Source organism: Pseudomonas arabinosi (genome assembly GCF_047758675.1).
Lineage (GTDB): Bacteria > Pseudomonadota > Gammaproteobacteria > Pseudomonadales > Pseudomonadaceae > Aquipseudomonas > Aquipseudomonas arabinosi.
The window spans coordinates 6,516,050-6,573,720 of sequence record NZ_CP180480.1; the positions used below are offsets into that span (position 1 = coordinate 6,516,050).

The window sequence follows — 57,671 nt, forward strand, 5'->3', positions numbered from 1 at the left end:
CACGCCTGACCGCGAGCTTCGTAGAACACGTTGTCGATCTGCATCCACGGGGTTTCGACGATTTCTTCGTCCACCTGCGGCACCTGACCCGGCACGACGACTTCGGTTTTCAGCGCGGTGTTGAGCTTGACCCGGCCAACGCTGGCCGACAGCCGTTGCGACAGCGAACCCAAACGGGTGCCGACATCGCCCAGCCAGTTATTCAGGTTGTCGGCGCGGGCATAGAACAGCGCACTTTTCTGACTGGGGTCAGACAGGCGCGCCTGATAACGGCTCAGGGAGTTGATGCCTTCCTGGTATTCGGACTCACTGGAGGGCAGCACCCAGCTCTTGTTGTCGAAGTTGAAACGCGGCTCGGCCTTGGCCAGGTCAGCGTCTTCGGTGGACTGCGACTGGGAACGAGCGAAGTCTTTACGCAGTGCACGACTCAGGTCACGGACCTGGACCAGCACGCCATATTCCCAGCTCGGCGTGTTATCCATCCACAGGCCCGGCGGGAAACGGTCGTTGGAGATATAGCCACCCGGCTTGGTCAGCAAAGTACCGGCGACGGTCTTGAGGGTTTCGACCGTGGTGTAGCCGATGACCATTTGCTTGCCTTCTTTCTCGGCGGCCAGCTGGGCATTCTGCTGAACCGGAAACAGCGCAGGTTCCTGGCTCCAGTACCAGCCCAGCGCAATAGCCACCAGCAAGTAAATGACAATCAGAGTGGCCAGCGCCCGGCTGAACAACAGGCCACCCAAGTAACTGCGGGTGGCCGATTTCGGTTCAGCGGCACGTTCAGGCGCGCTGCCCGCGCGGTTCTTCCAGTCCAGCATGGCGATATCCTTTCAATCACTTGAGTTCATCGGTTCGACCACTACCCTATCTCATCGTGCCTCGTTTGCCGCGCATTAAATCCTGCGCAAACACTACCCGCACAATGACCACGATCGACGGCCACTATAAATGAAGCACAGCTTGGATCCTATGCGACCAGTCGGTCAGAAACTGAATCAGGTCGCTTTGCAGTTAATTGACGTACGACACTCATACGATGGAAAAGAGGTGCTAGCATAGAGCCACCAGTCGATCTCAGCATGCACCCTAACTAGTAGTCAGGATATGACCGAGCCAGAAGACCCCAGCCGTGAGCGCCTCAAGCACCACTTTGCCCAGCGGGTAATTCATCAGGCACGTCAAATTCTTGAGATATGGCAGCGCCTGCAATTCAGTGAGTGGTCCACCGCCGATTTATCGGAACTGAGCGAGGCCAACCTGCGCCTGCTGCGTTTCGCCGAGCGCTTCGAACAACCTGAACACACCCAACTGGCGCGCCACATCGGTCAGTCGCTGGAGGCTGTCGACGCCAATCGCGGACGCCTGAGCAGCGGACTGATCACTGACCTCAATCGTTTGATGCAGCGCCTGTCACGCACCGGCTTGCGCCATGGCGATCAGTTGGACCAGACCTTTCTGCCGCCACTGCGCAAGCCTATTTACGTGATGCTGCAGGATCACGACCGCGCCGAGCGTCTGGCCAAGCAGCTGGAATTTTTTGGGCTCAGCGCTCAAGCCCTCGACAGCGTTGCGGCGTTCCGCTCTTCGATGGTCGAGCGCTTGCCTGCGGCGATCGTCATGGACGTGGACTTCAGTGGCGCCGGCATCGGCCTGAAACTGGCTGCCGAAGCCCAGGAAGGCCTCGATCATCAATTGCCGCTGTTGTTCTTCAGCCTGCACGAAACCGATACCCCGACCCGCCTCGCCGCCGTGCGTGCCGGTGGCCAGGAATTCCTGACCGGCACCCTCGAAGCCTCGAGCCTGCTGGAGAAAATCGAAGTCCTGACCTGCGTCGCCCAGTACGAACCCTATAAAGTGCTGATCATCGACGACTCCCGCGCCCAGGCCTTGCACACCGAGCGCCTGCTCAATAGCGCCGGGATCGTCACGCGGACCTTGATCGAGCCGATCCAGGCCATGGCCGAGCTGGCGGACTTCCAGCCAGACCTGATCATCCTCGATATGTACATGCCGGCCTGCACCGGCACTGAACTGGCCAAAGTGATCCGCCATAACGACCGTTATGTCAGCGTACCGATCATTTACCTGTCGGCCGAAGACGATCTGGACAAGCAGCTCGACGCCATGAGCGAGGGCGGCGATGACTTCCTGACCAAACCGATCAAGCCCCGGCACCTGATCACCACCGTGCGTAACCGCGCGGCGCGGGCGCGCAATCTGAAAGCGCGGATGGTCCGCGACAGCCTCACCGGGCTGTACAACCACACGCACATTCTGCAATTGCTCGAAGACTGCAGCTTCCGCGCCCGCCGCGAGAACAAGCCGCTGAGCTTTGCGATGCTCGACATCGACCACTTCAAACGGGTCAACGACAGCCACGGCCACCCCATGGGCGATCGAGTAATCAAGAGCCTGGCGCTGTTCCTCAAGCAACGCTTGCGCAAGACCGATTTCATCGGCCGTTACGGCGGTGAAGAGTTCGCGATTGTCATGCCGGACACTGATCTCGAATCGGCCCATAAAGTGCTCGACGAAATCCGTCGACGCTTTGCCGAGATTCACTACCCGGCTCAACCGCAGGACCTCTGGTGCACGTTCAGCGCCGGGGTGGTGGAACTGTGTGAAAACTCCGACAGCCTGATGATGGCCAGCCAGGCAGACGAAGCGCTGTACCGCGCGAAGGACGCCGGACGCAACCGCGTGCAGGCCGCGCGAACATCAAAGCAAAGTGCCACCTTTTCATCGGAATCGACCCATTCGGTCATAACCCTGTAACACAAACGCAATAAATTCAGGCGCTTACCATTCTGCCGCTGGTAGACCCGCGATGCGCCTGAAGCTGCTGACCAATCTCAACACCCTCCTTTTAGTCGCCGTGTGCGTGGCCCTTGGCGCCACACTTTGGTGGTCGCAAAAGGCCCTGGAGCGCCCCTATCTGTTGATGGAGCGTTACTTGGGCTTGTCCCAGCAATTTCAAAATGAAGTCGCGCGCAACATCGAGGACTACCTCGCCAGCGGCGATGCCCTGCGCCTGAGCAGTGCCGGCCAGGCCATCGACGGCGTGCAAAAGGAACTCGGGGAGTTGCCGCCGGCGTTGGCCGACACCTTGCGCCCGAGCCTGTCGAACCTTGAAGAATTCAGCAAAACCGACCTGCTGGCCGCCGGCAAACTCGCAGGCGATCCGCAAGCGCTGTTGCTGCAAGCCGAACGCGAACTCGGTGCCAGCCTCGATCAGCTCAGCCAATACGCCAGCGCTAACGCGGCGTATCTGACGCCGTTGCTCGCCGCCTCCCAGCACTTGGGCAAATTGTCTCTGGCCCGGGACAAACTGGTCAGCAGCGGACGCAGCGAATTGGCCGCCGATGTCGAGCGTGAAGTCGCCAACATTCGCACTCAGGCAGAGTTGCTGGGCACCTTGCCGCTGCTCGGTGTAGCCGGCAGCAGCGAATCCGGCACCGATGATTTCGCCGCGATGATGGGCTTGGAGAACACCGAAAAAGCTGTTGCCGAAGATGCGGGCGTCGGCCTCAAGCGCGAACTCAACAGCCTGCTGACGCGCTACCCCGCCGAACTCTCCCGTACTCGTGAGCAGATCCAGAAACGCACCGGCCTCAGCGCCGCCACTCACCTGAAAATCGCCGCCGTGCAGCAGGCCATTGCCGGACTGGAACCGGTGGTTCGCGCCCAGCACGGACAGATCCAGAGCGAAGTGCGGCTCATGCAAGGGGTGATGATTGGCCTGATTCTGTTGATTGCTTTGCTGATCGACACCTTGCAACGGAAACTCGCCCGGACGCTGACCAACCTCGCCCCGGCCCTTTCGACCTGGGCCGAGGGCGACTTCAGCCGGGACATTGAACTGGGCGCTACCAATCGTGAACTGCACGACATTCAAGCTTCGCTCAATCGCTTGCGCGCCTATCTGGTCGCCCTGGTCGGGACCATTCGCCTCAACGCCGAGCAGGTCGCCGGTAGCAGCCGAACGCTGGCCGAGTTGAGCAATGACCTGCACAGCGGTGCCGAACACCAGGCCGGCGACACGGCGCTGATCCGTGATTCTCTCGGCGAGCTGGAAGCGACCATTCAACAGGTTGCCGGCGATGCCAGCCAGGCCGCCGACGCCAGCCGCCATGCCGGGCTGGCGGTGGAGCACGGCCAGAAAGTCATCGGTTTAAGCCTCACAGGGCTGCACGCGCTGGTCGGCGAAGTGCAAGGCAACGCGCAAATGATCGAACACCTGGCCGAAGAGTCGGCAACCATTGGCGGCGTGCTGACGGTGATCCGCTCGATTGCCGACCAGACCAACCTGCTGGCCCTGAACGCCGCCATCGAAGCGGCCCGTGCCGGGGAAATGGGTCGAGGGTTTGCGGTGGTGGCCGAAGAAGTTCGATCACTGGCACAACGCACCGCTGGCGCCACAGCAGAGATCCAGACGTTAATCGCCGGTTTGCAAACCGCGGCGCGACAATCGGTGGAAGGCATGCGCGCCCAGGTCGAACACGCCGAAGCCACTGCCAATCAGGCCCAGGCCGCCGACGGTGCGCTGGATAAAATCGTCGGCGCGATCCAGACCATTTCCGACACCGCCGTGCGCATCGCCGATGTCACCGCCCAGCAGAGCGGTGCCGTCAGCGAAATCCGCGATCACAGTGAGCGGATTCACCAATTGGGTGGGGATAACTTGCTGCGTATTGGCCAGGGGCGTGAGCAAGGGGAGCATTTGCTGGTGCTGGGTGGACGATTGCATACAGCCGTCCAGGCTTTCCGCGTCTGATGGATTGCCATCGCGAGCAGGCTCGCTCCCACATTGATCTGGGTCGTTCACAGGACCAGTGTGGGAGCGGGCTTGCTCGCGAAGGCGTCAGAACAATCACCACAGGACTCGCCCTGCACACCCGACCGCCGTCCGCTATCATGCCTTCACTTTCGATACGCGAGATTCTCATGCGCCGTTTGCTCTGCCTGTTGTTTTTAGTGCTAGCCCTGCCGGCCTCCGCCGCCGGTTTGCTGGACAGTCGACCCAGCTCGACGCTGGGCTCGATCAACAACAGCGCCGACTTTCTGCCAGTACGCGAAGCCTTTCAGCTGAGCCTGGTAGAAAGCACGCCGCAATCGATCAAGCTGCGCTTCGTCGCCACAGAGGGTTACTACCTCTATCGCCATCGTTTTCAGTTTCGCGCTGACCCGAGTGATGTTGGCCTGGGCGCCGCGCAACTGCCCAAGGGCGAACAGAAGCGCGATGAGTATTTTGGCGATGTCGAGGTCTACCACGGGGTTCTCGACGTAGAGCTGCCGCGCACCGATCAACGCGCCTTCACCCTGGTGGTTACGTATCAGGGTTGCGCCGACAAAGGCTTGTGCTATCCACCCGAGACCGAGCGCCTGAGTATTGATGGCAGCGCAGGTACGACTCCAGCCTGGAGCTGGCGCGAACTGGCGCTGTTCTTCCTCGCAGGCATAGGCCTGACGTTCACACCGTGTGTGCTGCCGATGCTGCCGATCCTGTCCGGCGTGGTGTTGCGTGGTCAGGTGGGAGGTTTGCGCGGCTTCAATCTGTCCCTCGCTTATGTGCTGCCAATGGCCGCCTGCTTCGCCCTGCTCGGCGCATTGATGGGGATGTTCGGCGCACAGCTCAATCTTCAGGCGCGGCTGCAATCGGCATGGGTGCTGGTGCCGTTTGCGATGTTTTTTGCGCTGTTTGCCTTGGCGATGTTTGGCGTCTTCGAACTCAAGCTGCCTCACGCGATCAGCAGTCGGCTGGATCGGATCGCCGGTCGCACCGAGGGTGGTTCGTTGTGGGGTGCCGCTGTGCTGGGCGTGGTTTCCAGCCTGCTTGTTTCGCCCTGCGTCTCGGCGCCGCTGGCCGGCGCGCTGCTGTACATCAGCGCCAGCGGCGATGCAGTGGGCGGTGGTTTGAAACTGTTCATGCTTGGCCTCGGCATGGGCGCCCCGCTGTTGCTGGTCGCCACCGGTGGCGCCGCCTGGCTGCCGAAAAGCGGCCCCTGGCTGATCTATGTGAAAAACGCGATAGGCGTTTTGTTGCTGGGGCTGGCGATCGGTCTGCTCAGTCGAGTACTGCCGGGCCAGATCACGTTGCTGCTGATCGGTTTACTGGCCGGTGGCGTCGGGTTGTTCATGGGGGCGCTGGAGTTCGTCTACAAACCGCCGAGAAAACGCCTGGGCCAATTGCTTGGGATGTTCCTGCTGTTTTATGCGCTGGCGTGTTGGTACGGAGCGTTCAGCGGTCAGACCGATCCGCTCAATCCGATTGGCCAGCCCCGCTCGGTTGTCGGCAACGAGCAACCGCAAAACAACAGCGCCTGGCAAACCGTCAGCACCCCGGCAGACCTGGACCGCGTCCTCGCCGAAGCCAAATCATCGGGCACCCCGCTGCTGCTCGACTGGTACGCCGACTGGTGCATCAGCTGCAAAGTCATCGAACATGAAGTGCTCAAAGACGCCAAGGTCGTCGAACGCCTCAAAGGCTATCGACTGATCCGCTTCGACATCACTGCCAGCAACGCCGAACAACGCGCCCTGCTCGACCGCTACAAACTGTTCGGCCCGCCAGCGCTGATGTTTTTCGGCAAGGACGGCGTCGAACACGCCGATGTGCGAGTGATCGGCGAGATCAACGCCACCGACTTCGCCGAACGTGTTGCGAAAGCAAATGACCGGATTTAAGAACCCGGTCACATATTTCGCGCAAACATCGGCCATCGTGCTGGCTATTGCATAGAACTGGACAGTCACAAAGGCTTTGCGGCATAGTCGCCGGGTTCTGACAATTGCACACAGATAACAAGGAACAGCAGATGGCGACGCTACTGGTTCTGCACGGACCCAACCTGAACATGCTCGGCACCCGTGAACCGGGCACCTACGGCGCTACGACACTGGCGCAGATCAACCAGGACCTGGAACGCCGTGCCCGTGAAGCCGGCCACCATTTGCTGCACCTGCAAAGCAACGCCGAGTACGAATTGATCGACCGCATCCACGCTGCCCGCAGCGAAGGTGTGGACTTCATTCTGATCAACCCAGCAGCTTTTACGCACACAAGTGTCGCATTACGTGACGCGCTGCTGGCGGTGAGCATCCCATTCATCGAAGTGCATTTGTCTAACGTGCACAAACGCGAACCTTTCCGCCATCACTCTTACTTCTCCGATGTAGCGGTGGGAGTGATCTGCGGCCTTGGCGCCAGCGGTTATCGACTGGCCCTGGAGGCCGCCCTGGAACAGCTTGAAAGACAGGCAACAGCTTGAACAACAAGCGTTAAGCCCCTGACCGACCCTTGGGAGTTGATGATTCATGGATATCCGTAAAGTTAAGAAACTGATCGAACTGCTGGAAGAGTCCGGCATCGACGAGCTCGAGATCAAGGAAGGCGAAGAGTCCGTACGCATCAGCCGTCACAGCAAGACCCCGGCTCAGCAGTACTACGCACCGGCTCCAATGCATGCGCCGGCGCCGGCGCCTGTTGCTGCTGCCCCGGTTGCCGCTGCCGCTCCTGCTGCTCCGACCGCGCCAGTTCTGAACGGTAACGTTGCCCGTTCGCCTATGGTCGGCACCTTCTATCGCAAGTCTTCGCCAGCCTCGCCGTCCTTCGTTGAAGTCGGCCAGACCGTGAAGAAAGGCGACACCCTGTGCATCGTCGAAGCCATGAAGATGATGAACCACATCGAAGCTGAATCCAGCGGTGTGATCGAATCTATCCTCGTCGAAGACGGCCAGCCGGTTGAGTACGACCAACCGCTGTTCACCATCGTTTGAACCGCGGAGTAACTTTGATGACTGCGAAGTTGGAAAAAGTTCTGATCGCCAACCGCGGTGAGATCGCCCTGCGGATCCTGCGTGCCTGCAAAGAGATGGGCATCAAGACTGTCGCCGTTTACTCCAAGGCCGACAAAGAGCTGATGCACCTGGGTCTGGCAGACGAATCCGTCTGCATCGGCCCGGCCTCGGCCGCGCATTCTTACCTGCACATCCCGGCAATCATCGCCGCGGCTGAAGTGACCGGCGCTACCGCCATTCACCCAGGCTACGGTTTCCTTGCGGAAAACGCTGATTTCGCTGAACAGGTCGAGAACTCCGGCTTCGCGTTCATTGGCCCGAAAGCCGACACCATTCGCCTGATGGGCGACAAGGTATCAGCCAAGCACGCCATGATCGCTGCGGGCGTTCCAACCGTTCCGGGTTCCGACGGCCCGCTGCCTGAAGACGAAGAAACTGCTCTGCGCATCGGTCGCGAAGTCGGTTACCCGGTGATCATCAAAGCCGCTGGCGGCGGCGGTGGTCGCGGCATGCGCGTTGTGCATAAAGAAGAAGACCTGATCTCCTTCGCCAAACTGACCCGCACCGAAGCAGGCGCGGCGTTCGGCAACCCGATGGTCTATCTGGAAAAATTCCTGACCAACCCACGTCACGTGGAAGTTCAGGTACTTTCCGACGGCCAGGGTCACGCCATCCATCTGGGCGACCGCGATTGCTCGCTGCAACGTCGTCACCAGAAGGTTCTCGAAGAAGCGCCGGCACCGGGCATCGACGAGAAGGCACGGGCTGAAGTCCTCGCACGCTGCGTCAAGGCTTGCATCGACATCAACTACCGTGGCGCGGGTACTTTCGAGTTCCTGTACGAGAACGGCGCGTTCTATTTCATCGAAATGAACACACGCGTTCAGGTTGAGCACCCGGTATCTGAAATGGTCACCGGCATCGACATCGTCAAGGAGATGCTCAGCATCGCCGCTGGCAACAAGCTGTCGTACACCCAGGAAGACGTGGTTATCCGCGGTCATGCACTGGAATGCCGGATCAACGCCGAAGACCCGAAAACCTTCATGCCGAGCCCGGGCACGGTCAAGCATTTCCACGCACCAGGCGGCAACGGCGTTCGCGTCGATTCGCACCTGTACAGTGGCTATGCCGTTCCGCCGAACTACGATTCGTTGATCGGCAAGCTGATCACCTACGGCGCAACTCGTGACGAAGCCCTGGCGCGCATGCGCAATGCGCTGGACGAAATCGTTGTCGACGGGATCAAGACCAACATCCCGCTGCACCGCGACCTGGTCCGCGATGAAGGCTTCTGCAAAGGTGGAATCAACATCCACTACCTGGAACACAAGCTGGCTGGCGAAAAGCATTAAGCTGTGATCCATACCAACAAAGCCGCTTTCGAGCGGCTTTGTTGTTTCTGAAGGTTTCATCCGAGCTACCGCCCAGCCCCCCCTGTGGGAGCGAGCTTGCTCGCGATGACGTCGGCAAATCCACTATCGATATCGACTAATACACCGCTATCGCGAGCAAGCTCGCTCCCACAGGGGTATGTGTCGATGCACAGGGCAAGCGACTCCCACAAAACCTTCGCGCTCGCGTAAACTTGCGCGCTTCTCGCAGCCCGCTAGGCTGCAATCAATATTTTTCAAAGGTGCCCGCCATGCCTTGGCTGCAAGTCCGTCTCGCCATCAGCCCAGAACAAGCCGAAACCTACGAAGACGCTTTCCTTGAAGTGGGCGCCGTATCGGTGACTTTCATGGACGCCGAAGATCAACCGATCTTCGAGCCGGAACTCAACACCACGCCGTTGTGGTCGCACACGCACCTGCTGGCCCTGTTCGAAGGTGGCACCGAAGCCGCCACCGTGCTGGCCCACCTTGAGTTGCTGACCGGCAGTCCGCTGCCCGAGCATCACAATGAAGTCATCGAAGACCAGGACTGGGAACGTAGCTGGATGGACGGTTTCCAGCCGATGCGTTTCGGCCAGCGCCTGTGGATCGTTCCAAGCTGGCACGCCGCGCCAGAGCCTGACGCGGTGAATTTGCTGCTGGACCCGGGCCTGGCGTTCGGCACCGGCACTCACCCGACTACCGCGCTGTGCCTGGAGTGGCTCGATGGCCAGGACCTGAAGGACTGCAACGTATTGGACTTCGGCTGCGGCTCGGGGATTCTGGCGATTGCCGCCCTGCTGCTGGGCGCCAAGGAAGCCGTGGGTACCGATATCGACGTGCAAGCCCTGGAAGCCTCCCGCGATAACGCCGGCCGCAACAACATTGCCGAAGAACTCTTCCCGCTGTATCTGCCGCAAGATCTGCCGCAGGTTCCGGCCGACGTGCTGGTCGCCAACATTCTGGCCGGCCCGCTGGTTTCCCTGGCGCCGCAATTGTCCAGCCTGGTCAAATCCGGTGGTCGTCTGGCGCTGTCGGGCATCCTCGCCGAGCAAGGTGAAGAAGTCGCCAAGGCTTACGCCCAGGACTTCGATCTGGACCCGATCGCCAATCGCGATGGCTGGGTGCGCATCACTGGCCGTCGGCGCTAGAATGAACGCCTGCATAAACCGGATTGCCGCATGACCGACAGCTTCGTCACTCAGTGCCCGCATTGCCAAACCAGCTTCCGCGTCAGCCATGCTCAGTTGAGCGTGGCTCGCGGAGTGGTTCGTTGCGGCTCGTGCTTGCAGGTGTTCAACGCCGCCAAGCAGCTACTTGAGCAACGGTCCGGCAAGGACGCGATCACGCCGGCAGCCCCGGCCATCGTCGAACCGCCGGAGCCGCGAGCCATCAGCCAAAAGCAATGGACCGCGGCCGAGCTGGATCTGGACAGTCTGGACCTGGACGAAGAACTCGCCCGTCTCGAACAACGGGAGATCCAGCCGACCACGGAGTTCGGCCGACAGCGCGAAGATAACCTGAGTGCCAGCCGGGATACCGTCGAGCACGAAGAAGCGCCATGGCCCGACAGCCTGTTCAGCGAATCGGCCGCCGATCGTGCGCAGACCACTGAAGCCGACTTGCCAGAGCTGGAACTCGACCCGAGCAAATACTCGCGCACCGAACCTTCGCTGTCTCTGGAACCGGTGGAGCTGGACGATGAACATCTGCCGCCACAGCTGCGCCTGCACGACCCGCTCGACGCCCCGATGCATCACGAACGCCTGTCGGCGACGGATGACATCGACGACGATCTGCCCTCGATCGAACCCGTGCGCAAAAAGCGTGAGCCGGCTGTCCGCGCTGAAGCCCTGCAAGACCTGACCGATGACCCATTGCAACTGGACTGGCAAAAACGCCGCTCGCCCTGGGGTCGCCGATTTTTCTGGCTGCTGCTGATCCTGCTCGGTGCCGCCGCGCTTGCCGGCCAGTACATCGCCTACCATTTCGAAGAACTGGCGCGTCAGGACCAGTACCGTCCATGGTTCCAGCAAGTGTGTCCGCAAATCGGCTGCACCGTGCCATCCAAAGTCGACATTGCCAAAATCAAAAGCAGCAACCTGGTGGTCCGCAGCCACCCGGACTTCAACGGTGCACTGGTGGTCGACGCGATCATCTACAACCGCGCGCCCTTCTCCCAGCCTTTCCCGCTGCTGGAGTTGCGTTTTGCCGACCTCAACGGCCACCTGATCGCCAGCCGTCGTTTCAAGCCCGGCGAGTACCTCAACGGCGATCTCGAAGGGATGGCGGAAATGCCTCCGCAAACGCCGATCCACATCGCACTGGATATCCTCGATCCAGGCTCCAAAGCAGTGAATTACAGCCTGAGCTTCCATTCGCCCGAGTGAAACGGTTCAGTGTTACGGCTTTGACGGCATATTTCTGACTTTGGCCGCTCACACCAAACCGCTGGCGATAACAGAATAACTGTTCAGATTTTGTTCAATTCAGCCTTTATCCAGTCATCGAGAGCGGGTATCATGCCAACCCTTTTTCGAACTCTCATGATCCGACCCCACAACAGGGAAGTCCTATGTCGGCGGTACGCATCGGTCCTTACACATTGCACAACGGCTTGATTCTCGCCCCGATGGCGGGGGTTACAGACCAACCCTTTCGTCAGCTGTGCAAGCGACTGGGCGCAGGACTTGTAGTCTCGGAAATGGTCACCAGCGACATGAGCTTGTGGAACACCCGCAAATCGCGGATGCGCATGATCCACGAAGGTGATCCCGAGCCCCGCTCGGTACAGATCGCCGGTGGCGATGCACAGATGCTGGCGGATGCGGCCCGGGCCAACGTTGAACTGGGCGCACAGATTATTGATATCAACATGGGCTGTCCGGCGAAGAAGGTCTGCAACAAGGCCGCCGGGTCCGCGCTGTTGAAGGATGAAGCACTGGTGACCGAGATCCTGCAGGCCGTAGTGGCTGCGGTTGATGTGCCGGTGACCCTGAAGATCCGCACCGGCTGGGACCGGGACAACAAGAACGGCCTGACCGTGGCGAAGATCGCCGAGCAGGCAGGCATTACGGCGTTGGCGGTCCATGGCCGCACCCGTGCCGATCTGTACACCGGCGAAGCCGAGTACGACACCATTGCCGCGATCAAGCAGGCCGTGTCGATTCCGGTCTTTGCCAACGGCGATATCGATTCGCCAGAGAAGGCCCGGTACGTACTCGATGCGACCGGTGCCGATGGCCTGCTGGTAGGCCGGGCCGCCCAGGGGCGGCCATGGATTTTTCGTGAGATCGATCATTTTCTGCGTACCGGCGAGAAACTCCCGGCACTGGAACTGATCGAGGTGGAACGCATTCTGCTAGAGCATCTGGCTGCGCTGCACGTCTTCTATGGAGACGTCATGGGCGTACGCATTGCTCGAAAGCATGTGGGCTGGTATCTCGCAACCTTGCCGGGCGCCAGGGAGTTTCGCGCCCACTTCAATCGTTTGGAAGATACGGAAGCACAATGCGCCAACGTTCAGGGCTTCTTCGCCGAACGTTACAAGAGCCTGACAGGGGACGGAGAAGAGGTGGCCGCATGACGATGATGACCGAGACTTTAGTGAGTGGAACAACACCCGTGAGCGACAACGTGAATTTGAAACAGCACCTCAATACGCCGAGCGAAGAAGGTCAGACCCTTCGCGGGAGTGTCGAGAAGGCGCTGCACAATTATTTCGCCCACCTTGAGGGCGCTGCCGTCACGGATGTGTACAACCTGGTGCTCTCCGAAGTCGAGGCCCCCCTGCTCGAGTGCGTGATGAACTACGTCAAGGGCAACCAGACCAAGGCCAGCGAGCTGCTCGGGCTGAACCGAGGCACGCTGCGCAAGAAACTCAAGCAGTACGATTTGCTGTAAGCATTCAATCAAACCAGAAAGGCGCCCGCGTAAAAACGGTCGCCTTTTTTGCTGACTCCTTTGCTTTTGATGGAAATTGAAATGACCGACCAGACTACCCGCCTGCCGATCCGCCGCGCCTTGATCAGCGTTTCCGACAAGACCGGGATCCTCGAATTCGCCAAAGAGCTTGAAGCCCTGGGCGTCGAGATCCTCTCCACCGGCGGAACGTTCAAGCTGCTGCGCGACAACGGTGTTGCCGCAGTGGAAGTCGCGGATTACACCGGTTTCGCAGAAATGATGGACGGTCGGGTGAAAACCCTGCACCCGAAAATCCACGGTGGGATCCTCGGTCGTCGCGGTATCGACGACGCCATCATGAACGAGCACGGCATCAAGCCGATCGACCTGGTAGCGGTCAACCTGTACCCGTTCGAAGCAACCATCAACAAGCCAGGCTGCGACCTGCCGACCGCGATCGAAAACATCGATATCGGCGGCCCGACCATGGTCCGTTCGGCTGCAAAAAACCACAAAGACGTGGCCATCGTGGTGAATGCCAGCGACTACGCCAGCGTCCTCGAAAGCCTCAAGGCTGGCGGCCTGACCTACGCTCAGCGTTTCGACCTGATGCTCAAGGCCTTCGAACACACCGCCGCCTATGACGGCATGATCGCCAACTACATGGGCACCGTGAACCAGGCGGCTGACACCCTCTCGACCTCCGGTCGCAGCGAGTTCCCGCGCACTTTCAACAGCCAGTTCGTCAAGGCTCAGGAAATGCGCTACGGCGAGAACCCACACCAGAGTGCGGCGTTCTACGTGGAAACCAAGCCTGCCGAAGTCGGTATCGCCACGGCTACCCAACTGCAAGGCAAAGAGCTGTCGTACAACAACGTGGCCGACACTGACGCCGCACTGGAATGCGTGAAGAGCTTCGTCAAACCGGCTTGCGTGATCGTCAAGCACGCCAACCCGTGCGGCGTTGCGGTCAGCCCGGACGCCGAAGGCGGCATCCGTCAGGCTTACGAACTGGCCTACGCCACCGACACCGAATCGGCGTTCGGCGGCATCATCGCCTTCAACCGCGAACTGGATGCTGAAACCGCCAAGGCCATCGTCGAGCGTCAGTTCGTCGAAGTGATCATCGCCCCATCCGTCAGCGAAGAAGCTCGCGCCATCGTGGCTGCCAAAGCCAACGTGCGCCTGCTGGCCTGCGGCGAGTGGTCAGCTGATCGCGCCGCTGCGTGGGACTACAAACGCGTCAACGGTGGCCTGCTGGTACAGAGCCGCGACATCGGCATGATCGGTGCCGACGACTTGAAAGTCGTGACCAAACGCGCTCCGACCGAGCAAGAGATCCACGACCTGATCTTCGCCTGGAAAGTCGCCAAGTACGTTAAGTCCAACGCCATCGTCTACGCCAAGAACCGTCAGACCATCGGTGTCGGCGCTGGCCAGATGAGCCGCGTGAACTCCGCGCGCATTGCTGCGATCAAGGCTGAACACGCCGGTTTGCAAGTGCAAGGTGCGGTCATGGCATCCGATGCATTCTTCCCGTTCCGCGACGGTATCGACAACGCGGCCAAGGTTGGTATCACTGCGGTGATCCAGCCAGGCGGCTCGATGCGCGATAACGAAGTGATTGCAGCAGCCGACGAGGCTGGCATCGCCATGGTCTTTACTGGCATGCGCCACTTCCGTCACTAAGCACACGATCCACTGTAGGAGTGAGCCTGCTCGCGAAAGCGTCCTTTCAGACACATAGATTCTGAATGTAACGCCGCCATCGCGAGCAGGCTCACTCCTACAGAAAAGCATCTCTGCGGTGCTCCACAGAATTAGCGTCAACCGAGGTTTTTGAAATGAATGTTTTGATCATTGGCAGCGGTGGCCGTGAACACGCCCTGGCCTGGAAAGTGGCTCAGGATCCGCGCGTGCAGAAGGTTTTCGTGGCTCCGGGCAACGCTGGCACCGCCATTGAAGCCAAGTGCGAGAACGTCGCTATCGACGTGCTGGCCCTTGAACAGCTTGCTGACTTCGCCGAGAAGAATGTTTCCCTGACCATCGTCGGCCCGGAAGTGCCGCTGGTCGCTGGTGTCGTCGATCTGTTCCGCTCCCGTGGCCTGGATTGCTTCGGTCCGACCGCTGGCGCTGCTCAGCTGGAAGGTTCGAAAGCCTTCACCAAGGATTTCCTGGCGCGCCACAAGATCCCGACCGCCGACTACCAGAACTTCACCGAGATCGAGCCTGCCCTGGCTTACCTGCGTGAAAAAGGCGCACCGATCGTGATCAAGGCCGATGGCCTGGCCGCCGGTAAAGGCGTGATCGTTGCCATGACGTTGACCGAAGCCGAAGACGCCGTGCGCGACATGCTGGCCGGAAACGCATTCGGCGACGCAGGCTCGCGCGTAGTGATCGAAGAGTTCCTGGACGGCGAAGAAGCCAGCTTCATCGTCATGGTCGACGGCAAGAACGTATTGCCGATGGCCACCAGCCAGGACCACAAACGCGTCGGCGACGGCGACACCGGTCCGAACACTGGCGGCATGGGTGCCTACTCCCCTGCCCCGGTCGTGACCGCGCAAGTGCACAAGCGCGTCATGGACCTGGTGATCTGGCCAACCGTGCGCGGCATGGCCGAGGAAGGCAATGTTTACACGGGTTTCCTGTACGCCGGTCTGATGATCGACAAAGCCGGTAACCCAAAAGTCATCGAATTCAACTGCCGTTTCGGCGACCCTGAGACCCAACCGGTGATGCTGCGTTTGCAGTCGAGCCTGGTATTGCTGGTCGAAGCGGCTCTGGCGCAAGCGCTGGACAAGGTCGAAGCACAATGGGATCCGCGTCCGAGCGTCGGCATCGTGCTGGCGGCGGGCGGCTATCCTGGTGACTACGCTAAAGGCGTTGCCATCAACGGTCTCGATGCAGCTGCAGCACTGGAAGGCAAAGTCTTCCACGCCGGCACTGCACTCAAGGACGGTCAAGTGGTGACGGCCGGTGGTCGGGTACTCTGCGCCACGGCAATGGGTGCCAGCGTCGATGCCGCTCAGCAGCAGGCTTACAAGCTGGCGGCCAAAATTGACTGGGAAGGCTGTTTCTATCGCAAGGACATTGGCTACCGTGCCATTGCCCGCGAGCGTGGCGAAAATCAGGAATAAGAACGCCATTCGGCCAGGCAAGGGCTTCGGGCCCTTGCCGGACTATTCCGGTGCCGCGCATAGTTATATTCTGGCATTAACCTACGAAGGGATTTCGCCGTGCGCTGGCTCAGGATTGCCATAGGATTCACCGCCACTCTGCTGACCTTGCTCTGCATGCTCCCGGCCCAGGCCGCGCAAGGCAGTGGCTGGGCGGTATTGCTCGACGAACAGGGTGACCTGCAGCTCAGCGACATCCGTTCCGCTCGCTACACCAATCAATTCAGCCCCATTGAACTCGACCGCCTCACCGCCGCCGAGCCCGATGGCGCGTTATGGCTGCGTTTCAGACTCGCTCCCGGCAAGCACGAACAGTTGCTGCGGGTGTTCGCTCCCGACCTGTCGCACCTCAATCTGTATGTGCTGGACGGCGACACGCTGATCGAGCAACTGAACACCGGCACCGGCCAGCCCCAGGTTGAACGGCCACTGCCCAGCAGCGACTTCATGTTGCCGCTGCCGCAAAACGAAAAACCTCTCGACGTTTACCTGCGACTGGTCTCCGACCATCAGTTGAGGCCTTACATCACCCTGCAGTCGGCGGTCATGACCGCGGCCAATCAGAATCAGACGCTGATCTACGGACTGTTGTTCGGTTGCCTGGGGATGTTGATCCTGTACAGCCTCGTCCGCTACGCCTATACCCGCTCACGCAGCAGTTTCTGGCTGGCCGGATGTGAAGCATTGTTGATGCTCAGCCTGTTGCTGTTGCTGAATCTGGCAGGGCCTTGGCTGCCGGACTGGCACGCGGTGCAGACACCTGGCGCCTACCTCGCCTTGCTGCTGACCGCACCGTGCGGCCTGATGTTCGCCTATCGTTTCTTCGCCCCACTCGGCCCGCACCCGCTGAACAAGCTGCTGCTGGGGGACATCCTGTTCATCGTGGTCTGCGGCTTGCTGCTGTTATTCGTCAACACGCTGCCGCTGAACATCATGACCTACGCCCTGGTCGCTCTGGCAGGTCTGAGCATGTTGTTCGTCAGCGCCTGTCACTGGCAAAAAGGTTATCGCCCGGCGCGCCTGTTCGTCGCGGCGATGGTGGTGTTCAACATTGGCACTCTGATCATGTTGCCGGCACTGCTGGGGTTGACCCTGGTCGCACCGCAAGGCTTGATCATGACGCTGCTGGGGTTAATCTGCATCAGCGGCGTGTTGATGAGCATTGCCTTGAGCGAACGTCAGCGCAGCATCACCGAAGCCCGTTTCAGCGTCAGCCGCGACCTGGCCGCCAGCAACGCCGAGATCAACGCCAAGGCCGAATTCCTGGCAAAAATCAGCCACGAAATCCGCACCCCGATGAATGGCGTGCTGGGCATGACCGAGCTGCTGCTGGGCACGCCGCTCTCGGTCAAGCAGCGCGACTATGTACAGACCATCCACAGTGCCGGCAACGAACTGCTGACACTGATCAACGAGATTCTCGACATATCCAAGCTCGAATCCGGGCAGATCGAACTGGACGATGTGCAGTTCGACCTCAACGCACTGATCGAAGATTGTCTGAGCATCTTCCGCGCCAAGGCCGAACAGCAGAATGTCGAGCTGATCAGCTTTATCCAGCCGCAAGTGCCGCGCGTCATCAGCGGTGACCCGACGCGTCTGCGTCAGACCCTGCTGAGCCTGCTGGAAAACGCCCTGAAGAAAACCGACGAAGGCGAAATCCTGATCGTCGTCGCCCTCGATGAACGCAGTGCCAAACCACGCTTGCGCATTGCCGTGCAGGACAGCGGTGAGCCGATGGACGCCGAAGAGCGCGATGCATTGATGCACGCCGAACTGCACAGCAAGCACTTCCTCTCGGCTACACGTCTGGGAGGCAATCTGGGGCTGGTGATCGCCCGTCAACTGATTCGCTTGATGCAAGGGGAGTTCGGGATCAAGAGCGGCACCAATCAGGGCAGCACCTTGTGGCTGACCCTGCCGCTGGACCCTGACCGCCTCGAACACCCGACGTCTGACCTTGATGGCCCCCTGCAGGGCGCACGGGTGTTGGTGGTGGACGACAACGACACCTGTCGCAAAGTGCTGGTGCAACAGTGCAGCGCCTGGGGCCTGAATGTCAGTGCCGTCGCGTCCGGCAAGGAAGCTCTGGCGCTGCTGCGCACCAAGGCTCACTTGCGCGATTACTTCGACGTGGTCCTGCTGGACCAGAACATGCCCGGCATGACCGGCATGCAACTGGCGGCCAAGATCAAGGAAGACCCGAGCCTGAACCACGACATCCTGCTGATCATGCTCACCGGCATCAGCAATGCGCCCAGCAAGATCATCGCGCGCAACTCGGGGATCAAACGCATCCTCGCCAAACCGGTGGCCGGCTACACCCTCAAGACGACGTTGGCCGACGAGCTGAACCAGCGAAACAAGGGCCTTCCCATCTCGCATCACCTGCCCGCCGGCCCTCCCTTACCGGTGAAGGTGCCAAGCGATTTCCGCATCCTGGTGGCCGAAGACAACAGCATCTCGACCAAGGTGATTCGCGGCATGCTGGGCAAGCTCAACCTGCAACCGGACACCGCCAGCAATGGCGAAGAAGCCTTGCAGGCGATGAAAGCCCAGCGTTATGACCTGGTCCTGATGGACTGCGAAATGCCGATCCTCGACGGCTTCTCCGCGACTCAGCAATTGCGTGCCTGGGAAGTCGGTAATCAGCGGACTCGCACCCCCGTGGTGGCGCTGACCGCACACATCCTCGCCGAGCACAAAGAACGCGCGCGTCAGGCCGGTATGGACGGGCACATGGCCAAACCGGTCGAGCTGTCGCAACTGCGTGACCTGATCGAGCATTGGGTGGCCCAGCGTGATCAGCAGATCCGGGCAGCGACTCAAACGTCCTGAGCCGACAGACCCCGCTGCGCCTGATAGACTCCCGCTCGACTTCCCTCGCCAGTGAGCTTGCACCATGCTCCACGTGTTGTTCAGCGTTTACCTGAAGATGCTGGTGCTCTACAGCCCGTTCTTCGTATTGTCCTGCTTCATCAGCCTGACCCGCGGTTATTCGCGCAAGGAACAGCGTCGACTGGCCTGGAAAGTGGCGACTGCGACCCTGGTCTCCAGCGTCTTGCTGTACCTGTTCGGGCGAGTGATTTTCAGTGTCTTTGGCATCACCGTGGACGCCTTCCGCATCGGTGCCGGCAGTGTGCTGTTCATCTCGGCGCTGGGCATGGCGCAGGGCAAGTCGGCGGTGCAGACCGACAACGTGCAGCAGGACGTGACCATCGTCCCGCTGACCATTCCCCTGACGGTCGGCCCCGGCACCATCGGCGCCCTGCTGGTGATGGGCGTCAGCCAGCCTCATTGGGACGACAAACTCACGGCCATTCTCAGTATTACCCTGGCCAGTTTCACGGTCGGCGTGGTGCTTTACCTGTCCAACCGTATCGAGCGCATTCTCGGTGATCAGGGCTTGCAGATCGTCAGCCGGTTAATGGGGTTGTTCGTCTGCGCATTGGCGGCGCAGATCATCTTTACCGGCGTGAAGGGCTATCTGGTTCCCTGAACGCACAAGGCCGAAGGATCCAATTCCCTCGGCCCTGATTTTTTTATGGCGTTGATTATTTACTTGGGAGCATTCCTGCGGCGACTGAACCGTTTTTGCAGCAGCGGCTTGTAATACTGCCCCAAGTACTCTTCCAGTTGATTCTTGAGTGCTGCATAACGAACTGGGTTAAATGTAATAAAAGAACTACCACGGAAGATATCGCGCCCCGAAGTTTTCCAGTCAAAAAAGAGAGGCGAGGTTTCCTTACTGCCGCCCACGCTGTCGATCGATGCCAACGAAGACACGATAATGCCATTGGCGAGTTGATCGCATGGCATTACTGCCAACCTGACACCTCTACTGCCTGTAACTTCGCGATTGAACAAGTTGATCGCTTGCGGTTCCTTCTTGAGGGCATCCAATGTCGTGTTAACGACTGCGCTGAGTACAGCAGCACCCGGAATCGCGGCTTTCGCTGCATCCATACTGGCCTTAACGATGTCGGTAACGATGTTATCCATGGTCAATTGGAGGGAACTTTTCTTATAAGCATTGTAACCGGAATCTGCAACGAAACACCCCGATTCATCCATGCATTTCAGGAACGCGAGATACCACGCCTGAGGGTCGTCGCCTGGAACTTCGTAACTTGCCTCCAGCCTCGAAAACTTGATCAGGTTCTCAATGATCGCCATATTTTCGAGCGTAATATTATCGCCATAACCCACCAGCGTATTGGCCAGCACGACGGCATCCAGCTCTTTATTCGGGCTCGAAGCGTCTGCTGCCGCAAATGCCCGCATACGAATTGCAGGCTGTACAGACAGCCGCCGACTAATACGCGCCTTCACTAAAGCAGTGCATTTTTCGACACTAATAGCACTCTCAACAACATCCATATCTAACATTCCATTCAATAAGTTAATAGTACCCCGATGAGGGCAAGGCGAATCTAACGCACTCTACCCGAACAAACAAACCACAATTAAATTCCATATATGTACAAGAGCGATATCACGCCCAAGAGAAAAATTCACACATATAACAACTCCAGCACCAACACTCACCATTGTAAGCTACGAACATTGCACAGCCGTGCAACATCCTCGCAAGGGATTATTATTTCTTTTATCTGGAGTTACTTATGAGCAATACGCTACCGTCGGGTGTGGTGACGGGCCCCAATCTGATTTCAAGTATCGGCGAACTTACTCTGCAAGACTTCGACGACTTAACCAACTGCACGCACATTGCCACACGATCTGCCGACCTCGTCCACAATCGCTTTGCCAACTCACAATACTGGCTGGATGAATATGTTCGCACTCTCATGTTTCTCGGCTGGTCGCTCCATGAAGGAGCCATTACGACACGAACACGTTTTGATGTTTCTGGCAGCGTTGCCGATTTTCTGGTGCACAAAGCGCAAGCCCTGAGCGACTCCCGGCAAGCAAACGCCATGATTGACACCCTCAACGCCTTGCGAACCGACGCTGGCGCCGTGCGTTCATTGGACGACGAGAGCCTTAAAGGGCGTCGATTCCAAGTCCTTCCTGCCCGTTATGACTCAAGTAGAAATCTCCATATAGCCGTTTTCAACCTTGAGTTGGTCGCCAATGCAACGAAGAACGGCTTCTTGTTTTGGTCCTGGGAAAAGCAATCGGCAAATCTCGTTCAACAGAGTGCCTTTCTCAAATTGAACAGAGCCATACTCGACACAAAAAGACCGCTTATGGAGACCAAGCTCCGTGAACAAGTCATGAAGCGATTTACCTTGAGGAAGGCAAAGCCATAAACCGCCTCGCACACATAAAAACCCCTTCACACGTTTGAACATGTGAAGGGGCGACGCCGAACGCGGGGATCATACTTGTACCGTTGCTTCACTCTGCCGGGTCAGCAATGTCGAAATGGCAACAGACGGATAGCTGCCAATCGATAACAAAACCTCCCCGCGCAGCGTGATGTCCATCGCGTTGACCTGGCGCAGGATCAGGCTGCGGCACGTTACCGGATCGAGCATCACCACGTGTTCATCCACCAGGCTGACGATCAGTTGGTCGCGGCAGGAATGGCAGTCACCTGCCACCCCCGCACAGATCCGTACGTGCGGAATTACCGCATACGGCTCCTGCCTTGGGTTTAACACCGAAGCGGGTGATGGGCGTGAGCCAGCCTCATTGGGACGACAAACTCACGGCCATTCTCAGTATTGCCCTGGCCAGTTTCACGGTCGGCGTGGTGCTTTACCTGTCCAACCGTATCGAGCGCATTCTCGGTGATCAGGGCTTGCAGATCGTCAGCCGGTTGATGACGAAACGTGACAAACGGCAGCAACTTGTATTGGTAGCCGTACCAGGTCTTGGGTCTGCCGGGCAGAACGATCGTCTGTCCTGCCTGTGGTGAGAAAACCGCCGAGTCCTGCAACTCAAGTCCCTGACGAATATCGATGGCTCGGTTGTAATCCACATCGTAATCCGGGACCCCTAAATGGTCCCGAAGCGGGAACAGTTTCGGGCTGTCGAAATGGACGGTGGATGCGCGTAAATCCACATCGGCAAACACCAGCAAGGGATTCGCAATCCAGGCATTCGATGCCTTGTCCAGGTAATAGCCGCCTTGTACATACCCCTTTTCAAGTCCATCAAAAAACAGCGCGACCTCCTTGGCTTCCTCCGCAATCGTCGCAAAACCTTCGGCCAGCGCAGTAATGCCCACTGCCAACCCGCCAAGAATCACCCCGGCGCCCCCCAGCACCGCGGCCACCGTACCCGCGCCAGCCAGGGCGGCCCCCAGACCCGCTGCGCCCAACACCGTACTCGCGGAGTCGAAGGCCAACTGCGTCCCGAACTGCGCCTTTTCAATCTCATTGGTGGCATGGCTCAACTGGTAAATATCAAACCCGACATTCACCATCCCCAGCACAGTACCGACGCCTTCGTTGGCGATATGGCTCAAAGCCTTTTGCACCAACGGCGCGCTGGTCCGAGCGATCAGCTTTTCATCGTCCAGTGCCTGGCGGACCAGTTTGATCACACCCATAACATCCACTACGTTGCCATGGGCCAGCTGGGCATAGTTCACGTAGGCATGCAGGCGAATGGCGGTGGTCAGGGCCTTGTCACCACCGCTGGCCGCGCCCTCGTGATGTCGCAGCGCATTCATCAGGGCCTGTATGGTGAAACCGGCATTGAGCGTATGAACGCTGCTGGCGTCCGTCGGATCAAGCGGATTGACCGGCGCACTCGGGCGAGCGGCCAATGAATGGAAGGTTTCGGAGAGGAAGTTTTTAATTCTCAGGAACCGGTGATCGCTGGTGGTGACACGCTCAATGGTCTGCCCGGCATCGGTGTTGACCAGACTGATTGTGTATTCCCCTGTTGGGGTTATCTCCAGTGTCTCGAACAACGCAACAGAATCCGAAGCCAGCCCGTGTTGCTCCTGCAACTGCCGTGTCGCCTGGGCGATCTGCCCACCCCACCAGTGAGCGTCCAGTTCCAGCAATGAACTGCCCAGGGCCGCATTGTTGACCAAAGACTGCCCCCGGGCACTGGCCAGTCGTTGTCTTGCCCGAGGCGCCTGCTCAGGCAACGCTCCCGGCGTCAACAGACTTGAGACCTGAGCACCGGACGCAAGCACCATGGCGTTCAGCCCTGCGCCATTGAGTTCGATCAAGTCAAAAGTCGGACGTGCCGCCTCCCCAAAGGCGGCGTAATGCCTGGCCATCTCCTTGCGGATGAAAAAGTGCGTCAGCGCCTTACTGAACATCGAAGCAGTCGCAAACTCGAAGATCCCGAAATTCGGATCGTAGAGCAGGTAAGCGCTGTGCGGCCCCTCGAGCGTTTTCGCAACCAGCATCGAGTGGTTGTCCGAGTTGAGCATCAGGGTGGTCGTGGCCGTTTTTTCTTCCAGCATCGCTACGATCTGAGTCAGATCGGAACGCATCAATGGCTTGCCCGATTCATTGACCGGGACGTCACGCAGTTCCTCAATCATGTTCACAAATCCCTTTGAGTCGCCGGCTTCAGGCTCGGTAACCGCCAGGTAAAAGCGTTCCCGCAAGGTATTTGCCCCGTCGCTGCCTTTATGGAGCGCAGCAGCCATGGCCAGTGCCAGTGGGTAACAGCGTCCGGCCACCCGATCGCCCGATCCTTCGAGCAACAAGTCCTGGGGCACCAATTTGAAACTGCCGTGATCAAAGCTCTCCAGCACTTCACCGATTCGCTCGCCAATTCGGTCGCGGTATTCGAGCTTCGCCACTTGCTGAATCCTGGCGACCAAACGTCCCCATTCCACCAGGGTCAGCGGACGTTCGAGTGCCTGTTTCTTGAGTTCAACACTCGTTTCGGACAAGGCCACGGGCGGGTTGGAAGCACTCGTCAGCCCGGCAAGGAAAGCCGGATGACTTTGCTTGAACAACTCGCGCTCAATGGCCCCGTAACGGTGGATGACGCCCAACTCCGACATCGTATTGGCAAGGTTTTCAAGCGTTGCACTGGCGGCATCGAAATGCTGGTTATCCAGCGCACTGACCCCCAACAGCCCACCGAGCAACAGTCGTTGCAGCGGGTTTAGTTTCACGGTGAGCAGTGGGTCTTTGGCGACCTGGCTCAGCAGTTCATCCACCGACAGGTTTTGTGTCGCCGCGTCCGGGAGGGATGCCGGGGGGCGGATGTTGGCGTCCTGAGCAATGATCGCTTGCCGGTCATCGAAGCTCAGGGACAACGGCTTTTCAAACGTCACGCTGCCGTTGTGGCGCTGACTCATTGCCTGGCGAAATGGCTCACCGAGATCATCGGCCAGTTGCTGCAACAGATCGGAGATCAACACATGACGACCTTCGATCACCGGCCAGCCTTCTTCGAAATCGATACGCTGGTACTTGAGCAGTTGTGTGACATCGCCGGCATAGCGGGTTTTGAACTGCCCGGCCTCCCAACGCTGCTTTTCTCTTTTCAGCCATTGAGCCGTATCACTCTCGTTCTCCTTCCAGGAGTGATCCAGCTCCTCCTCGGTCGCCCGGTTGACGGTTGCGATGGCGGGTATGGCGACTTCAGTTCTCGAAGCTTCAGCGCCTCGGGGGGTGAAATGCTTTTTTTCGTAATCCGCCAGCCCATCGCGCATCGCAGCAGGCCCAGACAGATAAATGGTCACTTCACTCTGTGGACGGATACCGTCGCTGTAGTACGTAGCGGCAGCTTCCATCAAAAAACTGACCGCTATTTCTTCCTCACTCGACAGTTCATGCAAGGGTCCGAACTTTTTCTCGACCACCTCCTTGGAAACCTTCATGACTGCCTGAGCGTCGATAAGCGCAATCTTTCGTTCAATGGCTAACCGGGCGGTGGCATCCACCACCTCATAGTTAAGCCTGAAACGCTCAAGAACGGCCTTGAGCATTGCCGAGCCGGGATGAGCCATCATGAACGCGTTACTCAACGTGCTTTGTTCGGCGACGGCACGCAATCCATCCAGTCGCACCTGACGTTCTACCGGGCGCCGGAAAACACTGCTGATATCAGGGCTGCTCTTGGCAAAAATCTCCAGCGCCTCACGGTGCTCCAGGGGAATTTGCTCGAAATAGTTTGTGTACCTGCTGCGTATAACCTGCCGACCCGGCATCCACTCAGGGTTGTGGTCAAGTATCAACTGCAAAACACCCAGGCGTGCATCCGAGCCAAATCGGCTGATATCCACCCCGCCCAGGTTTTCTAGCAGCGGCGGCAGGTTATCCACGTCTGCATAACTGCCACCGTCGGCGAACAGAGCCTCGGCGCGGACAATATCGGAGGCGGCAGCAAAGTTGCCACGCAAGCTGATTTCTCGTTCGTAGATGTCCTGCAAGTACAACGGTGTCGACTCGGTGGCGAGATCGCGAAGAACAACAGCGCCTTCTTTCAACGACAACAGACTCTTGCGGTTTTTTTCCCTTAGTACTTTCAACCGTCCTTCATCTTGGCCATAGGCTCGAACCAACAGATCAATCCTGGCGTCGTCGGCGCTCTCTCCGCGTTCTACCGCTTTATTAATGTGCACAAACATCTGCTGCTTGAGAGCAATGACCCGCTCTTCATACTGGTCACCTAGTTCAAAAGCGTTACGACTGGCCTGCCCGCCATTAAGCATGGCGTCAGCCTTGGCTGCCTCGACAATAATCCGATTGGTTTCGTAGGCCAGCAATGCATCGCTGTCGTACCAGAGTTTGAGGGTGTAACCCTGCCCAGACAGTGTCTGTTTCCAGATATTGATGTAGTCGCGCTGGATATCGCCCAAACCACCGCCGAGCCAGACAAAATGCAGATTGTCAGGAACGTCTGTTTTGGGCGTTTGCAACTGCTGCGTACCGTTTGACAAACGAGCCTCGAAACCTTCGAGCCGTTCGTAGATGTCTGTCACGTCGGGGGGCGCGCGCTCGGGAGGAAGCGACTCAGTCGCTCGTCGCGGTCGACCCACAGGCCCGACAAAAGATGCCAAAGCCTGCTTCAGCAGGCCCAGTGGCTCCAGCATCCGGGGCGAATCGAGCAAGTCGATGCAGCCTGAGTAATACCTGAAGACGGCGTCATACTCGTCGGTCCCCTTGTGCGAAATTAACGCCTGCTCAAGATCTTCAAGATTAAAAAGTTTTGCGAAGTTTACATATCCACCGATATACACAACATCCAAATCACTATTAAACAAGACACTCTCCAGCTTCAATACATGCAATTAAATTCTGCAAGCCAGCCGCGCAAATACCGCTCGACGATAACGTCAACCCTTTCGTATTTTTTAACGAGACCAGATCAATACGCGAAGCAACTACTTCACACAAGACAAAATTAAATCGTAAAAGCAGGCATTTCAAACCCGAAGAAATTCAATTAATTTCAACACAATCAAATTTGAAAAAAATAAAACCTTATATTGCCGACTTAAATAAGAACACTTAGACAAACCCAATCGCTGGAGCCGTCAGCAAACAGGCGGCGTAGTGACTCATGCGCAACGCCGAAGTTTTCGACTGCAAAAAAAACACTACGCAAAGGAAGAAATCAGCGACAGAAAACAGTATTAATTCGTCGTGGCGAGAGTCATAAATCCCACAACGACTGGTGAAATAAATGACGCATCAACGCCAAAGTGAAAGTGCCGAACCAGCAGACGGAAATGCATTAAGTGGAAAACGGCCCACGCGGGGCCGCTGTGGTTCAGGAGGCAGGCTTGATACCGTACCAGCGCGGCGTATACACCCACTCACCACCCTCGGCACGAGGAAATGCGCAGGTGGTGGACGAGCCGATCAGCACCATGGTGCGCATGTCGACCTGGTCGGGAGTCAGTTCGCCGAGCGTGGTGACCCGCAACGTCTGGCCAGGGCGGCCAATGTCGCGGCCCAGCACCACCACCGTTTCCGGTGTGCGATGCCGGCCGACGATTTCCAGGGCTTGGCCCAGTTGCCACGGCCGCGCACGGGAGATCGGGTTGTAGAACGCCAGCGCCAGATCGGCTTCGGCGGCCAGGTCCAGGCGCTTCTCGATGATCGCCCAGGGCTTGAGATTGTCCGATAGCGACATCACGCAGAAGTCATGCCCCAACGGTGCACCTGCTTGAGCGGCCGTAGCCAGTGACGCGGAAACACCCGGAAGAATCTCCAGATCAACGCTGTGCCAGCTCGGCTCACTCGACTCATGCAACGCTTCAAGCACCGCCGCCGCCATGGCGAACACGCCGGGATCACCGGACGACACCACAATCACCGAACGGCCTTGCGCCGCCAGCTCGAAGGCGTGACGGGCGCGCTGCATCTCTTCGCGGTTGTCGGTGCAATGCAGCACTTGGTCTTCGCGGAACGGCCCGGCCATGCGCACGTAGGTTTCGTAGCCGAGCACGTCGGTGGCCCTGGCCAGTTCAGCCTTGACTGCTGGCACCATCAGTTCGGCGGCGCCAGGGCCCAGACCGATTACCGCCAGGCGACCGCGTGCACGGCCGACCTGCGCAGCGTCCAGCGGCTGAGTGGCCACCGCGATGGCAATGCCGGTATCCGCGGACACGATGGTAGCGTTCGGCACGGTGTGGCGGGACAACTCGCTGACACCGCCGCTGACCGACGCAAACCGCAGAGGTACACCCAGTTCAAGTGCCGCTTCGCGTAATGCCGTGCTGGCCATGTTCAGATCGCTGGCCAACAGGCACGCCACCGATTGCACGGCGATTTTCGCTTGATGCAAGGCTGAGCGAATCGCGCCTGGCAGATCCACGACCTCGGCGGTCACCGCCACCAGCACATTGCGCGGGTAGATCATCAATTCATTGGCCGCAGGCGCGCGCTCGGCATGGCCGACATGGATCGACAGCTGCGCTTGAGGATCTTGCGGCAACTGCGCCTGCGCCAGCCACGGCGCAGCCCCTTCGACGCGTACGCTTTGGCCGGCGAGCAAATCCGAGACGAAGCGCTTGCCCAGTTCCAGATCGCCGAGGGCGTAACCGCTGGGTGGATTGAGCAGGCAGGTGCCGAAGCGCAATTCACCGCTGGTGGTGATCGCCGCAGCAACCTCGAGACCGGCAGCAATCTCGCGCGCCATGACGTTCACGCCACCTAGGCCGCCGAGCAACGGCACCACGGCACTGCCGTCTTCAGCCACGGCCAGCACTGGCGGCTCGGCGCCTTTTTCCAGTAGTAACGGCGCCAGGGTGCGGATCACAATGCCGGCCGCGCACAGAGCGATGATCGGAGTGTCCTGCTGATAGAACTCACGCAAGGTGGCGCCGAATTCGTGATAGACGCGGTCCGCGCCTTCCACCCGTTCGGCCAGACCATGGATCAATGCGCCAGGGTATAGCTGCGCAATCTTGCGCGCGGTCGCGAGGCTGCCATTGCCCAGAATGACAATCGCCGGAACTGGACGGGCCATCAGCCTTGCCACCGTTCGCCGGGCACAATGATCAGCGAGAAGTACGGCGAGGACATCGGCTCGACCTGATCCAGCGGGACGATTTTCTGGTTGGCCATGGTCGCGCGTTCAACGTACAGCGCACGTTCCGCCAGCCCGAGTTCTTCGAGCACCTGACGGACCTTGGGAAAGTTGCGCCCCAGCTTCATGATCACGGCGGCATCGGCATCGGCCAGGCGACGCTTGAGATCGTCGGCGGGCAACACACCCGACAGCACTGACAAACTCTGATTGCGATACACCAGCGGCGCACCCAGCACTGAAGCGCCGCCGAGCATCGAGCAAACGCCCGGCACAACTTCGGCTTCATAACGCTCAGCCAGTCGATCGTGCAGGTACATGTAGGAGCCGTAGAAGAACGGATCGCCTTCGCAGATCACCGCCACGTCACGGCCAGCGTCCAGGTGCGCGGCCAGCTCTTCGCCGGCCGCATCGTAGAAATCGCTGATCACTTGTTCGTACGACAGCGGCGCCGGCAACGCTTCTGTGGTCACCGGATACACCAGCGGCAGCAGCGTTTGCGCGTCCTGCAAATGCGCCTCGATGATACCGAACGCATTGCCCTTTTTGCCCTTGGCGACGAAGTACGCCACCACCGGCGATTCGCGCAGCAGGCGCAGGGCTTTGACGGTAATCAGTTCCGGATCACCGGGGCCGACGCCCAGGCCGATCAAACGTCCAGGTTGCTGCATCATTCGATCTCCGTGGCGAGGGCGTTGACGGCGGCGGCGGCCATGGCGCTGCCGCCCAGCCGGCCTTGCATGATGACGAAAGGCACGCCACGGCTGTCTGCCGCGAGCGCTGCCTTGGATTCGGCGGCGCCGACGAAGCCCACCGGGAAGCCGAGGATCAATGCCGGTTTTGGCGCGCCGGCGTCGAGCATTTCCAACAGATAAAACAGCGCGGTCGGCGCGTTGCCGATCACCACTACGCTGCCTTCCAGGTGCGGGCGCCATAGTTCCAGCGCGGCGGCGGAGCGGGTGTTGCCCAGTTCGCGGGCCAGCTGCGGAACGCTTTCATCGCGCAGGGTGCAGATGACTTCGTTGTTCGCAGGCAAACGCGTGCGGGTCACGCCTTCGCTGACCATCCGCGCGTCGCACAGAATCGGTGCACCGGCGGCCAGCGCCTCACGCCCGGCCTTGCCCGCGCCTTCGGAGAATTGCAGCCCGTCGATAGCGTCGACCATGCCGCAGGCGTGGATCACTCGAACCGCGAGCTTTTCCAGATCGGCCGGAATACGCTCGAGGTTGGCCTCGGCACGAATTATCGCGAAGGAGTTGCGATAGATCTCCTGACCGTCGCGGATGTAATCAAGCATCAAGGGGGCTCCGTGAGCGGGCGTCGAGCAAGGCTGCGACCGCTTCAATAGTAAGGTTGTGTGCATGCAGCGCGCCGAAGCCCGGCTGCGCCGCATCGCGAAAATAGAGGTCGTAGTGACCGGGTGAAACCGCCAGCAACGTGACCGGCGCGATGTGCGCGGCCGCACAGGAACGCTGGCAACCGGACAGGTGCACGTTCAATGCCTGTCCGTGACGTTGCAGCAGCGCCGCCAGTTGTCGGGCATCGCCCTTGGTGTCGGCCAGGCCTTTGCCGCAGCCGGTCGAGCCGGTGCAGGCGACCAGGTGCGCCAAGGCATCGTCGGCCGAGCAACGCAGACCGAGTTGTTCAAGGTTGTGGATAACTTGCGGCGCATCGTCGGCATGAACACCGGGTAACAACAGGTTTTGCCAAGGTGTGAAACGCAGGTTTCCGTCACCCTGTTCACGTGCCAGTTGTGCGACGCCTCTGAGCATCGCGGGATTGAGGCGACCCAGCGGTGGCACCGCGCCTATATACACATGTTCGGCGTCGCGTTGAGGATGAGTGCCTATGTGCAAGACACTCGGACTTACTTTGCGCTGCCAACCCGTGATGGGCATCAACGGCACACGTTTGGCCAGACGGGAGAGGAATTCGTTGAGCGAGCATTCAGCGAGCAAATGCCGCATGCGTGTCTGGTCGGGACTCGCCAGGTCGAGAAACAACTCCAGCACCGCGACCACCAGCGCATGACCCTTTTCCAATGACACCGCGCCTACAGGCGAATCCACGGGACACCCTGCCAGACCGAATGCAAAAACCAGCTCGCCGTCTCGCTCAGTGACGGACAACCACAGGTCATGAGGATGTTCGAGCATCGCCAAGCCTTCGCCGCCATCCAGTTGCACGGCAAACTTGGCACTCAGGTCGTGAAAGCGTTCATGGCTTTGCAGCGTAGCGAGGATCTTTTCGGCCAGCTGACGCGTGTCGAACAGCATCTGCTGATCAATCCCGGCGCTGGGGCTGAGCATCAGATTGCGCACATCGTCGCCAGCGGCAGTGCTTGGGCCCAACCCTGCTGCCATCAGGCCGTCGATCAAGGCGCCATGTTCACTGCCGATCCCGCGAATTTGCAGGTTGGCGCGGTTGGTCGCCTCGATCACGCCGCCGGCGAAGCGTTCAGCTGCACTGGCGACCGCATCGGCCTGGGCCGCACTGATCGAACCGCCATCCAACTTGATCCGGCAGATACCGCCATCCAGCGCCTGGACGATACGCAGCAACCCCGGGCAGGCCGAGGGGCGTAAGGCTGAGGACATCGGGCGTTCGTTCAAGGGGGCGACCGGCTGTGTGGGAAAGGCGCTTCGCGGGCGAAGGCGCGGTATTATGCCTGCTTTGTTCGACGGCATGAAAAGCCTGCCCGTCGGAACAGTCCGTTTGAGGACTATATTTGAGGGCTATAGATGTCACCGTGGCTGACAGTAGTGGGAATCGGCGAAGACGGCTTCAAAGGCCTGGGCAAAAACGCCCGGCACGCGCTGCTGCGCGCTTCGCGGATCATTGGCGGTCAGCGGCAACTGGATTTGCTGCCGGTGTGCATCCGTGGCGAACGGCAGTTGTGGCCCAGCCCTTTCTCCCTTGAGCCGGTTTTAGCGCTGCGCGGCGAACCGGTCTGCGTACTGGCCAGCGGCGATCCGATGTTCTTCGGCGTGGGCGCGAGCCTTGCCCGAAACCTGCCCAGCGATGAAATGCTGATACTGCCGGCGCCCTCCTCCTGCTCGCTGGCGGCAGCGCGAATGGGCTGGCCGTTGCAGGATGTGGTTACGCTTTCGGTGGTAGCTCGTCCCGTCGCCGCACTCACTGCGCAGTTGTTCAGCGGTGTTCGCTTGCTGGTGTTGAGCAACGACGGTCAGAGTCCGGCAGCGATCGCCACGCTGTTGCGTGAACACGGTTTCGGGCCGAGTCGCCTCACCGTGCTGGAACACCTGGGCGGTGCAGCCGAACGACGCATCGAGGGTGTCGCCAATGACTGGACCGATCCGCCCATCGCAGACCTGAACCTGATCGCCATCGAGTGCATCGCTGAACCCAACACGCTGCGCCTCTCCCGACTGGCCGGTTTGCCGGACTCAGCCTTCAAACACGACGGCCAACTGACCAAACGCGACGTGCGCGCCATCACGCTCGCACGTCTTGCCCCGATCCACGGCGAACTGCTGTGGGACGTCGGCGCCGGCAGCGGCTCGATCGGCATCGAATGGATGCGCGCTCACCCAAGTTGCCGGGCGCTGGCCATCGAAGCTGACGAAGGGCGACAAGGGTTGATCGAGCACAACCGCGATGCCCTCGGTGTGCCCGGTCTGCAACTGATTCGCGGCAGTGCGCCGCAAGCCCTGGACCGACTCGAACGCCCGAACGCGATTTTCATCGGCGGTGGCGTCACCCGCGAGGGCGTGCTCGACACCTGCTGGGCACAACTCAAACCCGGCGGCCGACTGATCGCCAACGCCGTCACGTTGCAAAGTGAAATGACTTTGATGGCTTGGCGCGAGCAGCACGGCGGCGAGCTGACGCGGATCCATATCGCTCAAGCCCAACCGCTGGGAGACTTCGATACCTGGCGTCAGGCGTTGCCGATTACCTTGCTGGAAGTGACGAAGCCTTTCGATGCGTGACGAAACCGCTGAACAACCCGCACCGTTGCGCAGCGGCCTGACCACCGGCAGCTGCGCCACCGCCACCTGCCTTGCGGCGGCTCGACTATTGCTCGGCGGCACCTCGACGGATGCGGTGCAGATCGTATTGCCCAAAGGCAAACAGGTGCAGATGCGTCTGGAGTTCTGTCGGTTGATGGATAACGGCGCCGAGGCCGGGACGATCAAGGACGCGGGCGACGACCCCGACGTGACCCATGGCGCGCTGCTCTACTCCCACGTGCGACTGAACACGGCGCCGGGCATTCGCTTCAATGCCGGTCGCGGCGTCGGCACGGTGACCCGGCCGGGGCTGGTGCTGGGCGTCGGCGAACCCGCGATCAACCCGGTACCGCGCAAGATGATCACCGATCACTTGACCCTGCTGGCCGAAGAACTCGATTACCGCGGCGGTTTCGACGTCACGGTGAACGTCGAAGGCGGTGAAGCGCTGGCCCTGAAAACCATGAACCCGCGCCTGGGGATTCTCGGCGGTTTGTCGATCCTCGGCACCAGCGGCATCGTCCGGCCGTTTTCCTGTGCGGCCTACATCGCCTCGATCCATCAGGGCATCGACGTCGCAAAAACCAACGGCTACCTGCACATCGCCGCCTGCACCGGAAATGCCAGCGAAGACACCATGCGCCGGGTCTACGACCTGCCGGAAATCGCCCTGATCGAAATGGGCGACTTCGTCGGCGCCGTGCTCAAACATCTGCGCAAAGTGCCTGTGGATAAACTCAGCCTGTGCGGTGGTTTCGGCAAGATCAGCAAGCTGGCGGCCGGGCACATGGATTTGCATAGCCGGCATTCGAGCATCGACCTGCCGCAACTGGCCGAGTGGGCGGCGGCGATTGGTGCCGATGAGGTATTGCAGCAAGGGATTCGCGAGGCCAACACCAGTCAGCAAGCCTTGGCGATGGCCAGTGCGGCGGGCATCGCCCTCGGTGATGCGGTGTGTCAGCACGCGCTGGACTTTGCCCGCAGCGTGGTGCCGGTGCAGATTCAGGTTGAAGTATTTGCCATCGATCGCCAGGGCGGGATTGTCGGCCATGCGGGAGCTTTTCAATGAAGCGCGTGTTGTTGCTCGGTGGCGTCACGGAAGCCTTGGCCATCGCCCGGACCCTCGGGCCGGAACACATCTATAGCCTGGCCGGTGTCGGTCGCGTGCCAACGGATTTGACCTGCCAGGTTCGCGTTGGCGGTTACGGCGGTGCCGAAGGGCTTGCGCAGTTCATTCGCGATGAAGGGATCGACCTGCTGCTGGACGCCACCCACCCCTACGCCGCACAAATCAGCCAGAACGCCGCCACCGCTGCGCGGCTGAGCGGTATTGCCTGCTGGGCGTTAAGGCGCCCGGCCTGGCAACCACAGGCCGACGATGACTGGCGAGATGTCAGCGACTGGGCCGAGTTGATCGAGGCCCTCAAACCTTTCCGCAGACCGTTGTTCACCCTCGGCCGCGAACCCTTGCAGCATCTGCATGAAATCCCGCCAGAGCAATTCTGGACCCTGCGTGCTCTGGACGTTTACCCCGGTAACGAACGCTGCGAAGTCATCGGCGCGCGCGGGCCGTTTCTGATCGAGGATGAACGTGAACTGTTTGAACGTCGGCAGATTGATGCACTGATCAGCAAGAACAGCGGTAGTACAGCGACCGAGCCGAAGCTGGAAGTGGCACGGGAGCGTGGGGTGCCGGTGATCGTTTTGCAGCGGCCGGTGTTGCCGGAGGTTGATCGGGAGTTTGGGTCGGTGAGTGAAGTACTGAAAGCCCTATCGGTGTAAGACGATTCCTGAGATCTCCATAACCTTGCGACTTTGCCGGCAACACTCTCGGACGGAGCCGGCTATCCACTCTATGGCTTCAATCCTATAGTCCGAGCCCTCTGATCCTAACGAGCACACCAACCTTACATCCTAAGGGACGACTAAATTCGCCCCGAGGAAAGTGCGGCTTGCCAACCTGTATCCCAAGGAATACGATCAAGCATGATCGACTTCGAACGATCCCGAGCATTTGCCGATTGGCTTGATTCACTGAGAGACGTCATTGGTAAAGTTCGAATCATCGCTAGGCTTCGGGCCGCCGAGCATGGAAATTTTGGAGATTGCGAACCCGTAGGCGGGGCTGTTTATGAAATGCGTGTGCATTACGGCCCCGGCTACAGGATGTATTTCACCCGCCGAGGTGAAGTGGTTTATCTGCTGTTGGTGGGCGGCGACAAGTCGACTCAAAAACGAGACATCAAACGCGCCATTCAAATGGCGCAAAACATCGGTAATGAGGAGTAAATCATGGCCGAACAATTCACCCGTTTCGATGCCGCCGAATTTCTAAAAACACCTGAAGAAATGGCCGCTTACCTGGACGCCTGTTTTGAGGAAGATGCTGGCGACGGAGTGCTCATACGTGCAGCCCTTAACGACATAGCTCGAGCAAAGGGCATGACACAGATTGCCCGTGATGCGGGGCTGGGTCGTGAAAGTCTGTACAAAGCACTGGGCAGCACTGGCAATCCGGAATTCGCTACTATCATGAAGGTTATGAAAGCTTTGGGCCTGCGCTTGCACGCCAGCACTCTCTGACTGCGCTGCGACACCACACCGCACGCCGCTTTTTTACTTATCGGCCCTGATCAGGCTAAATAGCCGCGCCTGATCGCCCACCCAACCGGATTTGTCCCATGTCCCGACAACGGCTCGCATTTGCCTGGATAGCCTGCTTCGCAGTGCTGTTCAACATGCTCGCCATGCCGATGACGGGAGCGATGGCGCAGACGGCGAAATCACCCGCCGAGCAGTTGTTGTGGGGCAGTTTCTGTTCGTCCAGCGGCACCAAGATGGTGGCGATTTCCCTGGGCGATATCGAACAGAAAACCCCGCAGAGTGACGATCACTCCAACATGCAGCATTGCTGGTGCTGTTCAGGTTCCGCGCCGCTGGTGGCGTTGCCCGGGCATGTGCCGCAACTGTACTTCGCGCGTTTCGAGGCCAATCGAAGCCTGCCTGATGCCTCTCTCGATACACCGACACCGCGCCAGCAATGGCCAAGTCTTAATCCCCGCGCTTCCCCTCTGGTGTGATTCCTTCTCGCAATTGACCTGCGTTTTGAATCGTTCTGGAGAACTGCCATGTTGAACAAACTCATCGTCCTGGCTGTGTTGCTGCTGCCTGCCTGTTTTGCCAATGCCCACGAATACAAGGCCGGGGAGCTGGAAATTGCGCACCCGTGGTCGCAAGAGTTGCCGCCAAACGCGCCAACGGTCGCGGCGTATTTCGTGATTCACAACGGTGGCAAAACCGCTGACCGCTTGCTCAGTGTCGACTCGCCCATTGCTGGCGTTGCCCAGTTGCACGAGCACGTCATGCAGAACGATCTGATGAAAATGCAGCACGTGCCGAGTGTCGAAATCCCGGCCGGCGGCGAAGTTACTTTTGCGCCAATGGCCTACCACGTGATGCTGCTCGAACTGAAAGACCGCAGCCTGTTGAGCGACGGCAAACGCTTCCCACTGACGATGCATTTCGAGAAGTCTGGCGACGTGACGGTCGACGTCTCGGTGCAGAAGAAGCCGCCGGAAGGCATGCAGATGCACGTCCACGCCCAGTAAGCGTCTGAGCAAAAACGCCCATGCGCCCGCTTAGCGCCAGGTCATCCGCACACCGTCGTCAGCCGTTAAGCCTGACGCGCGGGAGCTGGATCAGCCTGTTCGCCATGTTGATGATCTTTATCGGCCCGCTGATTTCTCAGTCGATGCCGATGGATCAACGCGCCTCTGCTCTGATGAAAGTATCCATGACCATGTCGATGGACATGAGCATGGACATGTCGGCGATGGATCACGCCGACCACGACGCACAACCCGCTGCCGAACACTGCCCACCAAAAGCCTCACATCACGCGCTCTGGGAAAAATGCGGCTATTGCAGCCTGCTGTTCAATTGCCCGGCGCTGACCGGCGGCCAGTCTTTCGTCGCATTCGACACACCAACAGCCAGCACCTTCACCACACCTTCCCCTCGCCTGGGCCACGCCCGGCAAACCTTCTTCCCTGGCGCCCGCACCCGCGCCCCGCCCATCGCCGCGTAAACCCTCACATCCGATCTCACACGGTTTAGAAGACAGCCGCAGGCTGCCGGCCGTGTCGTTTACGACTGTTCGATGGAAATTGTCATGTCCAGGTTTTCTGCTGACACACGCTTGAGCGCTGCCCAAGCTTCTTTTGCCTTGAACGAATCCAGCATTCGTTTCAGGCACGCCACCGCCTTCCTTTGCGGTGCACTGCTGACACCCATGGTGCTGGCCGATGAACACGCCGGTCACAGTGAAGAACTGAGCCCGACGGTGATCACCGCCATCGCGCCGAGTTCGCCACTGACCATCGTCACCAATCCCAAGGACCCGCGCCAACCGGTGCCGGCCAGCGACGGTGGCGATTACCTGAAAACCATTCCCGGCTTCGCCCTGGTGCGCAATGGCGGCACCAACGGCGACCCGGTGTTGCGCGGCATGTTCGGCTCGCGGTTGAACATCCTCACCAACGGCGGCCAGTTGCTCGGCGCCTGCCCCGGCCGGATGGACGCACCGACTTCGTACATCTCGCCGGAAACCTACGACAAACTGACCGTGATCAAAGGCCCACAAACCGTGCTCTGGGGACCGGGCGCGTCGGCCGGGACCATCCTCTTCGACCGTGAGCCGGAGAGCTTCGGCGAACTCGGCACTCGGGTGAACGCCAGCGTGCTGGCTGGCTCCAACGGCCGCTTCGACAAAGTGGTGGACGCTGCTGCCGGCGGGCCATTGGGTTACGTGCGAGTGATCGGCAACACCGCGCACGCCGACGACTACCGGGACGGCAACAACGACACCGTTCCGTCGCGCTATGACAAATGGAACGGCGACGTCGCGGTGGGCTGGACCCCGGACGCCGACACCCTGCTGGAGCTCACCGCCGGCAAGGGCGATGGCGAAGCGCGTTACGCCGGGCGCGGCATGGACGGCTCGCAGTTCAAGCGCGAAAGCCTGGGCCTGCGTTTCGAGAAGTCGAACATCGGCGACGTGCTGGATAAGGTCGAGGCGCAGGTTTACTACAACTACGCCGACCACGTGATGGACAACTACACCCTGCGCACACCGTCCGGCACCGGAATGATGGCCGGCCCGATGGCCTCCAATGTCGACCGTCGAACCCTCGGCGCACGGATCAAAGCCACCTGGCGCTGGGCCGATGTGCAGTTGATCAGCGGCCTCGATGCGCAGACCAGCGAACATCGCCAACGCAGCGCCATGGGCATCGACGTCTACAAGGATCTGCCGCGCAACAAGGACGCCGACTTCCACAATTACGGCGTGTTCAGCGAATTGACCTGGTACGCCGCCGACCGTGACCGGCTGATTACCGGCGCGCGCCTGGACCGTGCTTCGGCCAAGGATTTCCGGCAGACCACTGGCTCCGGGATGATGGCGCGCCCCAACCCGACCGCCGACGACACCCGCGCCGACACACTGCCGAGCGGCTTCGTCCGTTACGAGCATGACCTGGCCGACAGCCCCACCACGCTGTATGCCGGCCTCGGTCACACCCAGCGTTTCCCGGATTACTGGGAGCTGTTTTCACCCAAGTCCGGCCCCGCCGGCTCGGTGAATGCCTTCGATTCGATCAAGCCTGAAAAAACCACCCAGCTCGACTTCGGCCTGCAATACAAGACCGAAGACCTCGAAGCCTGGGCCTCGGGTTATGTCGGGCAGGTGCGCGACTACATCCTGTTCAACTACACGCCAACAATGATGGGCATGACCTCGCAAGCACAGAACATCGACGCGCGGATCATGGGCGGCGAATTGGGTGCGGCCTACAAGCTAACCAGCCACTGGAAAGCCGACGCGACCCTGGCCTACGCCTGGGGCAAGAACAGCAGCGACGGCAACGCACTGCCGCAAATGCCGCCGCTCGATGCCCGTTTCGGCCTGACCTACAGCGAAGACAACTGGAGCGCCGGGGCCTTGTGGCGCGTGGTCGCGGCGCAAAACCGCATCGACCAGAACAAGGGCAACGTGGTCGGCAAGGACTTCGGCAAGACCCCGGGTTTTGGCGTGTTCTCGCTCAATGGCGCGTACCGGATCAACAAAAACTGGAAGGTCAGCACGGGCGTCGACAACCTGTTTGGCAAGGCGTATGCCGAGCACTTGAACCTGGCCGGCAACGCTGGTTTTGGCTACCCGGCCAATGACCCGCAAGCCATTAAAGAACCGGGGCGAACGCTCTGGACCAAAGTGGACATGAGTTTCTAACAAGAAAAGTCAAAAGATCGCAGGCTGCGCCAGCTCCTACATTGGAACGCGTCCCCCCTGTAGGAGCTGTCGAGTGAAACGAGGCTGCGATCTTTTACAGACAATTGAATCGCCAAAGCGGAGCACACGTGATGAAACAGCCCAAACCGAATTTCTACAACCTGGCCTGGCGCTGGCATTTTTATGCCGGTCTGTTCGTCGCGCCTTTCATGGTGATGCTGGCCCTGACCGGCATCATTTACCTGTTCAAGCCGCAACTCGATCCGTTGATGTACGGCAGCCTGCTGAACGTCCCGGCCGGGCATCACAGCGTCCCGGCCGATGACTTGCTCAAGCGGGTGAAAGAGGCTTATCCACAAGCCACAATCAAGCAGTATCTGCCACCGGTCAACGCCGAACGCAGTGCGCAATTTGTCGTGCTCAATGGCGGTAACGAGCTCAACGTTTTCGTCGATCCCTACCACGCTGACATCCTCGGCGAGCAAGACGCCAAAAAGAATCTGCAAGCCGTTGCGCGAGCGATTCACGGCGAATTGATGATCGGCACCGTCGGTGATCGACTGATCGAACTGGCCGCCGGTTGGGGCGTGGTGTTGGTGGTCTCCGGCGTCTTTCTGTGGTGGCCGCGAGGCCAGGCGGCCGGCATCCTGTGGCCGCGTTTGAGCAGTCGCGGTCGAGTGCTCTGGCGTGACCTGCACGCGGTGACCGGGTTCTGGGGCGCGTCGTTGCTGTTGGTGATGCTGCTCAGCGGCATGACCTGGACCGGGTTCTGGGGCAAGCAATACGCGCAAGTGTGGAATGTCTTTCCGGCAGCCATGTGGGACAACGTGCCCAAGTCCGATGTCGAGGCCCGCAGCCTCAACACCGCCACCCGCCAGACCGTGCCTTGGGCGATGGAAAACACACCGATGCCAATGTCCGGCGACCACGCCGAACACATGGCCCACGGCGGCACGCAAACTGGCCCCGCCGCGCCAACCATCAGCTTGCAGGACGTGCAGAACATCGCTGCGCAACGCAAGGTCGAACCGGGTTACAGCATCACCTTCCCGACCACGGCGACTGGCGTGTTCACCATCGCGGTGTTCGCCGACGACCCGCGCAACGACGCCACGCTGCACGTTGATCAGTACACCGGCGATGTCCTCGCCGACGTGCGTTTCGAGCAGTACGGCACCGTCGCCCGCGCAACAGAAATCGGCGTGATGCTGCACGAAGGCAAAATGTTCGGCCCACTCAATCAGATCATCATCCTGCTGATCTGCCTGATGATTCTGCTCAGCGCCGTCAGCGGTGTGGTGATCTGGTGGAAGCGTCGTCCGCAGGGAAAATTTGGTGTCCCGCCGCTGCGCCATGATTTGCCGAAATGGAAAACCGCGATGGTCATCATGTTCGGGCTGGCGGTGGCGTTCCCGCTGGTGGGCGCGTCCTTGGTGGTGGTCTGGCTGCTGGATCGGGTGCTGCTGTCGCGATTCAATCGGCAAACTGAATCGGCCTCACCTTCATCATGAAACAGGCGAGATGCGCGGTTTAGAGAGGGCTGTAGACTTCCCGCGCTTATCTCTCGGTGAACTTTAGTGTTACTGTATAACCCAAATTCGTCGTTCTGATCCGAAGCCCCCATCGCGAGCAAGCTCGCTCCCACAAGGACTGTGCAAAACCTGTGGGAGCGAGCTTGCTCGCGATGGCGCCATCAGCAACACCGACCATTTCAGAGCAAATGCATGACCTCGCTGAACCTCACAAACCTCGCCTGGACACCCCTGGGTCACGGTCATTGCCATCATCAGTTCCAACTGCGTGAGGCAACCTTGCACGTGCTCCCCGGTGAGTTCGTCGGTCTGATCGGCCCCAATGGCAGCGGTAAAACCAGCCTGCTGCGCTGTGCCTGGCGCTTCAGCAAACCCGAGGCCGGCGAGGTCAAGCTCGACCACCACAACGTCTGGAAACAATCCTCACGCTGGTGCGCGCAACGCATCGCCGTGGTCCTTCAGGAATTCCCCGACGCCTTCGGCCTCACCGTCGACGAAGTCGTCGCCATGGGCCGCACACCGCACAAAGGTTTGTTCGACGGCGACACCCTCGAAGACAGAAATCTCGCGACCCAGGCCCTCGATTCAGTCGGTCTGAAAGGCTTCGAGGATCATGCCTTCGCCACCCTCTCCGGCGGTGAAAAGCAGCGCGTGATCCTCGCCCGCGCCCTGGCTCAGCAACCGCAAATGCTGATCCTCGACGAGCCGACCAATCACCTCGACCCACGCTATCAGCTCGAACTGCTGCAACTGGTCAAACGCTTGAAGATCGGCACCCTGGCGAGCATCCACGATCTCAATCTCGCTGCCGCTTTCTGCGATCGGCTGTACGTGATCAATCACGGCCGCATCGTCGCCAGCGGCACGCCGAAAGAAGTCCTGACCGCCCCACTGCTGCGCGACGTGTTCGGCGTCGAAGCGCTGATCGATGAGCATCCCTTGCACGGCTACCCACGAATCACCTGGATAACCCAACCATGACTTTGCGTTCCCTGCTTTGCGCCGCCCTGTTGTTGGGCAATGCCCAAGCATTTGCCGAGGCCACTCACTACCCGTTGACCGTGCAGAGCTGCAACCGCGAAGTGACCTTCCAGCAAGCGCCAAAACACGCGGTCAGCCACGACATCAACATGACCCAGATGATGCTCGCCCTCGGCCTCAAACCAAACATGGCCGGCTACAGCGGTGTGACCGGCTGGAAATCGGTCACGCCCCAGATGCAGACCATCCTCGATGGCTTGCCGGAGCTGGCGGCCAAGTACCCGTCGGTGGAAACCCTGCTCAACGCCAACGTCGATTTCTTCTTCGCCGGTTGGGATTACGGCATGCGCGTGGGCGGTGATCTCACGCCGCAAACGTTGCAGCCGCTGGGCATCAATGTCTACGAGCTGACCGAGTCCTGCGCGTTCGTGATGAAGCGTCCACCGGCCAGCCTGGAAGACACCTACAACGACCTGCGCAACCTCGGCAAAATCTTTGACGTGCAGGATCGCGCCAATGCCTTGATCGCCCAGATGCAGGCGCAAGTCGCCGAAGTGCGCAAGAATCTGCCGGCAGGCAAACCTCGCGTGTTCCTGTATGACAGCGGTGAAGACCGCGCCATGACCTCCGGCCGTCTCGGCATGCCGCAAGCGCTGATCGACGCTGCTGGCGGGCGCAATATTCTCGACGACGTCGAAGCGAGTTGGACCCGGGTCAACTGGGAGAACGTGGTCGAGCGCAATCCGCAGGTGATCGTGATCGTCGACTACGGCGAAGTCACTGCCGAACAGAAAGAGCAATTCCTGCTCAACAACAAGGCGCTGCAGTCGGTGGACGCGATCAAGCATCGGCGCTTCATCGTGATTCCGTATGTGCAGGCCACGCCGGGTATCGACAACGTGCTGGCGGTTGAAACCCTGGCCAAGGGTTTCCACGGCGAATGATCAATCGTCGCTACGCCTTGTTACTGGTTGCCCTCGGCGCGTTGTTGCTGATGTCGTGCGTGGTGTCGCTGGGCTTCGGTCCGGCGCGGGTGCCGGTGGACGTGGTGTGGCGGATTCTGTTGCACAAGATTTTCGGTTTCGGCGTGCCGGACTGGGCCGCCGGGCAGGAACACATCGTGTGGCTGATTCGTGTACCTCGCATGCTGTTGGGTGCGCTGGTTGGCGCTGGGCTCGCGCTGATCGGTGCGGTGTTGCAAGCGGTGACGCGCAATCCGCTGGCCGATCCGCACCTGCTTGGCGTCACCTCCGGCGCGACCCTCGGCGCGGTGATCGTGGTACTGCATGTCGGTGAAATTGTCGGTCTGCTGACCTTGCCGATCGCTGCGTTTATTGGCGCTTTGCTCAGCATGGTGATCGTGCTGATGATCGCCAACCGCAACGGGCGACTGGACAGTGATCGGCTGCTGCTGTGTGGCGTGGCGGTGTCGTTCGTGATGATGGCGATCGCCAATCTGCTGCTGTTTCTCGGCGATCACCGCGCGAGTTCGGCGGTGATGTTCTGGATGCTCGGCGGGCTCGGGTTGGCGCGTTGGGAGTTGCTGGCAGTGCCGGCGGCCAGCGTGTTGCTCGGGTTGGTGTTGTTGCTGGGCATGGCTCGGCCGTTGAACGCGTTGATGACGGGTGAGCAGACGGCGGTGACCCTCGGGCTCAACGCTCGTACCGTGCGGTTGCGGGTGTTTTTGATTGCTTCACTGATGACCGGAGTGCTGGTGTCGATCAGCGGCTCCATCGGGTTTGTCGGGCTGATGGTGCCGCACATTGCCCGTCGATTGGTCGGGGCGGAGCATCGGCGATTGCTGCCGGTGTGCGTATTGTTGGGCAGCCTCTTTCTCGTCTGGGTCGATGTCGCCGCCCGCACCCTGATCGCCCCGGAAGACCTGCCCATCGGCGTCGCCACCGCCGCCATCGGTGGCCTGTTCTTCATCGGCCTCATGCGCCGCCGCTAATCCCACCGGATATCCCCCCCTGTAGGAGCTGTCGAGTGAAACGAGGCTGCGATCCTTTGACCTCGGTTTTTCAAGATCAAAAGATCGCAGCCTCGTTTCACTCGACAGCTCCTACAGGTCTGCGCCCCAATGTGGCGCACCTCTTCGCACCAACGCGCCAGGCGCGATCCTTCATGGTGCGTCGCCCAAACCGCGCAACCGCTCTAATACGACATTTCCCTGCCTTTTGCCGACCAGGCACAGCCCTTGCTAAAGACCTTTCAGTAGTCCGCATCTGCCACCAAGAAAATTCATAAGTTCATGGAGATCGCACAATGAAGCGTCGCAGCTTGATCAAGGCTTTCACATTATCGGCATCGATTGCCGCGATGGGCATGACCTGGAGCCTCCAGGCCGCCGAGACCATCAAGGTCGGTATCCTGCATTCGTTGTCCGGCACCATGGCGATCTCCGAAACGTCGCTCAAAGACATGGCGCTGATGACCATCGATGAGATCAACGCCAAGGGCGGCGTGAACGGCAAAATGCTGGAGCCTGTGGTCGTCGACCCGGCATCGAACTGGCCGCTGTTCGCTGAAAAGGGCCGTCAACTGCTGACTCAGGACAAGGTTGCCGTGGTGTTCGGTTGCTGGACGTCGGTGTCGCGTAAATCGGTGTTGCCGGTGTTCGAAGAGCTCAACGGCCTGCTGTTTTACCCGGTGCAGTACGAAGGTGAAGAGATGTCGCCGAACGTGTTCTACACCGGCGCGGCGCCGAACCAGCAGGCGATCCCGGCGGTGGAATACCTGATGAGCGAAGAAGGCGGGAGCGCCAAGCGTTACTTCCTGCTGGGCACCGACTACGTCTACCCGCGCACCACCAACAAAATCCTGCGCTCGTTCCTGCACTCCAAAGGTGTGGCGGACAAGGACATCGAAGAGGTCTACACCCCGTTCGGCCACAGCGACTATCAAACCATCGTGGCCAACATCAAGAAATTCTCGGCCGGTGGCAAGACAGCGGTCATCTCCACGGTCAACGGCGACTCCAACGTGCCGTTCTATAAAGAGCTGGCCAACCAGGGTTTGAAAGCCACCGACGTTCCGGTCGTGGCGTTCTCGGTCGGCGAAGAAGAGCTGCGCGGTATCGATACCAAGCCACTGGTGGGCAACCTCGCGGCATGGAACTACTTTGAATCGGTCGAGAATCCGGCGAACAAGAAATTCGTCGCCGACTGGAAAGCCTACGCCAAGAAACACAACCTGCCGGGCGCCGACAAAGCGGTGACCAACGACCCGATGGAAGCCACGTACGTGGGCATTCACATGTGGGCGCAAGCGGCTGAGAAGGCCAAGTCCACTGACGTCGATAAAGTCCGCGAAGCCCTCGCTGGCCAGACCTTTGCCGCGCCGTCGGGTTACACGCTGACCATGGACAAGACCAACCACCACCTGCACAAGCCCGTGATGATCGGCGAGATTCAGGCGGACGGTCAGTTCAACGTGGTGTGGCAGACCGAAGGGCCGATCCGTGCCGAACCGTGGAGCCCGTTCATCTCGGGTAACGACAAGAAACCGGATTATGCGGTGAAGAGCAACTGAGTAACCCCGCACAGCCTGATCGTTCCCACGCTCTGCGTGGGAATGCAGCCTGGGACGCTCCGCGTCCCAAAAGCGGACGCGGAGCGTCCGGTGAGGCATTCCCACGCGGAGCGTGGGAACGATCAAATACGTAAGGCCAATGACATGCCCACTGCCCTTTACCGTCTACTCCTCGCCCTCGCGCTGCTATTGCCGATGGCCGCGCATTCCGGCGACGCCGAAGACTTCGTCGCGGCCAATCCCGTGCAACAAGCAAAACTTCTGGAAACCTGGGCCGCGCAGCCCGATCCGGCCCGTATCGAGCTGATCAACGCCCTGCAGCAAGGCGAGTTGACCGTCGACGGCCAAGCCAAAACCCTGCGCCTGAACAACCGCCTGCGGGGTCTGATCGAAACCGCTATGGCCAGTCACCAATTGCTCGCCACCGACGCCAAAACCCGTCTGGTCGCCGCGCAGCAATTGCAGAAAAGCGCCAAACCCGCGCAGCTGAAATTCCTCGACCAGCAACTCGCTGGCGAAAAAGATGAAAGCGTTCACGCCGCTTTAAGCCTGGCCCTGGCCAACCTGCAACTGGTGGACACCGACCCGGCCGTACGCCTCGCCGCTGTGCGTCTGCTCGGTGAAACCGGTGATCCGCTGGCCCGCACGCGCCTCGAAAGCTTGCTGCAACCCGGTGTCGAAGCCGACGCCGGCGTGCGCACCGCTGCCGAAACAAGCCTCGCTCAAGTCAAACGCAAATTGCTGATCGGCGAGATCCTCGGCCAGGCCTTCAGCGGCATGTCGCTGGGTTCTATTCTGTTGCTGGCCGCACTCGGTCTGGCGATCACTTTCGGCCTGCTCGGCGTGATCAACATGGCCCACGGCGAGATGCTGATGCTCGGCGCGTACTCGACGTACGTGGTGCAGCTGATGTTCCAGCGCTTCGCCCCGCAAGCCATCGAGTTCTACCCGCTGATCGCCTTGCCGGTGGCGTTTTTCGTGACTGCCGCCATCGGCATGGCGCTGGAGCGCACGGTGATTCGTCACCTCTATGGCCGTCCATTGGAAACCCTGCTCGCCACGTGGGGCATCAGCCTGATGCTGATTCAGCTTGTCCGGTTGATGTTCGGTGCGCAGAACGTCGAAGTGGCCAACCCGGCCTGGTTGTCGGGCGGGATTCAAGTGCTGCCCAACCTGGTGCTGCCGTACAACCGCATCGTGATCATCGCCTTCGCGCTGTTTGTGGTGGTGCTCACCTGGCTGCTGCTGAACAAGACTCGCCTGGGTTTGAACGTTCGCGCCGTTACCCAAAACCGCAACATGGCCGCGTGCTGCGGCGTGCCGACCGGGCGCGTGGACATGCTCGCCTTCGGCCTCGGCTCAGGCATTGCCGGGCTCGGTGGCGTAGCCCTCAGCCAGATCGGTAACGTCGGCCCGGACCTGGGCCAGAGCTACATCATCGACTCGTTCCTGGTGGTGGTGCTCGGCGGTGTCGGCCAATTGGCCGGCAGTGTGTTCGCCGCGTTCGGCCTCGGTATCGCCAACAAAATTCTCGAACCGCAGATCGGTGCCGTGCTCGGCAAGATCCTGATCCTCGCGCTGATCATTCTGTTCATCCAGAAACGTCCGCAAGGCCTCTTCGCACTGAAAGGACGGGTGATCGACTGATGAACCAGCCCCTGATGCTCACGGCCACGCAAAAGGCCGGCCCCAAAGTCACGATTGCCATCGGCGTAGTAATCCTCGCTCTGTTGCTGGCGTTGCCGTTGCTGTCGTTGTTGTCGCCGGACAGCGCGTTTCACGTCTCGGCTTACACGTTGACGCTGGTGGGCAAGATTCTTTGCTACGCGATTGTCGCGCTGGCCCTCGATCTGGTTTGGGGTTACGCCGGACTGTTGTCCCTCGGCCACGGCTTGTTCTTCGCCCTCGGAGGTTATGCGATGGGCATGTACCTGATGCGCCAGGCCTCGGGCGATGGTTTGCCGGCGTTCATGACCTTCCTGTCGTGGACTGAATTGCCGTGGTACTGGACCGGCACCAGCAGTTTCCTCTGGTCGATGTGTCTGGTGGTGTTGGCGCCGGGGTTGTTGGCGCTGGTGTTCGGCTTCTTCGCCTTCCGCTCGCGAATCAAGGGCGTGTATTTCTCGATCATGACCCAGGCCCTGACCTTCGCCGGGATGCTGCTGTTCTTCCGCAACGAAACCGGGTTTGGCGGCAACAATGGCTTCACCAACTTCCGCACCATTCTCGGGTTTGGCATTACTGAACCGGGGACTCGCGCCGTGCTGTTTTTCGCCACGGTGGTGTTGTTGGTGGCAAGCCTGTTCATCGGCTGGCGCCTGGCGCAGAGCAAGTTTGGCCGGGTGCTGACCGCGCTGCGGGATGCGGAAAACCGCCTGATGTTCTGCGGTTACGATCCGCGCGGTTTCAAGCTGTTTGTCTGGGTGTTGAGCGCGGTGTTGTGCGGCCTGGCCGGTGCGTTGTATGTGCCGCAAGTCGGGATCATCAACCCGAGTGAAATGTCACCGACCAACTCCATCGAGGCCGCGGTTTGGGTGGCGCTGGGTGGTCGCGGCACGCTGATCGGTCCGCTGCTCGGTGCCGGTGTGGTCAACGGAATGAAGAGCTGGTTCACCGTGGCTTTCCCGGAATACTGGCTGTTCTTCCTCGGCGCGCTGTTCATCGTCGTGACCCTGTACCTGCCCAAAGGCGTGATCGGTCTGCTGAAGAAAAGGGGTGAACAATGAGAGTCACTGCAACGGCTGAATTCATGCTCGAACCTGCGTTTTTTCCACCACTGGAACCCAACAGGGACGCTGGCAGCAGCCGTGACGCCATCGGCCTCGGCCAGCGCGTCGGCCCCGGTCTGAACACCCGCCACGGCACGATCCTGACGCTTGAAGACATCAGCGTCAGCTTCGATGGTTTCAAGGCGCTGAACGATCTGAACCTGTACATCGGCGTCGGCGAATTGCGCTGCATCATCGGCCCCAACGGCGCGGGCAAGACCACGCTGATGGATGTGATCACCGGCAAGACTCGTCCGAGTCACGGCAAGGCCTGGTTCGGTGAAACCCTCGACCTGACGCAGATGAGCGAAGTGCAAATCGCCCAGGCCGGCATCGGTCGCAAGTTCCAGAAGCCGACCGTGTTCGAAGCCTTGAGCGTTTTTGAAAACCTGGAGCTGGCGCAAAAAACCGACAAGTCGGTGTGGGCCAGCTTGCGGGCTCGCCTGAGTGGCGAACAGAAAGATCGCATCAGCGAAGTGTTGGAGACCATTCGCCTGACCACTTCGGTCAATCGTCCGGCCGGTTTGTTGTCCCATGGTCAGAAGCAGTTTCTGGAAATCGGCATGTTGCTGATGCAGGACCCGCAACTGCTGCTGCTCGACGAGCCGGTGGCGGGCATGACCGACGCCGAAACCGAATTCACCGCCGAACTGTTCAAGAGCCTGGCGGGCAAGCATTCGCTGATGGTGGTGGAACACGACATGGGCTTCGTCGGCTCCATCGCCGACCACGTCACCGTGTTGCACCAGGGCAGCGTGCTGGCCGAAGGGTCGCTGGAACAGGTGCAGGACAACGAGCGCGTGATCGAGGTTTATCTCGGTCGTTAGATTGCAAACACATTCCAATGTGGGAGCGAGCCTGCTCGCGATGACGGCTTCATATTCAACATCAATGTCGACAGACCCACCGCTATCGCGAGCAGGCTCGCTCCCACAGGGTTCTGTGTGCAACAGAAGGAATTTGAAAATGCTGCAAGTCGACAAGCTGCACCAGTATTACGGCGGTAGCCACATCCTGCGGGGCCTGACGTTTGAGGTGAAGGTCGGCGAAGTCACCTGCCTGCTCGGGCGCAACGGCGTGGGCAAGACCACTCTGCTCAAGTGCCTGATGGGTTTGTTGCCGGCCAAAGAAGGCGCGGTGAACTGGGAAGGCAAACCGATCACCGCGTTCAAGCCACACCAGCGGGTTCATGCCGGAATCGCTTACGTGCCTCAGGGTCGGGAAATTTTCGGCCGGCTGACCGTGGAAGAAAACCTGTTGATGGGCCTGTCGCGATTTCCCGGCGCTGAAGCCAAGGAAGTCCCGGCGTTCATCTACGAACTGTTTCCGGTGCTGCTGCAGATGAAGCAGCGGCGCGGCGGTGACTTGTCCGGTGGCCAGCAGCAGCAACTGGCAATCGGCCGAGCGTTGGCCAGCCGGCCACGCTTGCTGATTCTCGACGAGCCCACCGAAGGCATCCAGCCATCGGTGATCAAGGAAATCGGCGCGGTGATCAAGAAGCTTGCGGCCCGTGGTGATATGGCGATTTTGCTGGTGGAGCAGTTCTACGATTTCGCCGCCGAACTGGCCGATCAGTACCTGGTGATGTCCCGGGGCGAAATCGTGCAACAGGGTCGCGGAGAAAATATGGAGGCCGAGGGTGTTCGCGGTCTGGTTACGATATAAGGCTACGATCTAATCTGTAGCGTCCTAACGATAATTAGAAGCCATGAATTTACCTGTTCCCACTGCCCTGTTTACGCCGAGCTGGCACGCCGAGCTGGAACTCGGCTACGCCCGATTCGGCGACAGCACCCGTCCGGTTCAGCGCCGTCACAAAGGCCCGCTGCGGGTGCAGAAACATCTGTATGCCGAAGGGCCGGAAGTTTGCCAGCACATCATCGTGCACCCGCCGGGAGGGATTGCCGGTGGCGATCGGCTGGATATCTCGGCCAGTGTCGGCCGTGATGCCTGGGCGCAAATCACCAGCCCCGGTGCGGCCAAGTGGTATCGCGCAGCGGGACCCGCTTATCAGCAGCTGGATTTGAAAGTAGCGAGCGGTGCGACACTGGAATGGTTGCCACAAGAGACAATCATTTTCAGTGCCGCCCAGGCTGAACTCAGCACTTCGATTGATCTGGAAGGCGACGCGCGGTTGTTTTACTGGGATGTGGTGGCGCTAGGTCGCCCGGCCAGTGGCGAGCGTTTCGACCTCGGGCATTTTCAGGCGCAACTGGATATCCGCCGCGACGGCCAGTTGCTCTGGCATGAACGCCAGCGCATTGTCGGAGGCGATGGTTTGCTTGATTCACCGATTGGCCTGGATGGGCAACCGGTGTTTGCGACCCTGTTGGTGACCGGCGACATCGATAGCGATTTACTGGAGAAATGCCGTTCACTGCCCCATGACGTGCGCGGGGATCTGACTCAGTTACCGGGGCTTTTAGTCGCACGATGTCTGGCCAGTGAAGCGCTGCTGGCGCGGGGCTGGCTGATTGATTTGTGGCGATTGCTGAGGCCTGCGTTACTTGGCCGCGAAGCCGTCCCCCCAAGAATATGGAGCACCTGAAATGCGCTCCCACAGGGGTTTTGTGTTTACAGATCCGAATACCTTTTTATCTGCCCAGATGGACTCCAAACGATGGACCTGACCCCACGCGAAAAAGACAAGCTGTTGATCTTCACCGCCGGCCTCGTGGCCGAGCGGCGTTTGGCGCGCGGCGTGAAACTCAACTACCCGGAAGCCATGGCCTACATTTCTGCCGCACTGCTCGAAGGCGCGCGTGACGGCCGGACCGTGGCCGAGCTGATGCATTTCGGCACCACCCTGCTCAGCCGCGAACAAGTGATGGAAGGCATCCCGGAAATGATCCCGGAGATCCAGGTCGAAGCGACCTTTCCCGACGGCACCAAACTGGTCACCGTTCACCAACCGATCGCCTGAGGCCGCGCCATGACTTACCACATCCGCGATGCAGCGCACGCCGACCTGCCGGCGATTCGCGACATCTACAACGACGCCGTGCTCAACACCACGGCCATCTGGAACGAACAGACCGTGGACCTGGGTAACCGCCAGGCCTGGTTCAGCGCCCGCCAATCCCAGGGTTACCCGATTCTGGTGATCGTCGACGGCGACAACACGGTACTGGGCTACGCTTCATTCGGTGACTGGCGGCCGTTCGACGGCTTCCGCCACACCGTCGAGCACTCGGTTTACGTGCGCAACGACCAGCGTGGCAATGGTCTGGGCCCGCAATTGATGATCGCGCTGATCGAGCGCGCCAAAGGCTGCGACAAACATGTGATGGTCGCCGCCATCGAAAGCGGTAACGCCGCGTCTATTCGCCTGCATGAACGAACCGGTTTCGTGACGACCGGCCAGATGCCTCAGGTGGGCACCAAGTTCGGTCGCTGGCTCGACCTGACTTTTATGCAACTGACCCTCAATCCTGGCGCGGAGCCGCCGACTGCCAACAAGGAGTAATTTGCCATGAACGCCGCCCAACTGCGCCGCGTCAATGTTGAAAGCTTTGCGCACTATCGTCAGGGTTTGATTGATCTGCTGCTCGACGCCGTCGGCTATGGCGCCAGCGTCGGGTTCATGGCCAATCTTGACGCCACCCAGGCCCGAGCCTATTTCGATGATGTTCAGGAGAACCTGAACAAGGGCAACGTGCTGCTGTGGGTGGTGGTCAAGGACGAGCAAGTGCAGGCCAGTGTGCAACTGACCCTGTGCCAGAAGGCCAATGGACTGAACCGCGCCGAAGTGCAAAAACTGCTGGTGCGTGAACATGCACGTCGTCGGGGTCTGGGCCAGCAGTTGATGAGTGCGCTGGAAACGGCCGCCCTCCAGCACAAGCGCGGCATGCTCTTCCTCGACACCGAGGCCGGCTCCCCTGCCGAAGACTTCTACAAAGCCCTGGGTTACACCCGCGCTGGCGAAATCCCCGACTATGCCTGCGACCCGAGCGGTCGCTACAAACCGACCGCCCTCTACTACAAGATTCTCCAAGGAGCCCATTGATGATTCCTGGTGAATACCAGATTCAGCCCGGTGACATCGAACTCAACGTTGGCCGCCGCACCCTCAGCCTGAAAGTGGCCAACAGCGGCGACCGCCCAATCCAGGTCGGCTCGCACTATCACTTTTTCGAAACCAACGACGCCCTGACCTTCGACCGCGCCGCCAGCCGCGGCATGCGCCTGAACATCCCCGCCGGCACCGCCGTGCGCTTCGAGCCGGGACAGAGCCGCGAGGTCGAGTTGGTAGACCTGGCCGGGCATCGCCGGGTGTTCGGGTTTGCCGGCAGGATCATGGGTGACCTGTAAGTAATGCAGTGCCGGCTCTGGCCCCATCGCGAGCAAGCTCGCTCCCACAGGGGAACGCGGTCAACTGTGGGAGCGAGCTTGCTCGCGATTAGCGAGCTATGCGAGCGGTCTCAAACACAATTGAATCCCAAGGCAAGCGCATGAAAATCTCAAGACAAGCCTACGCCGACATGTTCGGCCCCACCGTCGGTGACAAGGTCCGTCTGGCCGACACTGAACTGTGGATCGAAGTCGAGAAAGACTTCACCACCTACGGCGAAGAAGTGAAATTCGGCGGCGGCAAAGTCATCCGCGATGGCCAGGGTCAAAGCCAGTTACTCGCCGCAGAGGTCGTCGACACACTGATCACCAACGCCCTGATCATCGACCACTGGGGCATCGTCAAAGCCGACGTCGGCCTCAAGGACGGGCGCATCGCCGCCATCGGCAAGGCCGGCAACCCGGACATCCAGCCGAACGTGACCATCGCAGTCGGCGCCAGCACCGAAGTCATCGCCGGTGAAGGCATGATCCTCACCGCCGGCGGTATCGACACGCACATCCATTTCATTTGCCCGCAGCAGATCGAAGAAGCATTGATGAGCGGCGTCACCACCATGATCGGCGGCGGCACCGGCCCGGCCACCGGGACCAACGCCACCACCTGCACCTCCGGCCCGTGGCACCTGGCGCGCATGCTTCAAGCCGCAGACGCATTCCCGATGAACATCGGTTTCACCGGCAAGGGCAACGCCAGCCTGCCGGAACCGCTGATCGAGCAGGTCAAGGCCGGTGCCATCGGCCTGAAGTTGCACGAAGACTGGGGCACCACCCCGGCGAGCATCGACAACTGCCTGAACGTCGCCGACCAGTACGACGTACAAGTGGCGATCCACACCGACACCCTCAACGAATCGGGCTTCGTCGAAACCACCCTCGCCGCCTTCAAGGGCCGCACCATCCACACCTATCACACCGAAGGCGCGGGCGGCGGTCATGCCCCGGACATCATCAAGGCCTGCGGGTTTGCCAACGTGCTGCCGAGCTCCACCAACCCGACCCGGCCGTTCACCCGCAACACCATCGACGAACACCTCGACATGCTGATGGTCTGCCATCACCTGGACCCAAGCATTGCCGAAGACGTGGCCTTCGCCGAAAGCCGTATCCGTCGTGAAACCATCGCCGCCGAAGACATCCTCCACGACCTCGGCGCGTTCTCGATGATCAGCTCCGACAGCCAGGCCATGGGCCGGGTCGGTGAAGTCATCACACGCACCTGGCAAACCGCCGACAAGATGAAAAAGCAGCGCGGCCCGCTGCCCGGTGATGGCGAAGGCAACGACAACTTCCGCGCCAAACGCTACATCGCCAAATACACCATCAACCCGGCGATCACCCATGGCATCAGCCATGAAGTGGGCTCGGTCGAGGTGGGAAAATGGGCCGATCTGGTGCTCTGGCGCCCGGCGTTTTTCGGGGTCAAGCCGACGCTGATTCTCAAGGGCGGCGCCATCGCGGCCAGCCTGATGGGCGATGCCAATGCGTCGATCCCGACACCGCAACCGGTGCATTACCGTCCGATGTTCGCCAGCTACGGTGGTTCGCTGCATGCCACCAGCCTGACCTTTATCAGCCAGGCAGCGCAGGAGGCCGGATTGCCCGAAGTCTTGGGCCTGAAAAAGAAAATCGCCGTGGTCAAAGGTTGCCGAGAAGTGCAGAAAACCGACCTGATTCACAACGATTACCTACCGAACATTGATGTCGATCCGCAGACCTATCAGGTCAAGGCCGATGGCGTGTTGCTGTGGTGTGAACCGGCGGAAACCTTGCCGATGGCGCAGCGGTACTTTCTGTTCTGAACCGCGCAACATGAAAAGGCCTGGAGACGCTTTCACGTTTCCAGGCCTTTGTTTATCCAGTCAAAGACTGATCAACACGCTCAGAATGGATGTTTGACCCGTTCCGCCCGTGTCAGTTTGCTGATCAACCCGGCTTCCTCGATCTGCAACTGGGCATGCAGGTCTTCGGATTGCGACAGGTATTGCGACTCTGTCAGCTCTCCAGCCATATGCCTGTCCCGAAGGGCTTCCTGCCGAACCACGTAAGGCTCTCGCAGGCTTTCAAATTGTGGCCGATAGGATTTGGTCAGAAAGTTTTTCCAGAACTCCTTGTCAACCAGCGACTGAAACTCCTCGGGTGAACCGTCCAGGGCCACCACCTTGGCATAAGCCTGCTGCAACATCTCGGGTTTCACCTCGGCCATGCCGGTAAACCTGACCCGCTGAGGCTGCCCCGGTAACTTGAGCCGATCCTTGAGGCCGTAGCGGTAGGCCAGTTTTATTTCGACGTCTTCCAGAGACGCAATTCGCTCAGCCTTGAGTTCCGCCGACAAACCTACGGTGTTGTTGATTGCGGCGGTGCGACGCGTGATATCTGCCAGGGCGATTTTTTCCACTTCCTCCAGTCGGAACAGACCTCGGGACAACTTCAGCAGCGACGCGGCATTTTCCCCGCCCGCCTCCAGTGCATTGGCTCGGTAAACCATGGCCATGATTTCCAGATTGCTGAACGACAAAGCCGCACGATCACAACAGGCTGGTCGGCCTGCCCAGTCGAACATTTCCTCGCGCAGTGTTTCGGACTCAGGTTTGGCTTCGGTAATGGCGTCGATGACCGCCCACACTCGCTGCTGAAGGTCCTCATGCCCCGCCGCGGCACCTTCAAGGTCATTGAGCACCCGGAAGAAGCCGTCAGAGCCCGGCGCCCGGAACAAGGTCTGCCATTGGTTCTGTCTGGTCGTGAGCTGGTCGGCGGCCATGTCCTGGCTCCAGCGCTGAAGCCCCGTTTGTTCGCGGCTGCGCAATATCACGCGCTCTGCCGGCACCCTTGGGGCGCGATATTCGAAGGCCCCCGGTTTCCTCAACACCAGCAGATCCGGCCGCTCTCGCTCGATTCTGGCCCAGTACTGGTTCAGTTGCTGCTGAGTGGCTGGTGTCAGTGGATTGCCGTCGATGTAAGTCATGTTGTTAAGACGTGCAACGCGCTCCAGCTGGCCTGCAGCAGGATTGACGATTGACTCAGGCAATACCGTGAATTGGTTATCCCTTAGATAAATAGTATCCAGCAGAGGCTGCCCGCCCAGCCCCGTTGGCCACGTATCAATTTCGCCGGAGGCCAGATAGAGAGAGCGCATATCGGTCATCTGGCTGAAGTCCGGCAGCCTGCGCAAGGGATTGGAACCCAGATTCAACACTCGGAGTGTGGTCCGGCCCGCTAATAGCTGAGCGGTCTCGCCGGTCAGTTGAATACGGTTCCTGAACAACATGCCACGGGACTGCCAAGGCAGATCCAGCCGCTCCGCCAGGTCCGTCATGTAGGCCAGGTGCACTTCCACTTCGTCGATGGTGCCCGTGACAACGTCCCCGTTCTGTCGGCGGAAGGTCTCCCCCGCTTGCAGTCGATCCGCGACTCGCCGACGGGCAATCGCACCCAGCTCGTCGAGCCGCGATTTGCCACGGGCCAGCGATACCAGCTCGGCCTCGACCAGGTCGGTGCTGGCCAGGGAATACGCTTCGTGCACCAGCACTTCCACGCCCATGGCATTGAAAAACTGCGCCCCCGCATCGGCGCACGTTGTGGAGACCACCGCCTCGCCGAAGATTTTCTCGCGCAGTGCGGTGTTTTCTTCCATGGCCTTGAGCATGCGCCAGACCTTGGCGGTGAGATCGGTTTTGTAACTCACATCGGTCGCTTTGAAATCGGCCGACTGGGTCAGCTTTCTCACTTCCTTGAAAAAGGGTTCGGAGCCGAATTCGTCTTCGACCGTATCCCAAATGGGTTGACGTGCATTGCCCAAGCGGTTTCCAGTCATGTTCAACCGACGCAACTGGCGGAACGGCGCCAGAAAGTGTTGCTGGCGAGTGAGCAACCGCCCCTTGCGCAAGCTTAAAACGGTGACATGGTCAAAATTATTGGCGCTGAGCAGGGGCATGCCAGACAGGTGTTGATCCAGGGGCGAGCCATCCAGGATCAATGCTTGCGGCCGGATAACCCCGTGCGCTTCAATCCCTTGAGGTCCGGTTCGCTGCCAGCATTGGCGAATCGTTTTGTAGACCTTGTTTCGCGACTCCCACTCCGCTACGCCCTGCGGGCTGAACCGGAACGCTTGCGTAGGCGAGTTCATCCAGCGCTGAAACGAGCGATTTAACGCGTTGAATTCATCTTCGAGTGCCGTCACGCGCTGTTCGGCCATCCCCACACCAAATCCGTTGAGCGTCGACTCAACCTCTTCTTCGGTAAAGGTGGAATACAACGAACTCAGTCGCTCTTGAAGTGCACGCCAACCCGGCCGGCGTAGCGGATAACCTTGCATACCGCCGCGCAGGCGCATGTGCTCTGGGTCGTAAGCGGGTTTACGCACCGGGTTGTCCAGCAAGACCTGTTCGAATGGCTCATGAGCCAGTGGCGAACGCTGCACCGCTGCGCGCAGCTTGTCCCCCTCGAAGACCTCATAGCCCAGCGCCTGGCGCTCTGCATCGGGCAGGGCATGCAGCAGCGAACTGTAGAAATCGTCGGCACCGTGCAGATGTTGCTCTGTTTCATCGCGTGCGTTGTAGCGGCCGTCCTCATCGAGGATCAGGACTTTGCGGATCGACGCCCCCTCCGGACCAACGCTGGCCTGCACTTTGCCGGTGAAGGACAACTCACGGATTTCGATGCGCACGTTCGGTGACCAGCCCGGCAGGTTCTGCACCGAACATAGCTCCAGCCGACGGGTATCGACGTTCTCCAACTGATCCAGATAAAGGCCTTCGTAAGCGCGGGTCAGGCGCACCTTATTGCGTGCCACGCGAATTTGCTGGCGTAGCTTCAACGGAGTCCGCCCTTTCTCCTTGAGGAAGCGCAGGTCTTGCGGGTCAGCGTCCTTCAGCAACTGCTCGACCACGTTTTTTGGTAAATCGGGGTAATCGCCCTGCAACCTGCCCACCTGGGCATCGCTCGATTCATCCGAGCCCTTGTACTGAGACTCAAAAATCCGTGCCTTGCGTTTGTCTGCCCGCGCGGCCAATTCTTCGCGCAACGCCTTGAGGCGCACAGCCTTGTCGGTGGAAATGGCATTTCCGAGCAACCCTTCTGTTTCGGGCTCGTCGAGGGACTCGAGCACCCGACTCTCCAGTTTGCCGGCCTTGAGTTCATCCAGCGTCACCGTCAGCGTGTTGGCGGGTGTCGCACTCGCGTTGCCATACGTAACCGACTCGCGGCCGGCCGGTAGCGGATCGTAAAGAGTGATGGCCCTGGACTCAGGCCAACGTGGCAGCTCCGTCATCAGGCCGGGCAGATAACCGGCGAGGTTTTCGTCGATGACGCCGTTGCGAACCTGATCGCCAAGTTGACGGGTCCTGGCGTAGAGATCGAAACGGTTGAGGGTATCGGTCAGCAGCGGCGGCGGCAGTTCGTGTTCGACGTGGAGCCGGCGCAACACATCCTCTTCGATACCGCTGACGTTCAGTACCTGCTCCAGGGTTGTTTCACTGAACGTGCTGGCCAGCGGATTGAGCCGCCGCAGCAGTTGTGCCTTTTGCCAGTCGATGGGGCGCTCCAGTTCGGTCTTCCAGGCGC

At 59.9% G+C, this 57,671-nt stretch carries 47 protein-coding genes and 2 pseudogenes (2 of these 49 running past the window's edge); 40 read left to right on the forward strand and 9 right to left on the reverse strand.

Going from position 1 to position 57,671, the window contains the following annotated elements; translation table 11 throughout:
* A protein-coding gene (locus ACMXYJ_RS30300; RefSeq protein ID WP_415758086.1) for a DUF2333 family protein crosses the window boundary here: on the reverse strand, nt 1-818 show its 5' portion. Its footprint begins 250 nt before the window's first position; the window shows 818 of its 1,068 coding nt (coding positions 1-818); its start codon is at nt 816-818; its stop codon lies off the left edge, out of view.
* 286 nt (nt 819-1,104) lie between these two features.
* Here ACMXYJ_RS30300 and gcbA point away from each other — a divergent pair, with 286 nt between their 5' ends.
* The 14 genes from gcbA to ACMXYJ_RS30370 all read left to right on the forward strand — a co-directional run bounded on the left by gcbA (nt 1,105) and on the right by ACMXYJ_RS30370 (nt 19,751).
* Nucleotides 1,105-2,775 (forward strand): diguanylate cyclase GcbA, encoded by a 1,671-nt coding sequence (gene gcbA, locus ACMXYJ_RS30305; protein ID WP_415758087.1) that lies wholly within the window; start codon nt 1,105-1,107, stop codon nt 2,773-2,775.
* A 52-nt stretch (nt 2,776-2,827) separates the two neighbouring features.
* The gene (locus ACMXYJ_RS32100; RefSeq protein WP_432760537.1) at nt 2,828-4,774 is read left to right on the forward strand and encodes a methyl-accepting chemotaxis protein; all 1,947 of its coding nucleotides are present in this window, start codon (nt 2,828-2,830) and stop codon (nt 4,772-4,774) included.
* 170 nt (nt 4,775-4,944) lie between these two features.
* Entirely contained in the window at nt 4,945-6,684 is a 1,740-nt protein-coding gene (locus ACMXYJ_RS30315) for a protein-disulfide reductase DsbD (RefSeq protein WP_415758088.1), read from the forward strand.
* Nucleotides 6,685-6,815: 131 nt separating this feature from the next.
* A complete protein-coding gene (gene aroQ, locus ACMXYJ_RS30320) occupies nt 6,816-7,268 on the forward strand; it encodes a type II 3-dehydroquinate dehydratase (protein ID WP_017336343.1) in 453 nt (150 codons plus the stop codon).
* 46 nt (nt 7,269-7,314) lie between these two features.
* Complete coding sequence (gene accB / locus ACMXYJ_RS30325; protein WP_415758089.1) at nt 7,315-7,776, forward strand: acetyl-CoA carboxylase biotin carboxyl carrier protein; 462 nt, start codon at nt 7,315-7,317, stop codon at nt 7,774-7,776.
* Between the two features lie 17 nt (nt 7,777-7,793).
* Complete coding sequence (gene accC / locus ACMXYJ_RS30330; protein WP_008153754.1) at nt 7,794-9,152, forward strand: acetyl-CoA carboxylase biotin carboxylase subunit; 1,359 nt, start codon at nt 7,794-7,796, stop codon at nt 9,150-9,152.
* Nucleotides 9,153-9,442: 290 nt separating this feature from the next.
* A complete protein-coding gene (prmA, locus tag ACMXYJ_RS30335; RefSeq protein ID WP_415758090.1) occupies nt 9,443-10,321 on the forward strand; it encodes a 50S ribosomal protein L11 methyltransferase in 879 nt (292 codons plus the stop codon).
* A gap of 30 nt (nt 10,322-10,351) precedes the next feature.
* Entirely contained in the window at nt 10,352-11,560 is a 1,209-nt protein-coding gene (locus ACMXYJ_RS30340) for a DUF3426 domain-containing protein (protein ID WP_415758091.1), read from the forward strand.
* A gap of 185 nt (nt 11,561-11,745) precedes the next feature.
* On the forward strand, nt 11,746-12,756 hold the full coding sequence (gene dusB, locus ACMXYJ_RS30345; protein WP_017336338.1) for a tRNA dihydrouridine synthase DusB: 1,011 nt from the start codon (nt 11,746-11,748) through the stop codon (nt 12,754-12,756).
* Nucleotides 12,753-13,073, forward strand: a complete 321-nt coding sequence (gene fis / locus ACMXYJ_RS30350; protein ID WP_007907419.1) for a DNA-binding transcriptional regulator Fis — start codon at nt 12,753-12,755, stop codon at nt 13,071-13,073. The genes dusB and fis overlap by 4 nt, the downstream gene beginning before the upstream one ends.
* An 81-nt stretch (nt 13,074-13,154) precedes the next feature.
* The gene (purH, locus tag ACMXYJ_RS30355) at nt 13,155-14,762 is read left to right on the forward strand and encodes a bifunctional phosphoribosylaminoimidazolecarboxamide formyltransferase/IMP cyclohydrolase (protein WP_201183677.1); all 1,608 of its coding nucleotides are present in this window, start codon (nt 13,155-13,157) and stop codon (nt 14,760-14,762) included.
* A 155-nt stretch (nt 14,763-14,917) separates the two neighbouring features.
* Nucleotides 14,918-16,213: a phosphoribosylamine--glycine ligase gene (gene purD / locus ACMXYJ_RS30360; protein WP_415758092.1), complete on the forward strand. Its 1,296-nt coding sequence runs from the start codon at nt 14,918-14,920 to the stop codon at nt 16,211-16,213.
* A 99-nt stretch (nt 16,214-16,312) separates the two neighbouring features.
* Complete coding sequence (locus ACMXYJ_RS30365; RefSeq protein WP_415758093.1) at nt 16,313-19,090, forward strand: hybrid sensor histidine kinase/response regulator; 2,778 nt, start codon at nt 16,313-16,315, stop codon at nt 19,088-19,090.
* 64 nt (nt 19,091-19,154) lie between these two features.
* The gene (locus ACMXYJ_RS30370; RefSeq protein WP_415758094.1) at nt 19,155-19,751 is read left to right on the forward strand and encodes a MarC family protein; all 597 of its coding nucleotides are present in this window, start codon (nt 19,155-19,157) and stop codon (nt 19,749-19,751) included.
* 59 nt (nt 19,752-19,810) lie between these two features.
* Here ACMXYJ_RS30370 and ACMXYJ_RS30375 read toward each other — a convergent pair whose 3' ends face one another.
* A complete protein-coding gene (locus tag ACMXYJ_RS30375) occupies nt 19,811-20,632 on the reverse strand; it encodes a hypothetical protein (RefSeq protein WP_415758095.1) in 822 nt (273 codons plus the stop codon).
* A 245-nt stretch (nt 20,633-20,877) separates the two neighbouring features.
* Between ACMXYJ_RS30375 and ACMXYJ_RS30380 the strand changes: the two genes are divergently transcribed.
* Nucleotides 20,878-21,528, forward strand: a complete 651-nt coding sequence (locus ACMXYJ_RS30380) for a hypothetical protein (RefSeq protein WP_415758096.1) — start codon at nt 20,878-20,880, stop codon at nt 21,526-21,528.
* Between the two features lie 69 nt (nt 21,529-21,597).
* Here ACMXYJ_RS30380 and ACMXYJ_RS30385 read toward each other — a convergent pair whose 3' ends face one another.
* Nucleotides 21,598-21,822 carry a hypothetical protein gene (locus tag ACMXYJ_RS30385; RefSeq protein ID WP_415758097.1) on the reverse strand — a complete coding sequence of 75 codons (225 nt, stop codon included), beginning with the start codon at nt 21,820-21,822 and terminating at the stop codon, nt 21,598-21,600.
* 68 nt (nt 21,823-21,890) lie between these two features.
* Here ACMXYJ_RS30385 and ACMXYJ_RS30390 point away from each other — a divergent pair.
* Nucleotides 21,891-22,046, forward strand: a pseudogene (locus ACMXYJ_RS30390) (MarC family protein); the annotation flags it as partial.
* Between the two features lie 54 nt (nt 22,047-22,100).
* On the opposite strand, the pseudogene ACMXYJ_RS30395 reads toward ACMXYJ_RS30390, so the two are convergent.
* From ACMXYJ_RS30395 to cobG, 5 genes and pseudogenes are all read right to left on the reverse strand, one after another.
* A pseudogene (locus ACMXYJ_RS30395) lies at nt 22,101-26,240 on the reverse strand (TcdA/TcdB catalytic glycosyltransferase domain-containing protein); the annotation flags it as partial.
* Between the two features lie 680 nt (nt 26,241-26,920).
* Entirely contained in the window at nt 26,921-28,624 is a 1,704-nt protein-coding gene (gene cobJ, locus ACMXYJ_RS30400; RefSeq protein WP_415758098.1) for a precorrin-3B C(17)-methyltransferase, read from the reverse strand.
* Entirely contained in the window at nt 28,624-29,355 is a 732-nt protein-coding gene (locus ACMXYJ_RS30405; protein WP_033053597.1) for a precorrin-2 C(20)-methyltransferase, read from the reverse strand. The genes cobJ and ACMXYJ_RS30405 overlap by 1 nt, the downstream gene beginning before the upstream one ends.
* Entirely contained in the window at nt 29,355-29,981 is a 627-nt protein-coding gene (locus tag ACMXYJ_RS30410; RefSeq protein WP_415758099.1) for a precorrin-8X methylmutase, read from the reverse strand. The genes ACMXYJ_RS30405 and ACMXYJ_RS30410 overlap by 1 nt, the downstream gene beginning before the upstream one ends.
* A complete protein-coding gene (gene cobG, locus ACMXYJ_RS30415; RefSeq protein ID WP_415758100.1) occupies nt 29,974-31,281 on the reverse strand; it encodes a precorrin-3B synthase in 1,308 nt (435 codons plus the stop codon). Before cobG ends, ACMXYJ_RS30410 begins: the two co-directional genes overlap by 8 nt.
* A 144-nt stretch (nt 31,282-31,425) precedes the next feature.
* On the opposite strand from cobG, the gene cbiE reads away from it, so the two are divergent.
* The 24 genes from cbiE to ureC all read left to right on the forward strand — a co-directional run bounded on the left by cbiE (nt 31,426) and on the right by ureC (nt 53,911).
* Complete coding sequence (cbiE, locus tag ACMXYJ_RS30420; protein WP_415758101.1) at nt 31,426-32,637, forward strand: precorrin-6y C5,15-methyltransferase (decarboxylating) subunit CbiE; 1,212 nt, start codon at nt 31,426-31,428, stop codon at nt 32,635-32,637.
* Nucleotides 32,630-33,727 (forward strand): cobalt-precorrin-5B (C(1))-methyltransferase, encoded by a 1,098-nt coding sequence (locus tag ACMXYJ_RS30425; RefSeq protein WP_415758102.1) that lies wholly within the window; start codon nt 32,630-32,632, stop codon nt 33,725-33,727. Before cbiE ends, ACMXYJ_RS30425 begins: the two co-directional genes overlap by 8 nt.
* Entirely contained in the window at nt 33,724-34,440 is a 717-nt protein-coding gene (locus tag ACMXYJ_RS30430; RefSeq protein ID WP_415758103.1) for a cobalt-precorrin-6A reductase, read from the forward strand. The genes ACMXYJ_RS30425 and ACMXYJ_RS30430 overlap by 4 nt, the downstream gene beginning before the upstream one ends.
* Nucleotides 34,441-34,644: 204 nt before the next feature.
* Entirely contained in the window at nt 34,645-34,947 is a 303-nt protein-coding gene (locus ACMXYJ_RS30435) for a type II toxin-antitoxin system RelE/ParE family toxin (protein ID WP_415758104.1), read from the forward strand.
* Between the two features lie 3 nt (nt 34,948-34,950).
* Nucleotides 34,951-35,241 carry an addiction module antidote protein gene (locus ACMXYJ_RS30440; RefSeq protein ID WP_149630208.1) on the forward strand — a complete coding sequence of 97 codons (291 nt, stop codon included), beginning with the start codon at nt 34,951-34,953 and terminating at the stop codon, nt 35,239-35,241.
* 98 nt (nt 35,242-35,339) lie between these two features.
* The gene (locus ACMXYJ_RS30445) at nt 35,340-35,738 is read left to right on the forward strand and encodes a DUF2946 domain-containing protein (protein ID WP_415758105.1); all 399 of its coding nucleotides are present in this window, start codon (nt 35,340-35,342) and stop codon (nt 35,736-35,738) included.
* Nucleotides 35,739-35,786: 48 nt separating this feature from the next.
* A complete protein-coding gene (locus tag ACMXYJ_RS30450) occupies nt 35,787-36,266 on the forward strand; it encodes a copper chaperone PCu(A)C (RefSeq protein ID WP_415758106.1) in 480 nt (159 codons plus the stop codon).
* A 20-nt stretch (nt 36,267-36,286) separates the two neighbouring features.
* Complete coding sequence (locus ACMXYJ_RS30455) at nt 36,287-36,745, forward strand: DUF2946 domain-containing protein (protein WP_415758107.1); 459 nt, start codon at nt 36,287-36,289, stop codon at nt 36,743-36,745.
* An 84-nt stretch (nt 36,746-36,829) separates the two neighbouring features.
* Nucleotides 36,830-38,947, forward strand: a complete 2,118-nt coding sequence (locus ACMXYJ_RS30460; protein WP_415758108.1) for a TonB-dependent copper receptor — start codon at nt 36,830-36,832, stop codon at nt 38,945-38,947.
* Nucleotides 38,948-39,078: 131 nt separating this feature from the next.
* On the forward strand, nt 39,079-40,458 hold the full coding sequence (locus ACMXYJ_RS30465; protein ID WP_415758109.1) for a PepSY-associated TM helix domain-containing protein: 1,380 nt from the start codon (nt 39,079-39,081) through the stop codon (nt 40,456-40,458).
* Between the two features lie 213 nt (nt 40,459-40,671).
* Nucleotides 40,672-41,460 carry an ABC transporter ATP-binding protein gene (locus tag ACMXYJ_RS30470; RefSeq protein ID WP_415758110.1) on the forward strand — a complete coding sequence of 263 codons (789 nt, stop codon included), beginning with the start codon at nt 40,672-40,674 and terminating at the stop codon, nt 41,458-41,460.
* Nucleotides 41,457-42,404 (forward strand): ABC transporter substrate-binding protein, encoded by a 948-nt coding sequence (locus ACMXYJ_RS30475; protein WP_415758111.1) that lies wholly within the window; start codon nt 41,457-41,459, stop codon nt 42,402-42,404. The genes ACMXYJ_RS30470 and ACMXYJ_RS30475 overlap by 4 nt, the downstream gene beginning before the upstream one ends.
* Nucleotides 42,401-43,411 (forward strand): FecCD family ABC transporter permease, encoded by a 1,011-nt coding sequence (locus ACMXYJ_RS30480; RefSeq protein ID WP_415758112.1) that lies wholly within the window; start codon nt 42,401-42,403, stop codon nt 43,409-43,411. Before ACMXYJ_RS30475 ends, ACMXYJ_RS30480 begins: the two co-directional genes overlap by 4 nt.
* A gap of 314 nt (nt 43,412-43,725) precedes the next feature.
* Nucleotides 43,726-44,991, forward strand: coding sequence for an urea ABC transporter substrate-binding protein (gene urtA / locus ACMXYJ_RS30485; protein ID WP_033055613.1), 1,266 nt, complete (start codon nt 43,726-43,728; stop codon nt 44,989-44,991).
* Between the two features lie 144 nt (nt 44,992-45,135).
* A complete protein-coding gene (urtB, locus tag ACMXYJ_RS30490; RefSeq protein ID WP_415758113.1) occupies nt 45,136-46,638 on the forward strand; it encodes an urea ABC transporter permease subunit UrtB in 1,503 nt (500 codons plus the stop codon).
* Nucleotides 46,638-47,717 (forward strand): urea ABC transporter permease subunit UrtC, encoded by a 1,080-nt coding sequence (urtC, locus tag ACMXYJ_RS30495; protein ID WP_415758114.1) that lies wholly within the window; start codon nt 46,638-46,640, stop codon nt 47,715-47,717. Before urtB ends, urtC begins: the two co-directional genes overlap by 1 nt.
* Entirely contained in the window at nt 47,714-48,586 is an 873-nt protein-coding gene (gene urtD / locus ACMXYJ_RS30500) for an urea ABC transporter ATP-binding protein UrtD (RefSeq protein WP_056746276.1), read from the forward strand. Before urtC ends, urtD begins: the two co-directional genes overlap by 4 nt.
* A gap of 139 nt (nt 48,587-48,725) precedes the next feature.
* Nucleotides 48,726-49,424: an urea ABC transporter ATP-binding subunit UrtE gene (gene urtE, locus ACMXYJ_RS30505; protein ID WP_056746278.1), complete on the forward strand. Its 699-nt coding sequence runs from the start codon at nt 48,726-48,728 to the stop codon at nt 49,422-49,424.
* Nucleotides 49,425-49,467: 43 nt separating this feature from the next.
* The gene (locus tag ACMXYJ_RS30510) at nt 49,468-50,307 is read left to right on the forward strand and encodes an urease accessory protein UreD (protein WP_415758115.1); all 840 of its coding nucleotides are present in this window, start codon (nt 49,468-49,470) and stop codon (nt 50,305-50,307) included.
* Between the two features lie 72 nt (nt 50,308-50,379).
* Nucleotides 50,380-50,682, forward strand: a complete 303-nt coding sequence (ureA, locus tag ACMXYJ_RS30515; RefSeq protein ID WP_033055605.1) for an urease subunit gamma — start codon at nt 50,380-50,382, stop codon at nt 50,680-50,682.
* A 9-nt stretch (nt 50,683-50,691) separates the two neighbouring features.
* Complete coding sequence (locus ACMXYJ_RS30520) at nt 50,692-51,225, forward strand: GNAT family N-acetyltransferase (RefSeq protein ID WP_415758116.1); 534 nt, start codon at nt 50,692-50,694, stop codon at nt 51,223-51,225.
* 6 nt (nt 51,226-51,231) lie between these two features.
* Entirely contained in the window at nt 51,232-51,765 is a 534-nt protein-coding gene (locus tag ACMXYJ_RS30525; protein ID WP_415758117.1) for a GNAT family N-acetyltransferase, read from the forward strand.
* A complete protein-coding gene (locus ACMXYJ_RS30530; protein WP_030128285.1) occupies nt 51,765-52,070 on the forward strand; it encodes an urease subunit beta in 306 nt (101 codons plus the stop codon). Before ACMXYJ_RS30525 ends, ACMXYJ_RS30530 begins: the two co-directional genes overlap by 1 nt.
* 140 nt (nt 52,071-52,210) lie before the next feature.
* Nucleotides 52,211-53,911 carry an urease subunit alpha gene (gene ureC, locus ACMXYJ_RS30535; protein ID WP_415758118.1) on the forward strand — a complete coding sequence of 567 codons (1,701 nt, stop codon included), beginning with the start codon at nt 52,211-52,213 and terminating at the stop codon, nt 53,909-53,911.
* An 80-nt stretch (nt 53,912-53,991) separates the two neighbouring features.
* Here the strand turns inward: ureC and ACMXYJ_RS30540 are convergent, their stop codons facing one another.
* A protein-coding gene (locus tag ACMXYJ_RS30540; protein WP_415758119.1) for an NEL-type E3 ubiquitin ligase domain-containing protein crosses the window boundary here: on the reverse strand, nt 53,992-57,671 show its 3' portion. It continues 1,960 nt past the right edge of the window; only the last 3,680 of its 5,640 coding nucleotides appear in the window; the start codon falls outside the window, past its right edge; it ends in the stop codon at nt 53,992-53,994.

Bases quoted from the DNA above. Each gene is read 5' to 3' on its own strand.
- gcbA (WP_415758087.1), top strand. From the start codon at position 1,105: ATGACCGAGCCAGAAGACCCCAGCCGTGAGCGCCTCAAGCACCACTTT.
- ACMXYJ_RS32100 (WP_432760537.1), top strand. From the start codon at position 2,828: ATGCGCCTGAAGCTGCTGACCAATCTCAACACCCTCCTTTTAGTCGCC.
- ACMXYJ_RS30315 (WP_415758088.1), top strand. From the start codon at position 4,945: ATGCGCCGTTTGCTCTGCCTGTTGTTTTTAGTGCTAGCCCTGCCGGCC.
- aroQ (WP_017336343.1), top strand. From the start codon at position 6,816: ATGGCGACGCTACTGGTTCTGCACGGACCCAACCTGAACATGCTCGGC.
- accB (WP_415758089.1), top strand. From the start codon at position 7,315: ATGGATATCCGTAAAGTTAAGAAACTGATCGAACTGCTGGAAGAGTCC.
- accC (WP_008153754.1), top strand. From the start codon at position 7,794: ATGACTGCGAAGTTGGAAAAAGTTCTGATCGCCAACCGCGGTGAGATC.
- prmA (WP_415758090.1), top strand. From the start codon at position 9,443: ATGCCTTGGCTGCAAGTCCGTCTCGCCATCAGCCCAGAACAAGCCGAA.
- ACMXYJ_RS30340 (WP_415758091.1), top strand. From the start codon at position 10,352: ATGACCGACAGCTTCGTCACTCAGTGCCCGCATTGCCAAACCAGCTTC.
- dusB (WP_017336338.1), top strand. From the start codon at position 11,746: ATGTCGGCGGTACGCATCGGTCCTTACACATTGCACAACGGCTTGATT.
- fis (WP_007907419.1), top strand. From the start codon at position 12,753: ATGACGATGATGACCGAGACTTTAGTGAGTGGAACAACACCCGTGAGC.
- purH (WP_201183677.1), top strand. From the start codon at position 13,155: ATGACCGACCAGACTACCCGCCTGCCGATCCGCCGCGCCTTGATCAGC.
- purD (WP_415758092.1), top strand. From the start codon at position 14,918: ATGAATGTTTTGATCATTGGCAGCGGTGGCCGTGAACACGCCCTGGCC.
- ACMXYJ_RS30370 (WP_415758094.1), top strand. From the start codon at position 19,155: ATGCTCCACGTGTTGTTCAGCGTTTACCTGAAGATGCTGGTGCTCTAC.
- ACMXYJ_RS30375 (WP_415758095.1), bottom strand. From the start codon at position 20,632: ATGGATGTTGTTGAGAGTGCTATTAGTGTCGAAAAATGCACTGCTTTA.
- ACMXYJ_RS30380 (WP_415758096.1), top strand. From the start codon at position 20,878: ATGAGCAATACGCTACCGTCGGGTGTGGTGACGGGCCCCAATCTGATT.
- cobJ (WP_415758098.1), bottom strand. From the start codon at position 28,624: ATGGCCCGTCCAGTTCCGGCGATTGTCATTCTGGGCAATGGCAGCCTC.
- ACMXYJ_RS30405 (WP_033053597.1), bottom strand. From the start codon at position 29,355: ATGCAGCAACCTGGACGTTTGATCGGCCTGGGCGTCGGCCCCGGTGAT.
- ACMXYJ_RS30410 (WP_415758099.1), bottom strand. From the start codon at position 29,981: ATGCTTGATTACATCCGCGACGGTCAGGAGATCTATCGCAACTCCTTC.
- cobG (WP_415758100.1), bottom strand. From the start codon at position 31,281: ATGTCCTCAGCCTTACGCCCCTCGGCCTGCCCGGGGTTGCTGCGTATC.
- cbiE (WP_415758101.1), top strand. From the start codon at position 31,426: ATGTCACCGTGGCTGACAGTAGTGGGAATCGGCGAAGACGGCTTCAAA.
- ACMXYJ_RS30425 (WP_415758102.1), top strand. From the start codon at position 32,630: ATGCGTGACGAAACCGCTGAACAACCCGCACCGTTGCGCAGCGGCCTG.
- ACMXYJ_RS30430 (WP_415758103.1), top strand. From the start codon at position 33,724: ATGAAGCGCGTGTTGTTGCTCGGTGGCGTCACGGAAGCCTTGGCCATC.
- ACMXYJ_RS30435 (WP_415758104.1), top strand. From the start codon at position 34,645: ATGATCGACTTCGAACGATCCCGAGCATTTGCCGATTGGCTTGATTCA.
- ACMXYJ_RS30440 (WP_149630208.1), top strand. From the start codon at position 34,951: ATGGCCGAACAATTCACCCGTTTCGATGCCGCCGAATTTCTAAAAACA.
- ACMXYJ_RS30445 (WP_415758105.1), top strand. From the start codon at position 35,340: ATGTCCCGACAACGGCTCGCATTTGCCTGGATAGCCTGCTTCGCAGTG.
- ACMXYJ_RS30450 (WP_415758106.1), top strand. From the start codon at position 35,787: ATGTTGAACAAACTCATCGTCCTGGCTGTGTTGCTGCTGCCTGCCTGT.
- ACMXYJ_RS30455 (WP_415758107.1), top strand. From the start codon at position 36,287: ATGCGCCCGCTTAGCGCCAGGTCATCCGCACACCGTCGTCAGCCGTTA.
- ACMXYJ_RS30460 (WP_415758108.1), top strand. From the start codon at position 36,830: ATGTCCAGGTTTTCTGCTGACACACGCTTGAGCGCTGCCCAAGCTTCT.
- ACMXYJ_RS30465 (WP_415758109.1), top strand. From the start codon at position 39,079: ATGAAACAGCCCAAACCGAATTTCTACAACCTGGCCTGGCGCTGGCAT.
- ACMXYJ_RS30470 (WP_415758110.1), top strand. From the start codon at position 40,672: ATGACCTCGCTGAACCTCACAAACCTCGCCTGGACACCCCTGGGTCAC.
- ACMXYJ_RS30475 (WP_415758111.1), top strand. From the start codon at position 41,457: ATGACTTTGCGTTCCCTGCTTTGCGCCGCCCTGTTGTTGGGCAATGCC.
- ACMXYJ_RS30480 (WP_415758112.1), top strand. From the start codon at position 42,401: ATGATCAATCGTCGCTACGCCTTGTTACTGGTTGCCCTCGGCGCGTTG.
- urtA (WP_033055613.1), top strand. From the start codon at position 43,726: ATGAAGCGTCGCAGCTTGATCAAGGCTTTCACATTATCGGCATCGATT.
- urtB (WP_415758113.1), top strand. From the start codon at position 45,136: ATGCCCACTGCCCTTTACCGTCTACTCCTCGCCCTCGCGCTGCTATTG.
- urtC (WP_415758114.1), top strand. From the start codon at position 46,638: ATGAACCAGCCCCTGATGCTCACGGCCACGCAAAAGGCCGGCCCCAAA.
- urtD (WP_056746276.1), top strand. From the start codon at position 47,714: ATGAGAGTCACTGCAACGGCTGAATTCATGCTCGAACCTGCGTTTTTT.
- urtE (WP_056746278.1), top strand. From the start codon at position 48,726: ATGCTGCAAGTCGACAAGCTGCACCAGTATTACGGCGGTAGCCACATC.
- ACMXYJ_RS30510 (WP_415758115.1), top strand. From the start codon at position 49,468: ATGAATTTACCTGTTCCCACTGCCCTGTTTACGCCGAGCTGGCACGCC.
- ureA (WP_033055605.1), top strand. From the start codon at position 50,380: ATGGACCTGACCCCACGCGAAAAAGACAAGCTGTTGATCTTCACCGCC.
- ACMXYJ_RS30520 (WP_415758116.1), top strand. From the start codon at position 50,692: ATGACTTACCACATCCGCGATGCAGCGCACGCCGACCTGCCGGCGATT.
- ACMXYJ_RS30525 (WP_415758117.1), top strand. From the start codon at position 51,232: ATGAACGCCGCCCAACTGCGCCGCGTCAATGTTGAAAGCTTTGCGCAC.
- ACMXYJ_RS30530 (WP_030128285.1), top strand. From the start codon at position 51,765: ATGATTCCTGGTGAATACCAGATTCAGCCCGGTGACATCGAACTCAAC.
- ureC (WP_415758118.1), top strand. From the start codon at position 52,211: ATGAAAATCTCAAGACAAGCCTACGCCGACATGTTCGGCCCCACCGTC.